At 56.6% G+C, this 57,671-nt stretch carries 41 protein-coding genes, 6 rRNA genes and 1 pseudogene (2 of these 48 cut by a window edge); 27 read left to right on the top strand and 21 right to left on the bottom strand.

Annotation, left to right across the window (positions count from 1 at the left end; translation table 11 throughout):
- From BLW11_RS00535 to dksA, 13 genes are all read right to left on the bottom strand, one after another.
- Positions 1 to 1,114 carry the 5' portion of a DUF748 domain-containing protein gene (locus BLW11_RS00535; RefSeq protein ID WP_048362141.1) on the bottom strand. It extends 1,799 nt beyond the left edge of the window, so 1,114 of the gene's 2,913 nt are visible here — the first part of the coding sequence; its start codon is at positions 1,112 to 1,114; its stop codon lies off the left edge, out of view.
- 108 nt (positions 1,115 to 1,222) lie between these two features.
- Positions 1,223 to 2,236, bottom strand: coding sequence for a class I SAM-dependent rRNA methyltransferase (locus BLW11_RS00530; RefSeq protein WP_048362142.1), 1,014 nt, complete (start codon positions 2,234 to 2,236; stop codon positions 1,223 to 1,225).
- Positions 2,237 to 2,331: 95 nt separating this feature from the next.
- Positions 2,332 to 3,201, bottom strand: coding sequence for an oxygenase MpaB family protein (locus BLW11_RS00525; protein ID WP_048362143.1), 870 nt, complete (start codon positions 3,199 to 3,201; stop codon positions 2,332 to 2,334).
- A gap of 42 nt (positions 3,202 to 3,243) precedes the next feature.
- Positions 3,244 to 4,908: a glucose-6-phosphate isomerase gene (pgi, locus tag BLW11_RS00520; protein ID WP_048362144.1), complete on the bottom strand. Its 1,665-nt coding sequence runs from the start codon at positions 4,906 to 4,908 to the stop codon at positions 3,244 to 3,246.
- A 264-nt stretch (positions 4,909 to 5,172) separates the two neighbouring features.
- Positions 5,173 to 6,033 (bottom strand): pantoate--beta-alanine ligase, encoded by an 861-nt coding sequence (panC, locus tag BLW11_RS00515; protein ID WP_048362145.1) that lies wholly within the window; start codon positions 6,031 to 6,033, stop codon positions 5,173 to 5,175.
- Positions 6,030 to 6,830: a 3-methyl-2-oxobutanoate hydroxymethyltransferase gene (panB, locus tag BLW11_RS00510; protein WP_048362146.1), complete on the bottom strand. Its 801-nt coding sequence runs from the start codon at positions 6,828 to 6,830 to the stop codon at positions 6,030 to 6,032. The genes panC and panB overlap by 4 nt, the downstream gene beginning before the upstream one ends.
- Before the next feature lie 206 nt (positions 6,831 to 7,036).
- Positions 7,037 to 7,525: a 2-amino-4-hydroxy-6-hydroxymethyldihydropteridine diphosphokinase gene (folK, locus tag BLW11_RS00505; protein ID WP_048362147.1), complete on the bottom strand. Its 489-nt coding sequence runs from the start codon at positions 7,523 to 7,525 to the stop codon at positions 7,037 to 7,039.
- Between the two features lie 7 nt (positions 7,526 to 7,532).
- A complete protein-coding gene (locus BLW11_RS00500; RefSeq protein WP_048362148.1) occupies positions 7,533 to 8,927 on the bottom strand; it encodes a polynucleotide adenylyltransferase PcnB in 1,395 nt (464 codons plus the stop codon).
- Positions 8,928 to 9,654: 727 nt separating this feature from the next.
- Positions 9,655 to 11,088 (bottom strand): sigma-54-dependent transcriptional regulator, encoded by a 1,434-nt coding sequence (locus BLW11_RS00495; protein ID WP_048362149.1) that lies wholly within the window; start codon positions 11,086 to 11,088, stop codon positions 9,655 to 9,657.
- A gap of 22 nt (positions 11,089 to 11,110) precedes the next feature.
- Entirely contained in the window at positions 11,111 to 14,065 is a 2,955-nt protein-coding gene (locus BLW11_RS00490; protein ID WP_162200700.1) for a sensor histidine kinase, read from the bottom strand.
- On the bottom strand, positions 14,049 to 14,225 hold the full coding sequence (locus BLW11_RS23690; protein ID WP_003176118.1) for a hypothetical protein: 177 nt from the start codon (positions 14,223 to 14,225) through the stop codon (positions 14,049 to 14,051). Before BLW11_RS23690 ends, BLW11_RS00490 begins: the two co-directional genes overlap by 17 nt.
- 78 nt (positions 14,226 to 14,303) lie before the next feature.
- Positions 14,304 to 15,203: a tRNA glutamyl-Q(34) synthetase GluQRS gene (gene gluQRS / locus BLW11_RS00485; RefSeq protein WP_048362151.1), complete on the bottom strand. Its 900-nt coding sequence runs from the start codon at positions 15,201 to 15,203 to the stop codon at positions 14,304 to 14,306.
- A gap of 206 nt (positions 15,204 to 15,409) precedes the next feature.
- A complete protein-coding gene (dksA, locus tag BLW11_RS00480) occupies positions 15,410 to 15,850 on the bottom strand; it encodes an RNA polymerase-binding protein DksA (protein ID WP_016783419.1) in 441 nt (146 codons plus the stop codon).
- Positions 15,851 to 16,172: 322 nt separating this feature from the next.
- On the opposite strand from dksA, the gene BLW11_RS00475 reads away from it, so the two are divergent.
- Both BLW11_RS00475 and sfsA read left to right on the top strand, forming a co-directional pair.
- Positions 16,173 to 17,345: a pyridoxal phosphate-dependent aminotransferase gene (locus tag BLW11_RS00475; protein ID WP_048362152.1), complete on the top strand. Its 1,173-nt coding sequence runs from the start codon at positions 16,173 to 16,175 to the stop codon at positions 17,343 to 17,345.
- A complete protein-coding gene (gene sfsA, locus BLW11_RS00470; RefSeq protein ID WP_048362153.1) occupies positions 17,345 to 18,052 on the top strand; it encodes a DNA/RNA nuclease SfsA in 708 nt (235 codons plus the stop codon). The genes BLW11_RS00475 and sfsA overlap by 1 nt, the downstream gene beginning before the upstream one ends.
- On the opposite strand, the gene BLW11_RS00465 is transcribed toward sfsA, so the two are convergent.
- Entirely contained in the window at positions 18,035 to 18,373 is a 339-nt protein-coding gene (locus tag BLW11_RS00465; RefSeq protein WP_048362154.1) for a Rieske (2Fe-2S) protein, read from the bottom strand. The genes sfsA and BLW11_RS00465 overlap by 18 nt on opposite strands.
- Before the next feature lie 177 nt (positions 18,374 to 18,550).
- Here BLW11_RS00465 and BLW11_RS00460 point away from each other — a divergent pair, with 177 nt between their 5' ends.
- The 3 genes and pseudogenes from BLW11_RS00460 to BLW11_RS00450 all read left to right on the top strand — a co-directional run.
- Positions 18,551 to 19,426 (top strand): heme/hemin ABC transporter substrate-binding protein, encoded by an 876-nt coding sequence (locus tag BLW11_RS00460; RefSeq protein WP_048362155.1) that lies wholly within the window; start codon positions 18,551 to 18,553, stop codon positions 19,424 to 19,426.
- A 50-nt stretch (positions 19,427 to 19,476) separates the two neighbouring features.
- Positions 19,477 to 20,460, top strand: coding sequence for a FecCD family ABC transporter permease (locus BLW11_RS00455; protein WP_162200701.1), 984 nt, complete (start codon positions 19,477 to 19,479; stop codon positions 20,458 to 20,460).
- A 47-nt stretch (positions 20,461 to 20,507) separates the two neighbouring features.
- Positions 20,508 to 21,227 (top strand): annotated as a pseudogene (locus tag BLW11_RS00450) (heme ABC transporter ATP-binding protein); the annotation flags it as partial.
- 232 nt (positions 21,228 to 21,459) lie between these two features.
- On the opposite strand, the gene BLW11_RS00445 reads toward BLW11_RS00450, so the two are convergent.
- Positions 21,460 to 21,732 (bottom strand): TfoX/Sxy family protein, encoded by a 273-nt coding sequence (locus tag BLW11_RS00445; RefSeq protein ID WP_048362158.1) that lies wholly within the window; start codon positions 21,730 to 21,732, stop codon positions 21,460 to 21,462.
- 325 nt (positions 21,733 to 22,057) lie between these two features.
- Complete coding sequence (locus BLW11_RS00440; protein ID WP_048362159.1) at positions 22,058 to 23,614, bottom strand: bifunctional aminoglycoside phosphotransferase/ATP-binding protein; 1,557 nt, start codon at positions 23,612 to 23,614, stop codon at positions 22,058 to 22,060.
- A 116-nt stretch (positions 23,615 to 23,730) separates the two neighbouring features.
- Between BLW11_RS00440 and mrcB the strand changes: the two genes are divergently transcribed.
- From mrcB to BLW11_RS00345, 18 genes are all read left to right on the top strand, one after another.
- The gene (gene mrcB, locus BLW11_RS00435; protein ID WP_048362160.1) at positions 23,731 to 26,055 is read left to right on the top strand and encodes a penicillin-binding protein 1B; all 2,325 of its coding nucleotides are present in this window, start codon (positions 23,731 to 23,733) and stop codon (positions 26,053 to 26,055) included.
- A gap of 16 nt (positions 26,056 to 26,071) precedes the next feature.
- Complete coding sequence (locus tag BLW11_RS00430) at positions 26,072 to 26,815, top strand: tetratricopeptide repeat protein (RefSeq protein ID WP_048362161.1); 744 nt, start codon at positions 26,072 to 26,074, stop codon at positions 26,813 to 26,815.
- A gap of 5 nt (positions 26,816 to 26,820) precedes the next feature.
- Positions 26,821 to 27,150 carry a YqcC family protein gene (locus BLW11_RS00425; protein ID WP_048362172.1) on the top strand — a complete coding sequence of 110 codons (330 nt, stop codon included), beginning with the start codon at positions 26,821 to 26,823 and terminating at the stop codon, positions 27,148 to 27,150.
- A 409-nt stretch (positions 27,151 to 27,559) separates the two neighbouring features.
- Positions 27,560 to 29,284 carry an acetolactate synthase 3 large subunit gene (locus BLW11_RS00420; RefSeq protein WP_048362173.1) on the top strand — a complete coding sequence of 575 codons (1,725 nt, stop codon included), beginning with the start codon at positions 27,560 to 27,562 and terminating at the stop codon, positions 29,282 to 29,284.
- 2 nt (positions 29,285 to 29,286) lie between these two features.
- Positions 29,287 to 29,778, top strand: coding sequence for an acetolactate synthase small subunit (gene ilvN / locus BLW11_RS00415; protein ID WP_016783407.1), 492 nt, complete (start codon positions 29,287 to 29,289; stop codon positions 29,776 to 29,778).
- A 49-nt stretch (positions 29,779 to 29,827) separates the two neighbouring features.
- Positions 29,828 to 30,844, top strand: a complete 1,017-nt coding sequence (gene ilvC / locus BLW11_RS00410) for a ketol-acid reductoisomerase (protein WP_048362162.1) — start codon at positions 29,828 to 29,830, stop codon at positions 30,842 to 30,844.
- A 144-nt stretch (positions 30,845 to 30,988) separates the two neighbouring features.
- On the top strand, positions 30,989 to 31,846 hold the full coding sequence (gene pssA, locus BLW11_RS00405; RefSeq protein ID WP_048362163.1) for a CDP-diacylglycerol--serine O-phosphatidyltransferase: 858 nt from the start codon (positions 30,989 to 30,991) through the stop codon (positions 31,844 to 31,846).
- Positions 31,847 to 31,909: 63 nt separating this feature from the next.
- Positions 31,910 to 32,923, top strand: a complete 1,014-nt coding sequence (msrP, locus tag BLW11_RS00400; RefSeq protein ID WP_048362164.1) for a protein-methionine-sulfoxide reductase catalytic subunit MsrP — start codon at positions 31,910 to 31,912, stop codon at positions 32,921 to 32,923.
- Entirely contained in the window at positions 32,923 to 33,537 is a 615-nt protein-coding gene (msrQ, locus tag BLW11_RS00395; protein ID WP_048362165.1) for a protein-methionine-sulfoxide reductase heme-binding subunit MsrQ, read from the top strand. The genes msrP and msrQ overlap by 1 nt, the downstream gene beginning before the upstream one ends.
- Before the next feature lie 480 nt (positions 33,538 to 34,017).
- Positions 34,018 to 35,554: ribosomal RNA gene (locus tag BLW11_RS00385) — 16S ribosomal RNA — on the top strand.
- Positions 35,555 to 35,878: 324 nt separating this feature from the next.
- Positions 35,879 to 38,770 (top strand): 23S ribosomal RNA (locus BLW11_RS00380).
- A gap of 151 nt (positions 38,771 to 38,921) precedes the next feature.
- Positions 38,922 to 39,037 (top strand): 5S ribosomal RNA (rrf, locus tag BLW11_RS00375).
- A gap of 480 nt (positions 39,038 to 39,517) precedes the next feature.
- Positions 39,518 to 41,054 (top strand): 16S ribosomal RNA (locus BLW11_RS00370).
- Positions 41,055 to 41,378: 324 nt separating this feature from the next.
- A 23S ribosomal RNA gene (locus BLW11_RS00365) occupies positions 41,379 to 44,270 on the top strand.
- Between the two features lie 151 nt (positions 44,271 to 44,421).
- A 5S ribosomal RNA gene (rrf, locus tag BLW11_RS00360) occupies positions 44,422 to 44,537 on the top strand.
- The 16S, 23S and 5S rRNA genes sit together here, the layout of an rRNA operon.
- 222 nt (positions 44,538 to 44,759) lie before the next feature.
- On the top strand, positions 44,760 to 45,419 hold the full coding sequence (locus BLW11_RS00355) for a paraquat-inducible protein A (protein ID WP_048360174.1): 660 nt from the start codon (positions 44,760 to 44,762) through the stop codon (positions 45,417 to 45,419).
- Positions 45,406 to 46,029 carry a paraquat-inducible protein A gene (locus BLW11_RS00350; protein WP_048360173.1) on the top strand — a complete coding sequence of 208 codons (624 nt, stop codon included), beginning with the start codon at positions 45,406 to 45,408 and terminating at the stop codon, positions 46,027 to 46,029. The genes BLW11_RS00355 and BLW11_RS00350 overlap by 14 nt, the downstream gene beginning before the upstream one ends.
- Positions 46,022 to 48,325: a PqiB family protein gene (locus BLW11_RS00345; protein WP_048360172.1), complete on the top strand. Its 2,304-nt coding sequence runs from the start codon at positions 46,022 to 46,024 to the stop codon at positions 48,323 to 48,325. Before BLW11_RS00350 ends, BLW11_RS00345 begins: the two co-directional genes overlap by 8 nt.
- Positions 48,326 to 48,386: 61 nt before the next feature.
- On the opposite strand, the gene mksF is transcribed toward BLW11_RS00345, so the two are convergent.
- From mksF to mksB, 3 genes are read right to left on the bottom strand one after another with little or no spacing between them, the layout of a single operon-like run.
- Positions 48,387 to 51,227, bottom strand: coding sequence for an Mks condensin complex protein MksF (gene mksF, locus BLW11_RS00340; RefSeq protein ID WP_048360171.1), 2,841 nt, complete (start codon positions 51,225 to 51,227; stop codon positions 48,387 to 48,389).
- Positions 51,224 to 51,880: an Mks condensin complex protein MksE gene (mksE, locus tag BLW11_RS00335; RefSeq protein ID WP_048360170.1), complete on the bottom strand. Its 657-nt coding sequence runs from the start codon at positions 51,878 to 51,880 to the stop codon at positions 51,224 to 51,226. Before mksE ends, mksF begins: the two co-directional genes overlap by 4 nt.
- On the bottom strand, positions 51,870 to 53,147 hold the full coding sequence (gene mksB, locus BLW11_RS00330; protein ID WP_048360169.1) for an Mks condensin complex protein MksB: 1,278 nt from the start codon (positions 53,145 to 53,147) through the stop codon (positions 51,870 to 51,872). Before mksB ends, mksE begins: the two co-directional genes overlap by 11 nt.
- Before the next feature lie 144 nt (positions 53,148 to 53,291).
- On the opposite strand from mksB, the gene BLW11_RS00325 reads away from it, so the two are divergent.
- Together BLW11_RS00325 and rimI are read left to right on the top strand one after the other, a co-directional pair.
- Positions 53,292 to 54,068, top strand: coding sequence for a hypothetical protein (locus BLW11_RS00325; protein ID WP_048360168.1), 777 nt, complete (start codon positions 53,292 to 53,294; stop codon positions 54,066 to 54,068).
- Positions 54,061 to 54,513 carry a ribosomal protein S18-alanine N-acetyltransferase gene (rimI, locus tag BLW11_RS00320; RefSeq protein WP_048360167.1) on the top strand — a complete coding sequence of 151 codons (453 nt, stop codon included), beginning with the start codon at positions 54,061 to 54,063 and terminating at the stop codon, positions 54,511 to 54,513. Before BLW11_RS00325 ends, rimI begins: the two co-directional genes overlap by 8 nt.
- A gap of 42 nt (positions 54,514 to 54,555) precedes the next feature.
- On the opposite strand, the gene BLW11_RS00315 is transcribed toward rimI, so the two are convergent.
- Positions 54,556 to 54,978: a hypothetical protein gene (locus BLW11_RS00315; RefSeq protein WP_048360166.1), complete on the bottom strand. Its 423-nt coding sequence runs from the start codon at positions 54,976 to 54,978 to the stop codon at positions 54,556 to 54,558.
- Between the two features lie 151 nt (positions 54,979 to 55,129).
- On the opposite strand from BLW11_RS00315, the gene can reads away from it, so the two are divergent.
- The gene (gene can / locus BLW11_RS00310; RefSeq protein WP_048360165.1) at positions 55,130 to 55,774 is read left to right on the top strand and encodes a carbonate dehydratase; all 645 of its coding nucleotides are present in this window, start codon (positions 55,130 to 55,132) and stop codon (positions 55,772 to 55,774) included.
- Between the two features lie 61 nt (positions 55,775 to 55,835).
- On the opposite strand, the gene BLW11_RS00305 is transcribed toward can, so the two are convergent.
- The gene (locus BLW11_RS00305) at positions 55,836 to 57,254 is read right to left on the bottom strand and encodes a short-chain fatty acid transporter (protein ID WP_048360164.1); all 1,419 of its coding nucleotides are present in this window, start codon (positions 57,252 to 57,254) and stop codon (positions 55,836 to 55,838) included.
- Between the two features lie 214 nt (positions 57,255 to 57,468).
- Here BLW11_RS00305 and BLW11_RS00300 point away from each other — a divergent pair, with 214 nt between their 5' ends.
- Positions 57,469 to 57,671, top strand: partial view of a Dyp-type peroxidase gene (locus tag BLW11_RS00300; RefSeq protein WP_048360163.1) — the beginning only. It continues 682 nt past the right edge of the window; only the first 203 of its 885 coding nucleotides appear in the window; its start codon is at positions 57,469 to 57,471; its stop codon lies beyond the right edge, outside the window.

The following is a 57,671-nucleotide window of genomic DNA, read 5'->3' as shown; positions in this document are numbered from 1 at the left end:
GCAGCTCAACATCCTTGAGCAGCACTTCCCAGGGTTTGCTCGGTGCCACGGGCGCAGGTTTTGGTGCTTCAACCGTCACCACCTCGTCCGTTTTATGCGCTGCTTTTTCGGGTTGGCTGGCAAACAGCTTTTGCCAGTCAAGCTGACCGTCTTTCTCGCGGGCGGCCCAGGTTTCGAGGTTCTTGCTCTGAATCTTGCCTACAACCACCTTTTGCTTGGCCAGGTCTACGCTGGTATCGCTAACGTCCAGGCGTTCAAGACGCACCAGTGGGCGTCCGTCCGGGGCATTGATTTTGAGCGGTGTGATGCTGGCCGAGGCGTTGCTGAGCACCATCTCGGTTTCTTTGGACAGGTTGAGTGTGTAATCGGTGCTGAAGTTCAGGACGCCGTCTTCAAGCACCAGTGGCAGTGCGTCCCGCACATAGGGCCACCAGGTTTTCATCTTGCCATCGGTGACTTTCAGTTTGCCGGTGGAGGTGATCGGCACGATGCTCAGCGTACCGCTCCAGTCAACGCGCCCGCCTGCGGGGCCTACCGCTACCAGCGTCATGTCGGCGTTGTCATCGGGCAGGGTGCTGAGGTTTTTCAGTTCAAGGTCCATCGAGTCGTACAGGAATTCGATGGGTTCGCCGGGGCGCATATCGGTGAAGTGCAGGTAGCCGTCGGCGAGCTTGATGTTGTCGATGCGCACCGGGAAAGGTTTGCTGTCGGGATCGGTCGGGGTCGGGTCGCTGGCAGGGAGCTTGAACAGTTGGGTCAGATTGAGCGTGCCGTCCTTGCTGAACAGCAACTCGGTTTTAGGCTTGTCCAGCTGCACATCGGCCAGGTGCAGGGCTTTGGTCCACAGGCTGTCGGTTTGCAGATTGACATAAAGACGCTCTAACCCGACTTGCTCCTTGCCCGGTTCGCCGACTTTCAAGCCCCACAATGTCAGCTCCAGGCTGAAAGGATTAAATTCCAGCCGGTCGAGTTTTGCCGGCACCGTGGCGTAGTTGGCCAGTTGCTGGTTGATGATGCGCAAGCCGATGCCGGGCAATATCAGGAAGCCCAGCACGCTATAAAGTGCGATAGCAATCAGCACGGCGCCAATGGCGCGGATCAATCCTTTGAGCATGTGGGGCGTCGTCTATAGCAGTCGGAAGTGCTTTTGAGTATGGCACGCGATTCTGGTTCCGAGACGGACGCCCTCTTTTAGTGGGGGCTTTATTTCCCGGCTGGGGTTTTAGAACTGCAAAATCAGCGTTTTCAGCGGTGGCTGCTGATCCATGGACGGAAAGTCACTGGCCGGGGTCAGCACTTGCCAGTCGCGAACCGGACGACCAGCTTTCTCGGCGCAACGCAGTACCTGTTCGCGCCAGTCGTCCATACCCACTTTTGCCAGGTTGTTGCAGCAGATCAACACACCATCCGGTGCGGTTGCCAATACCGCGGGCTTGAGCAGGCTCTGATAGTCGCGCAGCAGGTCGACCGTGCCGAACGCGCTCTTTGCCCAGGCCGGCGGGTCGAGCAGCACCAGGTCATATTCACGCTGATCGAGGCGCGGGTAGGCAGGCAGCTTGTGGCGGCGTTGAATGATCGGCAGCCCGGCCAGTTGGCGGATGGCGGCAAAATAGTCCGACTGCACGAACTTCATCTTGGGGAGTTCGGGGTTCAGCAGGCCGTTTTCGCGACCAACCGCCAGGTTGCCTTCGGCGAAATCGAGGTTGCAGACTTCGCTGGCACCACCGGCGGCGGCACTCAGGCCGACGCCACAGGTGTAGGCGAACAGGTTGAGCACGCTTTTACCGGCGCTGTGCTCTTTGACCCAGCCACGAGCGTTGCGCAGGTCGAGAAACAGCAGCGGGTCTTGACCGGCATGGCGCCCGCGTACGCGGTACTTCAGCCCCCATTCATGACCGACGGTGTCTTCAAGCGCGGCTTCTTCGGCGCGATAAACAGTGTCTTCGCGATCAATGCGCGAGTTGCCCTGGGAGCGGTCGTTGTAGACCAGCAGCAGGTCAAGGCTCAGGTGGCGGTTGATGGCGTCATGCAGTTGCAGCAAGTCATCGCGCTCAAGGCGTTGGTGAAAACTTTGCACCAGCAGTTGCGGGCCGTAACGGTCGATGGTCAGGCCGCCAGCGCCTTCCTGGCTGCCGTGGAACAGGCGATAGCAGTCAGTGCTCTGAGCATGCAGCTCGGCCAGCAAGTCCTGACGGTTATCGAGGGCGGCGCGCAGCGCCTGATTCAAGGAAGACATGCGGTGCGCCTTGGGGGATGGATAAGGCGCGGCAGTTTAACAGAAGCGGGGGCAGGGAGGTCTTGAACCTGTGGGAGCTGGCCTGCCAGCGATTTTCAGCCAAGCCCCATACGCCGCCGCGCCCGTTGCACCGAACCATTGCGCACGGCCCAGCGCAGGATCGGCGCTGTGCTGTTAACGCCCGCCCGTACCAGCTTGCGGGTCAATGGGCGCTGGTAAAGGCCAAGCTGGTCGCTGGCCCAGTCCGGCAGCAAGTCGATACCGGCCTGCATCATCAGTGCCCTGAAGGGTTTGGCCAGCAGGCTGGGGGAGGGGGCGTTGAGCAATAGACGAATCACTTCGTGGCTGCGTTCATCGCACAGCAATTGCGGGCGCACACGGTCAAGGTAATCAGCGATTTGTTGACGGGAACGGGGCACGTTTGTGGCGCCCAGGCGTTCAGCGATCATGGCGATTTCGTCGTAGTAACGGTCCTGATCTGCGCCGGATAAATGAGGGTTGCGATAGCGCAGATGGGCGGCGAGGAAGTTGCTGACTTCGGCCACATGCACCCAGGTCAGCAACTCGGGATCGCTGGCGGCATACGGGCGGCCATCAAGGCCGGTGCCTGTGACTTGCAGGTGAATGGTGCGCACCTTTTCGATCAGCCAGTTGGCATCACCTGTGGCGCCAAACGTGGTGCCGGAAATGAACTGCCCGGTACGGCGTAGCCGGCCCAGCATGTCCTGACGGAAATTGGAGTGGTCCCACACCCCGGCCAATGCCAGTGGATGCAAGGCTTGCAGCATCAAGGCGCTGATGCCGCCAATCAGCATGCTGGTGAAATCACCATGTACCTGCCAACTGATGGAGTCCGGGCCGAATAGGCCGGGGTCGCCTTTGGGATTTTCGAGGTCGAGCTGGCCGAGTGAAAGCCCGGTCAGGCTCATGATCTGGCGTTCGATGGGGATGCGGATAAATTCCATGGAACCTCGGCCGGCCAGTCGGGGAGACTGGCCGGCTATCAATCAACCGCGATGACGACCGCGGAAGTAGTTGATCAGACCTTGGGTCGATGCATCATCGGCAGGGTCTTCAATGCTGCCGGTCAGGCGATTGTAAACGCCCTTGCCCAGCTCTTTGCCCAGCTCCACGCCCCACTGATCGAAGGCGTTGATGCCCCAGATCACGCTTTGTACAAAGACCTTGTGCTCGTACAGCGCAACCAGTGCGCCCAGACGGCGCGGGCTGATGCGTTCAACCACCAGGGTGTTGCTCGGACGGTTGCCCGGAATCACCTTGTGCGGCGCAAGTTTTTGCACTTCTTCTTCGGACATGCCTTTGTCACGCAGTTCCGCTTCGGCTTCTTCGCGGGTCTTACCCAGCATCAGCGCCTGGCTTTGCGACAGGCAGTTGGCGTACAGCCACTGATGGTGATCGGCAACCGGGTTGAAGCTGACAATCGGCACGATAAAGTCGGCCGGGATCAGCTGGGTGCCTTGATGCAGCAACTGGTGATACGCGTGCTGACCGTTGCATCCCACGCCACCCCAGATCACCGGGCCCGTGTCGGTGGACACTGGCGTGCCGTCCTGGCGGACGCTCTTGCCGTTGGACTCCATGTCCAGCTGTTGCAAGTGCTTGGTGATGTTGCGCAGGTAGTGGTCGTACGGCAGGATCGCGTGGCTTTGAGCGCCCCAAAAGTTGCCATACCAGACACCTAGTGCGGCCATCAGTACAGGCATGTTCTGTTCAAACGGAGCGGTCTGGAAGTGCTGGTCCATGGTGTAGGCACCGGACAGCAGCTCCTTGAAGTTGGACATGCCGATTGCCAGGGCGATTGGCAAGCCGATGGCCGACCACAGCGAGTAACGCCCGCCGACCCAGTCCCACATCGGGAAGATGTTTTCTTCACGAATACCGAAGGCTACAGCCGCCGCGTTGTTGCTCGACACGGCGATGAAGTGGCGATGCAGTTCTGCTTCCGAACCGCCCTGAGCCAGGTACCAGGCCCGTGCTGCCTGAGCGTTTTTCAGGGTTTCGAGGGTGTTGAAGGATTTTGACGAAACGATGAACAGTGTGGTTTCTGCGCGCAGTTTTGCGGTCAGCTCATGGAACTCACTGCCGTCGATGTTCGCCAGGTAATGGCAGCGCACGCCTTTTTGGGCGTAGGACAGCAGCGCTTCAGAGACCAGCTCAGGGCCCAGGAACGAGCCGCCAATACCGATGTTAACGATGTCGGTGATCGGCTTTTCGGTGTAACCGCGCCACAGGCCGTCGTGAATCCGGCCGACCAGCTCGGTCATCTGGTTCAGGACTTTGTGCACCTCGGGCATGATATTCACGCCGTTGACCGACAGTTTGTCGGCAACAGGGCGGCGCAACGCAGTGTGCAAGGCCGGACGGCCTTCAGAGGCGTTGACGATTTCGCCGCTGAACAGCGACTTGATCGCACCTTTGAGGTCGACCTCGTTGGCGAGGTTGACCATCAGGTCGCGGGTCTCGTTGTTGATCAGGTTTTTCGAGTAGTCCAGAAACAGCCCGCAGCTGCTCAGGGTGAATTCTTCAAAACGCTTGGGGTTGCTGTTAAACGCGTCGCGCATGCTGAAATTTTGCATGCTGGCACGGTGTAGTTTCAACGCTTGCCAAGCGGGCAGAGCGGTAACGTCATGAGGGGTGCGGTAGTACGCCATCGCTGCGGATATCCTTTTTTGCTTGAACTGCCTTGGACACTGAATACGCCTACACCCTTTATTGCTGGCGGGGTGTTCGGTCGGTCTGATTCTGCACGTCAGCTAGAAGCAGGGCGATTACAGTAACCCTCTCGCCTGCTTCTGTCTTGGCTTTGTCTGACAACAAACAGTAACTTTTGTCACCGCTGCGTCACACGTGCTGAAGCGATTCAGTGTTTCGTTATGGAGTGCGGGTCATTCCGCGGTTCCGCACAGCCCGTTCTGTCAGAGCGGGCTGTCGAGGTTTAAGTGTATGTTGTCGATCAAGCGCGTAGCGCCCAGGTACGCCGCGACCAAAATCACCAGGTCGCGGTCAGTGGGTTGTGCCGGGAGCAAGGTGCGCGCGTGACGAACTTCCAGGTAGTCGGGGCGAAAGCCTGTGGCTTCGATGTGCGCCAGGTGCTGGCTTACCAGTGCCGGGTAATCGCGCTCACCGGCAACGATGGCGCGTGCCATCTCGCTCAGGTGGCGGTACAGCGCTGGCGCCAGGGCGCGTTGCTCTTCAGTCAGGTAACCGTTGCGCGATGACAGCGCCAGGCCATCGTCGGCGCGCACGGTGGGTTCGCTGATGATCTGGACCGGCATGTTGAGGTCGTTGACCATGGCACGAATGACTGCCAACTGCTGGTAGTCCTTCTGCCCAAAGATCGCGAGGTCCGGCTGAACCATGTTGAACAGCTTTGTGACCACGGTGGTTACACCGTCGAAATGCCCCGGACGACGGCTCCCGCACAGTTCGTTGCTGAGTTGGGCGGCGGTGACACGGGTCAGTCCGCCCATGCCGTTGGGGTACATTTCTTCAACGCTGGGGGCGAACAGTAAATGGCAGCCCGCTTGCAGGAGTTTTTCCTGATCGGCTGCCAGTGTGCGCGGGTAGGTATCAAGATCTTCGTTTACGCCAAACTGCAGCGGGTTTACAAAAATGCTCGCAACCACAAAGTCGGCTTGCTGCGCGGCAGTGGTCACCAGGGCGGCGTGGCCACTGTGCAGATTGCCCATCGTCGGAACCAGGGCGATCTGTTTGCCTTCACGGCGTGCGCGGGCGACAGCGGCACGCAATTCGCGAACGGTTTTAACTGTGTTCATGCAGAGAATCCGTGTTCGGTACCAGGAAAACTGACGGCTTTGACTTCAGCTACATACGCGCTGAGGGCGCTGTGGATATCAGGCTGGCCAGTCATGAAGTTCTTCACGAACTTGGGCGAGCGACCGGTCAATGACAGGCCGAGCATGTCGTGCAGCACCAGGACCTGGCCGTCTGTTTCGCTGCCGGCGCCGATGCCAATCACCGGGATTTTGACCGCGTGGGTGATTTCTGCAGCCAGCTCGCTCGGTACGCATTCAAGCAGCAGCATGGCCGCGCCCGCCTGCTCGAGGGCAATGGCATCGGCGCGCATTTGGCGGGCCTGATTTTCGTTGCGGCCTTGCACTTTGTAGCCACCCAGCACGTTCACGGTTTGCGGGGTCAGGCCCATGTGCGCGCAGACCGGAATGCCGCGCTCGGTCATGACGCGAATCGACTCGGCCAGCCAGACCGCGCCTTCGACTTTGACCATATGCGCACCGGCCTTCATCAGCAGGGCGCTGTTGTTCAGGGTTTGTTCGAGTGTCGCGTTAGCCATAAAGGGCATGTCGGCGAGAATCAGGGCGTCCTGGTTGCCGCGTTTGACGCAGGCCACGTGGTAGGCCATTTCGGCGGTCGTCACAGGCAATGTGCTGTCATGCCCTTGTAGAACCATGCCCAGGGAGTCGCCTACCAGTAGCACTTCAACACCGGCCTGATTACAGGCATGGGCGAAGGTGGCGTCATAGCACGTCAGCATGGTGATTTTTTCACCTTTCTGCTTAAGGCTTTGCAGGGTGGTCAGGGTAATAGCTGGCATGAAAAGGATCCTCGTCAGGCAGTGTGATAACCACTGCGAGTAACGCGTGTGATTCATCGTTATGAACAGGCACACCGCTTAAAGGGGTGCTTATAAAGCCTGCTTTTCACATTGCGCCGCCCAGTAGGCGGCAGCGGGATGCCTATAGTCGTGACGAGGACACGGGAAGTCAATTCTGGGTGTTACTGCGCACTTATTGATTCGTTTCAGCGCTGGGTGCCGAGACGTTCAAGACCGACAAACGGGCAATCCGCCAATAGCTGGGCAAGAGTGCGGCCGTCGGCGAGTTTCAACCCGGCAGGGGCCAGTTCGGCCAGCGGGTAGAGTACGAAAGGGCGGGCCTGCATGTGGTAATGCGGGACTTTGAGGCGTGGCTCGTCGATCAGGTGATCGCCGAACAGCAGGATATCCAGGTCCAGGGTGCGCGGGCCCCAGCGCTCGTGACGTTCGCGGCCCTGGTCAAGCTCGATGGCTTGTAGCGCATCGAGCAAGTCCAAAGGTGCCAGTGTGCTGTCGATGGCCGCCACTGCATTGGTGTAGCGTGGCTGACCCGCCAGCAACGAATCGCTTTGATAGAACGCTGAAACCCCGACAAGTCGGGAGTCAGGCAATTGCGCCAATGCCTGGACAGCACTGTGCAATTGATCTGCCGGGTCAGCCAGATTGCTGCCCATTCCAATGTAGATACGTTCCATCGATCGCTTACTCGTCCGCGGCTGCGCTGCGTTTGCGCTTGGCACCGCTGGTGCGGCGACGTTTGCGCGGGGCAGGCCCTGTGCCGTCTTCCTTGGCGTTGCTCAGGTCGCGAATCATGTCGCGGCGACCGCTGTCATTGGCGTCCTGATAGTCGGTCCACCATTTGCCCAGGCCGTTGGTCTCTTCACCTGCGCTTTCGCGCAACAGCAAGAAGTCATAGCCGGCACGGAAACGCGGGTTGTCGAGCAACATGTCGGCGCGTTTGCCACTGCGGCGCGGCAAGCGTTCCTGCATGTCCCAGATCTCGCGGATCGGCATGGTGAAGCGCTTGGGAATAGCGATGCGCTGGCATTGCTCGGCGATCAGTTCGTGCGCTGCTTCCTGCATGGCAGGGATGGCAGGCATGCCGCGATCTTGCAGGTACTCCACGCGAGCCGGCAGGGCAGGCCAGAGCAACGCAGCAAACAGGAATGCCGGGGTCACCGGCTTGCCCTGTTTGATCCGCAGATCGGTGTTGCGCAAGGCTTCGCTGATCAGGGTGTGGGTGTACGTCGGGTTGTGTTCCAGAGCTTCGGCACTGGCCGGGAACAAAGGATCGAACAACTCGAGGTCGACCAGCATTTCAAAGGTGTCTGAAGCGTTGCCCGAGAGGAACAGCTTGAGCACTTCTTCGAACAGACGTGCCGACGGAATCTCGCGAAGCATCGGCGCCAGTTCACGAATCGGTGCGGCGGTGTGTTTTTCGATGCCAAAGTTGAGCTTGGCGGCAAAACGCACTGCACGCAGCATGCGTACCGGGTCTTCTTGGTAGCGCTGTTGCGGGTCGCCGATCAGGCGCAGCAGGCGGTTGCGAATATCGTGTACGCCATTGGCGTAATCGAGGATGCGCTCGCTGACCGGGTCGTAATACAGGGCGTTGATCGTGAAATCACGACGCTGGGCGTCTTCTTCCAGGGTGCCGTAAACGTTGTCGCGCAAAATACGCCCGCTTTCGTTACGCGAGGACTGGTTGCTGTCTTCCTCTTCGTCGTTTTGCGGGTGGTTTGCACGGAAGGTGGCGACCTCAATGATTTCGCGACCAAAGTGGATGTGGACCAACTTGAAGCGCCGACCGATGATTCGCGCATTGCGAAACTCGGCACGCACTTGCTCGGGCGTCGCGCTGGTGGCGACGTCAAAGTCTTTTGGCGTGATGTTGAGCAGCATGTCGCGTACGCAACCGCCGACCAGATAGGCCTGGTAACCGGCGTTCTGCAGGCGTTCGACGATATTGACCGCGTAGCGGCTGAACTGGGCACGTTGCAGCGAGTGTTGGCTGCTGTTGAGCACTTCAGGGGTGCTGCGCAGTTGTTGCGTACGACGCTTGGGAGAACGGAGTGACTGGAACAGCTTCTTCAGCATGGGATGCACTGTTTGAAGGAATGTTCGGCCAAAACGAAGAATGACCGCATGATGGGCGGGGATTCTAGCATTTAGTCAGGGGATGGTGTAGGACGCTTAGCTTCTCTTGCGAGCGAAGCCGCAAGCTGCAAGCAGAAAAAGCGGTAAGAGATGCGGGCTAGACGTTCAGAGGATTTGTTAAATCGCAGAAACCACAAGGGGAGCCGAAGCTCCCCCAGAATTAGTTACGTGCTCTATTTTTATTATTGATTGCGGGCTTTTTGTTTTTGTTAATCGCCCTGGTTACAGAGGTTTTGCCTGTGTAACCCTCCCAATCGGGAGATAAGAGCAAACGGATTGCTTTGGTCGCTGTGTTGATGTGATCAGTGATCCAACTAGTTCAGGCTCTGCTTTAAAGTGCAGTTTTGTTGTTCTCTGCCTAGTCGTGGGGCAAGCCCCAATGACAACACCTCTCCAAAAGAATCAGTTAGCTGCGCCTCCGCCGTGTTGTTTTTGTTATGCGTGAGCCGATACGTCTTATTTTTATTGTGTGTTGCTGTGATTCTTATTGTTCTTATACAAATACATATAGCAGGTGTCGTGCCAACTTTTGCGCGGCCCAGCAAAATAAGGGTTTTCTAGGGTTTTTACTTTTTTCAGGGCAAAAAAAAGCCGGGTCATCGTTACCGTAAGACCCGGCTTTTGTTACGTATTTAATCTGCGGTAACAGTTTTGCGCGTTGTGTGCGCTAGCCTTCGCTCGGTACGCCTGTTTTGCGCCGAGGAATACCCAGGCGCTGGCGCCGTTCCCACAAGCACTTGCGGCTGACCCCGAGTTTGCGGGCCAGTTCGGTCTCGGTCATGTGATCCTGGTGCTCAAGCACGAAGTGCTGGAAGTAGTCCTCCAGTGACAGATCTTCGGTCGGATCAAGGCTGGTGTTACCGTTACCGATGCTCTGTTGCGGGGCCAGGCCGATGAAATCGTCGTCTTGCAGGTCGCTCAGTTCAATATCGATACCCAGCAGCTCGGCCGAGATTTCAGGGCTTTCGCACAGGATCACGGCACGCTCGACTGCGTTTTCCAGCTCGCGAACGTTACCCGGCCATGAGTAGTGGCTGATGGCTCGTTCGGCATCGGGGGCGAATTTCAGGTCGGTACGGCCTACGCGTGCGCTTTGGCGTGCGAGAAAGGCGTGGGCGATTTCGTTGACGTCAGGGCCACGTTCGCGCAAAGCCGGCAGTTTGAGTGCGATGACGTGGAGGCGGTAGTACAAGTCTTCGCGGAACTGGCCAACCTTGGCCAGGCTCTTGAGGTCACGGTGAGTCGCGGCAATCAGGCGCACATCGACCTTTTGTGACTGCACAGAACCCACGCGGCGAATCTCGCCTTCTTGCAACACGCGCAGCAGGCGGGCCTGAGCCTCAAGCGGCAGTTCGCCGATTTCGTCCAGGAACAGCGTGCCGCCGTCGGCCGCTTCAACCAGGCCGGCCCGGCCAGCGCTGGCGCCGGTAAACGCGCCTTTTTCGTGGCCGAACAGCTCTGACTCGATCAGTGATTCAGGGATGGCCGCGCAGTTCACTGAAATCATCGGCGCCTTGGCGCGTTTGGACAGGTTGTGCAGGGCGCGTGCGACCAGTTCTTTACCGGTGCCGGATTCGCCCTGGATCAGGACATTGGAGTCGGTTGGCGCCACTTTGCGGATCTTGCTGTACATGTCCAGCATCGGTGGGCAGGAGCCGATGATGCCGATCTCACCGTTGCTGTTATCCACAGCGCTTTTGTCGGCAATGCCCGGTTTGGCAGGGCGCTCGGCGGGTACGCTTTGGGCATTTTGCCGATCACGCAGGATGCGGGCCACGGCTTGCAGCATTTCGTCGTGGTCGAAGGGTTTGGCGATGTAGTCCACAGCGCCCATTTTCATCGAGTCAACGGCCGAGCGCAGGCTCGCATAGCTGGTCATGATCAGCACCGGCTTGCCCTGGCCAAGCTTTATCAGCTCAGTGCCCGGTGCGCCGGGCAGGCGCAGGTCGCTGACGATCAAGTCGAACGAGGGAATGCTGAAACGCTCTTGCGCTTCTTGCACCGAGCCAGCTTCGCTGACCTGGTACTGATTGCGCTCCAATAACCGGCGTAACGCGGAGCGGATGATGGTTTCATCTTCGACGATCAAAATATGCGGCATTGATTCAGTTCTCTCGACGGTCTCAGTTCACAGCGGACGTCGCTTCGACATGACGCGGTAGGGTCACCCGGATACGGGTTCCGCGTTGGCTTTGAATGTCAGCCGGGCTGTCGATGGTGATTTGTCCATAATGCTCTTCAACGATGGAATAGACCAGTGCAAGGCCCAGACCGGTGCCTTCGCCAGGGTCCTTGGTGGTGAAAAACGGTTCGAACAATCGGTCCATGATGTTCTTCGGAATGCCTGTCCCTTCGTCCTCAACAATAAGGTCGACAGTGTGCTCGCTGGCTTCACTTTTGACCCGCACTGCGCTTCCGGCAGGCGAGGCGTCACGGGCGTTTGACAGCAAGTTGATCAATACCTGGGCGAGCCGCTGGGGGTCGCCGTCGACCCAGTGATCCGGGTCGCAAAGGTTGTAAAACTGCACTTCGAAATTGCGCCGGTTCAGGGCCAGCAAACCGATGGCATCCTGGGCCACTTCCGCCAGACAGACGGGCTCGTCATTGTGCTGGTGACTGCCGGCATGGGCGAAGCTCATCAGGGACTGCACGATGCGCGAGATGCGTTTGGTCTGTTCAAGGATCTGGCTGCTGATCTCAGTCAACTCGGCGTCGTCTTCACGCTCTTCGCGCAGGTTTTGCGCCAGGCAGGCGATGCCGGTTACCGGGTTGCCGATTTCGTGAGCCACACCGGCGGCCAGGCGGCCGATGCTGGCCAGACGCTCGGAGTGCACCAGCTTGTCTTCGAGCATCTGGGTTTCTGTCAGGTCTTCAACCAGCAACACCAGGCCACTGTTGCCAGGGGCCAGAGGCTCATCGATCGCTGCTTTGTGCAGGTTGAGCCAGCGAGTCTGGCCATCCAGCGCCAAATGCTGTTTGTGCAAGTGCTCGTCAGGCAGATCGATAAAGCCCTGCAGCAATTCTCGCCACGGATCTCCCAGGGTACTCAGGCGCGAACCGACCACACGTTGGGCCGGGATGCCGGTCAACTCTTCCATGGCTTTGTTCCACATCAGGATCTCTTGATCCTTGGCCAGGGAACACACACCCATCGGCAGCTCTTGCAGGGTTTGGCGGTGATAACGGCGCAAGGCGTCGAGTTCGGCTGCCAGACCTGTAAGGCGGGAGTGGTAGTCCTCAAGCCGGCTTTCGATGAAGTGAATGTCTTCGGTAACGTAGTTTTCACCGCCGGACTTGTAGGGCAGAAAGGTTTCGACCATATCCTGAGCGACGCTGGGGCCCATCAGGCCTGACAGGTTGGCCTCGATGCGGTCGCGCAGGCGTCGCAAGGCATAAGGGCGGCGTTCATCGAAGGGCAAAAACAGGTCGCGCAGCGCTTGTTCGACTTCTTTTTGAGCAGCCTTGGCGCCCAAAGGTTTAGCCAGCTGGGTGGCGAACTCTTGCGGTGAGGCAGCGTGCAGCTCGCGCCGTTGTGGGCGGCGTACATTGTCGACTGCGCACGCTTCGGCGGCACTGGCCTCTTCGGGGCTGGCGTTGGTGAACAGCGAGATAAGGGTGAACATCAGCACGTTGGCCGCCAGGGACGCGATGGCTGCCATGTGCCAGCTGGTGTCGTCCAGCACGTAGATCATGTTCAGCCACGGGATGTAGAACCCCTGGAAGTTGCCGATCAGCGGGAACAGCATACTGGCCATCCACACCAGAATCCCTGCGAGCAGCCCGGCAATGAAACCACGTCGGTTGGCGGTCGGCCAGTACAGCACTGAGAGCACGCCCGGCAGGAACTGCAAGGTGGCGACAAATGCCACGATGCCGAGGTTGGCGAGATCCTGTTCTGCGCCCAGCAGCAGGTAAAAGCCATACCCGGCCATGATGATGGCAACGATCAGTGCGCGGCGGGTCCACTTCAGCCAGCGGTAGATGTTGCCCTCGGCGGGTGGCTGATAAAGCGGCAGCACCAGGTGGTTCAAGGCCATGCCCGAGAGCGCCAGGGTGGTGACGATAATCAGCCCGCTGGAGGCCGACAGCCCGCCCACATAGGCCAGTAGTGCCAGGGGTTTGCTGTTGGCGGCGATACCGATACCGAGGGTGAAGTATTCGGGGTTGGTGGTGGCGCCCAGTTTGAGGCCGGCCCACAAAATCAGTGGCACAGCGAGGCTCATCAGCAGCAGGAACAGGGGCAGGCCCCAGCTGGCGCTGACCAGTCCCCGAGGGTTGAGGTTCTCGGTGAAGGTCATGTGATACATGTGCGGCATCACGATGGCGGAGGCGAAAAACACCAGCAGCAGCGTGCGCCATGGGCCTTCTTGCAATGGTGTATGCAGAGCGGCGAGGGCGGTCTGGTTTTGCAGCAACCAGACTTCCAGTTGTTGCGGGCCATCGAACACGCCATAGAGCGCGTAGAGGCCTACGCCGCCAATGGCGATCAGTTTGATTACCGACTCAAAGGCAATGGCGAACACCAGCCCTTCGTGTTTTTCCCGGGTTGCGATGTGCCGCGAGCCGAAGAAGATCGTAAACAGGGTAATCAGGGCGCAGAAGCTCAGGGCGACGCGGTGTTGTACCGGTTCGCGGGTCAGAATGCTGATGGAGTCGGCCACGGCCTGGATTTGCAGGGCCAGCAGCGGCAACACACCGATGAGCATGAAGATGGTGGTCAGCGCACCGGCCCAGGTGCTGCGAAAGCGGAAGGCGAACAGGTCGGCGAGCGATGACAGCTGGTAGGTGCGGGTGATTTTCAGGATGGGATACAGCAGCACCGGCGCCAGTAGAAACGCCCCGGAAACACCGAGGTAGCTGGATAGAAAGCCGTAGCCATATTCGTAGGCCAAACCCACCGTGCCGTAAAACGCCCAGGCACTGGCATAAACGCCCAGGGACAGGGTGTAGGTCAGCGGGTGACGAATGATTGCGCGCGGGATCATTCCGCGTTCACTGATCCAGGCTACGCCAAACAGCACCCCCAGGTAGGCGGCGCTGATCAGGATCATCTGGGTCAGGCTAAAGCTCATCGGCATCTTTTTGGCTCTGAAGAATAAAGGTCACAACGATCAGAATCAGCCAGAGCAGATAGGGCCTGTACCAGGCGCCTGTCGCATCGATCCACCAATCCATGATGGCGGGAGAAAACAGGTAGATCCCGACAACCAGCAACAGGACCAATCGATAGATATACATCCCGCCCTCACTTTTACAGGCCGCATGCCCAAAAACGTGCGGCGATGGTAACGGATGGCTGGCAACCTGCAAGGGCTGTCAGCGTAATTGCGCCTCGGCCAGGGTGAGCGTGCGCGGGATATTGCCTGCGTTCCAGTGGGCAATGCCCCAGTCGAGCACTTCCCTCGGGGTAGCATCGTTCAAGCATAGGTCCGGAGTCTGACCCAAGGTGCGCAAGGCGCGAAGCAGTAGCGGCGTGGCCTGGTCGGGTGTCAGGGGCGGGGAACGGTACGATTTGCCGAGTTTGTGGCCATCCGGCTGTACGATCAGCGGCACATGCAAGTAGCGTGGCGGCGACAAGCCCAGCAGCTCTTGCAGGTAGAGCTGGCGCGGTGTGGAGTCCAGCAGGTCGGCGCCGCGTACGATATCCGTCACGCCCTGGGCGGCGTCATCGAGCACTACGGCCAATTGATAGGCGTACAGCCCGTCACGGCGGCGAATCACAAAATCACCCACCTCTCGCCCAAGGTGCTGGTCGAATGGTCCCTGGACCCGGTCTTCGAAGCGGTATTCAAGTTCTGGCACGCGTACGCGTATCGCGGCGTTTTCCATCGAGTGGCCCGCATTGCGGCACAAGCCCGGGTAAATGCCGTTGTAGCCTTCAAGCTGTTTGCGCGAGCAGGTGCACGCGTAAGCCAAACCCATGCTGAACAGTCGGTTCAGTACCTGCGCGTATGCCTCATGGCGCTCGCTTTGACGGACCAGTTCGCCGTCCCATTCAAAACCGTAGCGCTCAAGGGCATCCAGAATGGCGGCCTGGGCGCCGGGCATTTCGCGCGGCGGGTCCAGATCTTCCATGCGCAGCAGCCAGCGACCGCCTACAGAACGGGCGTCGAGATACGAGGCGAGGGCGGCCACCAGCGAGCCAAAATGCAGATGGCCACTGGGCGTAGGGGCAAAGCGCCCGATGTAGGAGGAAGTAGAGGTGAGTGCTGTCATTACATAAATCCCGTAGCAGCTGCCGTAGGCTGCGTCCGATTGCGAAGCGATCGTATGCCCTGAGTGCCGGGTCTGACGGATACACCGCAGTGACTGATTTTTACGACGGCTTTGCCGCCGGACGCAGCCTTTGGCAGATGCTACGGAGCGCAAAACGCAGAAACAAAAATGGGGCGTTTGCACGCCCCATCTGGTCAAGCCGGCGATTACTTGCCGACTTGTTTTTCCTTGATTTCAGCCAAGGTCTTGCAGTCTACGCACATGTCCGCAGTAGGGCGGGCTTCGAGTCGACGGATACCGATTTCGACGCCGCAGGATTCGCACCAGCCATACTCTTCGTCTTCGATCAGTTGCAGCGTCTTGTCGATTTTCTTGATCAGCTTGCGCTCGCGATCGCGTGCACGCAGCTCCAGGCTGAACTCTTCTTCCTGGCTCGCGCGGTCGGATGGGTCAGGAAAGTTTGCCGCTTCGTCTTTCATATGATCAACGGTGCGGTCGACTTCCTGCATCAAGTCCTGTTTCCACTTTTGCAGAATCTTGGTGAAATGTTTGCGCATGGGCTCGCCCATGTACTCTTCACCCTTCTTTTCAACGTAGGGTTCAAAGCCGCTAAGTTGAGTATTCTGTTGCTTTGCTTGTGTGGGCATGAAATGGACCGCCTCTCATTCTTCTAATCCATTGCGCAGGATTGCAACATCACCGACACCTGCCGGCCCTGCGGCTGCAAGCGGGCGAACTTACCAGATCAAATCGGACCGCGCTACTCCCGCATGTCTAGCCCGTTGTCAGTGGTTGCGTACAAGGCCTGCAGTACTTGAGATTAGTGCCTGATTATTAATTTTAGTCGAGCTGTGACCGAGGCCTGGGTTGTTTGGTTCTATCGAGAGGTTGATTAAGACAGTATTTAGCTCTCTCTTGCAGTCCTGCTTGGGTAGAATCGTTTATTTGCATACCCAGGAAGGCAGGCTCATGGCTCAGTCTTACAGTGCGCGCAGCCGCGCAATCGAACCGTTCCACGTGATGGCGTTGCTGGCGCGTGCCAACGAGCTGCAGGCTGTGGGGCACGATGTGATTCACCTGGAAATCGGCGAGCCGGACTTCACTACGGCCGAACCGATCATTGCTGCCGGTCAGGCCGCCCTGGCGGCCGGCAAAACCCGGTATACCGCAGCCCGCGGTTTGCCGGAGCTGCGCGAGGCGATCTCGGGGTTTTATCAGCAGCGGTATGGGTTGAGCATCGACCCTTCACGAATTCTGATTACGCCGGGCGGTTCTGGCGCCTTGTTATTGGCAACGAGCTTACTGGTTGATCCGGGCAAACACTGGTTGCTTGCAGATCCGGGCTACCCATGTAATCGACATTTCCTACGCTTGGTGGAAGGTGCTGCACAGCTGGTGCCGGTGGGGCCGGATGTGCGCTACCAACTGACGGCGGATCTGGTCGAGCGCTACTGGGATCAGAACAGCGTAGGTGCCCTGGTGGCATCCCCGGCCAACCCTACCGGCACGATGTTGAGCCGTGATGAACTGGCCGCCCTGTCGGTGGCGATCAAGGCGCGAAACGGTCATTTGGTGGTGGATGAGATCTATCACGGCCTCACCTATGGCTGTGATGCGGCGAGCGTTCTGGAAGTCGATGACAGTGCGTTTGTGCTCAACAGTTTCTCCAAGTATTTCGGCATGACCGGATGGCGTCTGGGCTGGCTGGTTGCACCGCCTGAAGCCGTGGCCGACCTGGAAAAACTCGCACAGAACCTCTACATCAGTGCGCCAAGCATGGCCCAGTACGCAGCACTGGCCTGTTTTGAGCCGCAGACACTGGCGATTCTGGAAGAGCGTCGGGCCGAGTTTGGGCGCCGTCGAGACTTTCTGTTACCGGCCTTGCGTGAACTGGGGTTCGGCATCGCGGTAGAGCCTGAAGGTGCGTTTTACCTGTACGCCGATATCAGCGCGTTTGGCGGGGATGCGTTTGCGTTTTGTCAGCATTTTCTTGAAACACAACATGTAGCCTTTACCCCTGGCCTGGATTTCGGGCGTTTTCAGTCCGGGCATCACGTACGGTTTGCCTACACTCAGAGCTTGCCTCGCCTGCAGGAAGCCGTTGAGCGGATCGCCCTGGGCCTCAAGAGCTGGAAGGGCTGATGCGTTTTTCACCTGAGTTGGAAGAAGGGCGGCTGATTAAGCGGTACAAACGTTTTCTGGCGGATATCCAGACCACGACCGGCGAGTTGATGACCATTCACTGTCCGAATACGGGTTCCATGTTTAATTGCATGGTCGAGGGCGGTCAGGTTTGGTTCAGTCGCTCCAATGACCCCAAACGCAAGTTGCCGGGTACCTGGGAAATCAGCGAAACCCCGCAAGGGCGGCTGGCGTGCGTGAACACCGGGCGCGCCAATCGCTTGATCGAGGAGGCGCTGCTGGCGGGAGTGATTACAGAACTTGACGGCTTTACCACGCTCAAGCGCGAAGTGGCTTACGGGCAGGAAAAAAGCCGGATTGATTTCCGTCTGGAGTACCCCGAGGGCTTTGCCTTTGTCGAGGTCAAAAGCGTCACCCTGGGGTTTGACGGCTCCCGTGTGGCGGCCTTCCCGGATGCCGTGACGCAGCGTGGCGCCAAGCATTTGCGCGAGCTTGCGACTCTGGCGCGGGAAGGGGTACGTGCCGTCCAGTTGTATTGCGTCAACCTTACGGGTATCGACGCGGTACGCCCGGCCGAAGAAATTGACCCGGGCTACGCGGCAGCGCTGCGTGAGGCGGTGGCGGCCGGGGTGCAGGTACTGGCCTATGGCGTCAGCCTGACGCCCGAAGCGGTCGTGGTTGATCGCCGATTAGAGGTCATCCTCTGACGCTTGTGGCGTGATCCATATCCCTTGGCTGTCTTCGCGGCAGTCAAGGGCTGTCAGAAACTGCCCGGTGCAAGGCCCGGCAACGCATTCCCCGCTTTCGATCAGAAACAATGCAGAGTGGGTTGCGCACTGGATCAGGCTGGCGCTTGAGTCGAGAAACTGATCCGGTTGCCACTCAAGCGAAACCCCGCGATGAGGGCAGCGATTTTTGTAGACGTAGACCAAGCCTTCACGACGAACTGCGAACAGGCGCAGTTCATCGAGCTCAAAGCCACGGCTTGCACCTTCGCCCAGTGCCTCTGAGGGGCATAAAAATTTCATGACAATCCTTAATAGCAGCCAAACGGTTGTGTTGATGAGCCAGGGCCGGCGGGTTAAGAGGTTGACGTGCAAATGCAAACAATTATCAAATAGAGAGCTTGCTCTGCGATGTGCTCTTGCCACGCAGTGATACTACCTTTGTCCCGTTGAGCCCTCTTCTTCAAGGAATGCCTCTGTATGCGCTTGAGTACACGCCTGATTACGCTCTGTGCTGGCCTTATGATCAGCCATGTCAGCCTGGCCGGCGAGTTGCCACAACGTTGGGTCAGTGCCGGAGGGGCTCTTTCGGAGTGGGTCAGCGAGTTGGGCGCGGAGTCTAAATTGGTTGGGGTCGATACCACCAGTCAACATCCTGAATCACTTAAGTTGCTCCCCAGCATCGGGTATCAGCGCCAGCTCTCGGCAGAAGGCATCTTGAGCCTTAAACCGGATGTTTTGATCGGCACGGACGAGATCGGCCCGCCGCCTGTTCTGGTGCAGATCCGTGGTGCCGGTGTGCCGGTCGAGATGTTTTCATCCCGGGCCGACCTCGCAAGCCTTGAAGCCACGTTGGCGCACTTGGGGCGCCTGTTGGGTGACGAGGCGCAAGCAGCGCAACTGTTCAAGGACTATCAACAGCAACTGGAACAGCATCAGCTACAGGTCAAGGCTGCACAAGCGGATCACAAAGCGCCTGGAGTGCTGTTGCTACTGGGGCACGCAGGCGGCAAACCGCTGATTGCCGGTAAGGACACGGCAGCAGACTGGCTGCTGACCCGGGCTGGCGGCCATAACCTGGCCACCCACACGGGCTACAAGCCGTTTTCGGTGGAAGCCCTGGCCGGGTTGAATCCTGAAGTGCTGGTGTTCGCTGACCGCAGCCTCACGGGTGAGGCGGCCCGTACAGCGCTGATGAAAGAAAATCCGATACTGGCTTCGATCCGTGCCGCTAAAAACGGCCGTGTATACGAGCTGGACCCAACCCTGTTGGTGGGTGGGCTGGGGCCACGATTGCCAGCCAGCTTGAAGCAACTGACGGCTGATTTTTACCCGTCGGCTGCGGCCAACAAATGAGAACACTGGTCAAGCCGCGCTCTTTGTTCATCGGTCTGGGTGCGCTGTGCCTGTTGGCGACTTGGCTGTCGCTGGCGTTGGGGCCGGTGAGCTTGCCGTTGTTCGACACCTTGCGCGCGGCACTGCGTTTGCTCGGTATTCCTATCCAGGGGGAGGGGTTGGAGCAGGCCGAGTTGATCCTTGGGCAGATCCGTTTACCACGAACGTTACTGGGCTTGGCAGTTGGCGGGGTGCTGGCGCTATCAGGTGTGGCCATGCAGGGGCTGTTTCGTAACCCGCTGGCCGACCCCGGGTTGGTGGGGGTGTCTAGCGGCGCGGCCCTGGGTGCGGCCATTGCGATTGTAGGCGGAGCTGCTTTTGGCGGGCTGCCGGAATTTATCGGGCCGTATCTGCTGTCGCTGTGTGCATTCCTCGGTGGGTTGGGAGTCACGGCGTTGGTGTATCGGTTGGGGCGCCGCAACGGTCAGACCAACGTCGCCGTCATGTTGCTTGCAGGGATCGCCCTGACCGCCCTGGCCGGCTCTGCGGTAGGCCTGTTTACCTACCTGGCTGATGACGCGACATTGCGTACGCTGACGTTCTGGAATCTGGGCAGCCTCAATGGCGCAAGCTATGCGCGGCTGTGGCCCTTGCTGATTGTTACCGTGGGCGTTGCACTGTGGCTACCGCGGCGAGCGAATGCGCTCAATGCGCTGTTGCTGGGGGAATCGGAAGCCAATCACTTGGGGATCGACGTTGAAAGCCTCAAGCGCGAGCTGGTGTTTTGCACCGCCCTTGGGGTCGGCGCTGCCGTGGCAGCAGCAGGCATGATCGGTTTTATTGGGCTGGTGGTGCCGCATCTGGTGCGGCTTCTGGCGGGGCCGGATCATCGGGTGCTGTTGCCTGCGTCGGTACTTGCGGGGGCTGCGTTGCTGCTGTTCGCGGATTTGATTGCGCGTCTGGCCCTGGCGCCGGCCGAACTGCCGATCGGGATTGTTACCGCGTTTCTTGGTGCACCGTTTTTCCTTTATCTGCTGCTGCGAGGTCGTCACTGATGCTGCGTACGGAAAACCTGCAGATCCGTCGCGATCAAAAAATCGTACTGGCGGATGTCACCCTGGACGTGCGCCCGGGCGAAGTGCTGGGGGTGTTGGGTCCTAACGGGGCGGGCAAAAGCACGTTGCTGGCAGCCTTGTGCGGGGAGTTGCCCCTGAGTGGGGGGCAGGTCTGGCTGGATCAGCAGCACTTGAGTCAGTGGAAAGGGGCGCAGCGGGCACAGCGCCTTGCCGTTTTGCCCCAAACGTCGACCTTGGACTTCGCCTTTCGTGTTGAAGAAGTGGTTGGTATGGGGCGGCTGCCTCACCAGACAGGCAGTGTTCGCGATTCAGAAATTATCCTCGCCGCATTGCAGGCGGCGGATGTCGAGCACTTGGCAGGGCGCAGCTATCTGGCGTTATCAGGTGGCGAGCGCCAGCGAGTGCATCTGGCGCGGGTGCTGGCGCAATTGTGGCCGGGGCAAAGCGGGCAGACCTTGTTGCTCGATGAGCCGACCTCGATGCTTGACCCCTTGCACCAACACACCACGCTCAGGGCCATTCGCGCGTTCGCTGACCGCGGTGCTGCGGTACTGATCATCCTGCATGACCTGAATCTTGCGGCGCGTTATTGCGACCGATTGTTGCTGCTTGAGGATGGCCGCCCTCGTGCTCTGGATAGCCCACAAGCCGTGCTGCAGCCAGAGGCGCTAAAGGCCGTCTTTGGACTGGATGTTTTGGTGCAACCTCATCCGGAGCTGGGTTGCCCGTTGGTTATTGCCCGCTGAAGCCGTATGGCTGCAGGTGGGGTGGCGCTTTTCTGCAGGCAAAAAAAGACCCGGCAAGAGCCGGGTCAAATAACCGTGATTAGCCTGATGAGGAGATTTTCTGAGAGTCCGAACCAAGGGCCTTCCAGAAGATCGACTGGTCTCGCGACCAGATGGCGTAATCATAACAATTCTCATTACCATGTCAATCACTGTTTTTTACCGTTCATCGTGTGCCCCTGAAATGGCTGCTTCAGGTTTTGTTCAAAGCTTCTAATTGATCCACTTGCCGGTTCAGCGCTTCCTTGCGCTCGGCGGGAATATCATTCCAGTGAATATCCATCAAGGCTCCTTCAATGGCGTATAGAAGAACCTTGGAAGCCCTGAAACCCCGTGCTTTCACTGCCCGATAGGCATCAACGGCCCCCAGGCGCTTCAAGTCCGAGGCACTGTGAATGCCCACAGCGTGTAGCCATTGTGCCGATGTCTTTCCAAGATTTTTCAAATGCTGGAGTTCATCATTCATCAGCTCTCCTTGCGACGGCGTGAGCTCAGCGTTTACGGGGCAATGTGATCTTTTTGAGTGTAGCGCTCAGTAGAGAAATCGCAGTCCGTTAGTCGGTTTTGGAACAAAGGGGTGCTAGAAAAGAGCAAATACTTTGTCGGTCAGTGGCGGGGGGCGTAAGAGGGTAGAGCGTTTGTACCGGGCAAGAGGGTTGGCCCGCTACGACAGAAGGGCGTCCGGGCAGACGTCGTATTTGTGTTGCCGGGTGCGCTGGCCAGCGCGTGCCGTACGACAATCCTGCCCTGAGGCACCGTGAAGCCATTGCGGCTTCACGGCGTCTAAGTGCTTACAGGCCTGGCAAGCGCTGGCGGATGTCCGCAATCAGAGTGTCGAGGCTTTTGCTGTTGTGGGTTTCAACACGCTTGCTACGCAGGATTTCATCTGCGGCCAAGGCTTCTCGGCTTGCTTGCTGTGCCTTGACGACTTCCAGCGTGGCGTCGGAAGGGTCGCTGCCAATGCTCTGGCGGTGGGCCAGCCAGCCTTCGATCACGGCGTCTGGCGCGGTGCAGTCGAGGATCAGGCAAGGTACGCCCGTGGCTTCTGCCACTTTGGCAGCGCCATCACGTTGCTCGCGCTTGAGGTAGGTGGCGTCAATCACGACGGGGAAGCCCGCGCGCAATACGATGCCAGCCAGCTCATGCAGTTTGTCGTAAGTTGCAGCGGTGGCGTCAGCGTTATAAATGCCATCGCCTACTGCGTTTTCCGCGATCTGCTGGCCGAACAACTGCTTGCGGATGACGTCTGAGCGCAAGCGAATCGCACCCAAAGCTTCAACCAGTCGCATGGCTACCGAGCTTTTACCTACAGCCGAAACACCGTGGGTAATGGTCAGGAAGCGCGAAGGAATGGTGCTGTAGCTTTCCGCCAGGTTGGCGTAGTTGCGGTATTGACGCAGTGTGGCTGCACGCTGAACCGGGCTGGCTTCGGCGGGCATGCTGAACAGGCTGACTTTGGCACGCACCAGTGCACGGTAGGCCTTGTAGAAGTTCAGCAGCTCAAGGCCCTGGTAGTCGCCGGTCAGCTCCAGGTATTGGCTGATAAAACGTCGCGCCAGACACTTCAGGCCTCGGTCTTCAAGGTCCATCGCCAGGAAGGCTGTGTCGCCATACACATCGGTGAAACGGAAAGGTTCGTTGAATTCGATGCAGTCGAAGATTACGACTTTGCCATCAATCATCGTGGCATTGCCCAGGTGAATATCACCGTGGCATTCGCGGATAAACCCTTCGGCCTTGCGTTGTTCGAGCAGCGGCTTGAGGCGCGTGAAGCTCGCTTCTGCCCATGCCTGGAGAGCATCTAGTTGCAGCAGATCGGCTTTATCCGAAAGGAACGGGCGAATTTGCTCGAAGTTCTGACGGACTGGATCCATCACTGCCTCTGGAGTGCCTTGATAGTGCTCCAGCGGGACATGGGGCGCTTGCGCGTGGAAGCGGGCGATTTGCTGGGCCATTTCGTCAATGTGGGCGGCATTGAGCTCGCCATTGGCTTGCAGCGTGCTCAGCAACTGGCTTTGCGGGAACTGGCGCATCTTCAGCGCGAATTCAATCGCCGGGCCTTCGCCTCCCAGTACTGGCGCTTCGGCTGTGCCGGTGATCGGCAGTACGTCGAGGTACAGACCTTCGGTCAGGCGCTGGTTCAGGCGCAGCTCTTCATTGCAGAAGTGTTCGCGACCACTGAGCTCGGTGAAGTCGAGGAAACCGAAATTGACCGGCTTTTTCAGCTTGTAGGCATACGGCCCGGTGAGGATGACCCAGGAGATATGCGTCTCGATAACCTGAAATCCATCGACTTCATGGGGGTAGAGGTCCGGGTTTTGCAGGGCGGCAATCAGGTTCTGGCTCACGGTTGATCCTTCAAGGTCTGGAAAATTCAATGCGCCATTATGGCGGCTGACAGCTGGAGTGCAAACCGCCGGGCTGCGCATGATGAACATGAATAAAGTGCGTATAATCTCGCGCCATGACTCGTACCCGATCCCCTCGTTCTCGTTCCAAACGTCCTTCTGGCGGCCTTCGGCCCTGGCTGGGCTGGGCCATTAAGCTCAGTCTGGTAGGCCTGGTGGTGGTGGCAGGCTTTGCCGTCTACCTCGATGCCATCGTTCAGGAGAAATTCTCCGGCAAGCGCTGGACCATCCCGGCCAAGGTTTATGCCCGGCCGCTGGAGCTGTTCGTCGGCCAGAAACTGAGCAAGAACGACTTCCTTACGGAACTCGATGCGCTGGGCTATCGCCGCGAAAGCGTGGTCAGTGGTCCTGGCGCGGCAGCCGTCAATGGCAACACGGTCGACCTCAACACCCGCGGCTTCCAGTTTTATGAAGGTGCCGAGCAGGCGCAGCCGGTGCGTGTACGCTTCTCTGGCGACTACGTGGCAGAGCTTTCATCGACCAACGGTTCCAAGGTTCCTGTGGTTCGACTTGAACCGCTGCTGATCGGCGGTCTTTACCCTAAAAACCTCGAGGACCGGATCCTGATCAATATCGATCAGGTACCGCCATATTTGCTCGAGACGCTGGTAACCGTTGAAGATCGGGACTTCTACCATCACTTTGGTGTGTCGCCGAAGTCGATTGCGCGCGCCATGTGGGTCAACACGTCGGCCGGCCAAATGCGCCAAGGCGGCAGTACGTTGACCCAGCAGTTGGTCAAGAACTTCTATCTGACCAATGAACGCAGCCTGAGCCGCAAGCTGACCGAAGCAATGATGGCGCTGCTCTTGGAGCTGCACTACGACAAGCGCGAAATTCTTGAGGCCTACCTCAATGAAGTGTTTGTCGGTCAGGACGGACAGCGCGCCGTGCATGGCTTTGGTCTGGCCAGCCAGTTCTTCTTCAGCCAACCGCTGGCAGAACTCAAGCTGCATCAAGTGGCACTGCTGGTAGGTATGGTCAAAGGGCCGTCAGCCTATAACCCTCGCCGCTACCCTGAACGTGCGCTGGTGCGACGCAACCTGGTGCTCGATTTGCTGGAGCAGCAGGGTGTTGCAACGCCTGAACAAGTAGCTGCGGCGAAGAAAATGCCTCTGGGCGTGACCAAGCGCGGCAGTCTGGCGGACAGCTCGTTCCCGGGGTTCCTGGATCTGGTCAAGCGCCAGTTGCGTGAGGATTATCGCGACGAAGACTTGACTGAAGAGGGGCTGCGAATTTTCACCAGCTTCGATCCGATCCTGCAGATGAAGTCTGAAGCCGCAGTCGGTGAGACCTTCAAACGTCTGGCCGGGCGCAAGGGTTCGGATGAAGTGGAAGCCGCGATGGTGGTGACCAACCCGGAAACCGGTGAAGTTCAGGCGCTGATCGGCAGCCGTGCACCTGGCTACGCAGGCTTTAACCGTGCGCTCGATGCTGTACGGCCTATCGGTTCGTTGATCAAGCCTGCGGTCTATCTCACGGCACTTGAACGGCCAAGTCAGTACACGCTGACCAGTTGGCTGTCCGATGAGCCTCTGTCGATCAAAGGTGCTGATGGTCAGGTCTGGAAGCCTCAGAACTATGACCGTCGTTCTCACGGTACGGTTTTCCTCTACCAGTCGATGATGAACTCCTACAACCTCGGCACGGTAAGGCTGGGGCAGGAAGTAGGAGTGCCTAACGTCCTCAAGACTTTGGCCCGACTCGGGGTAGAGCGTCAGTTCCCGGCGTTCCCGTCCATGTTGCTGGGGGCTGGTGCATTGAGCCCGATGGAAGTGGCGACGATGTATCAGACCCTGGCCAACGGCGGCTTCAATACGCCGATGCGCGGAATTCGCAGTGTACTGACAGCAGAAGGTCAGCCGCTGAAGCGTTATCCGTTCCAGATCCAGCAACGTTTCGATCCGGGCTCGATTTTCCTGATCCAGAACGCGATGCAGCATGTGATGCGCGAAGGTACGGGGCGCTCGGTCTATAACGTGCTGCCCAGGAGCCTTGCGTTGGCGGGCAAGACCGGCACCAGCAACGATTCGCGTGACAGCTGGTTCGCAGGGTTTAGCCAGGATTTACTGGCAGTGGTCTGGCTGGGTCGCGACGACAACGGCAAAACCCCCTTTACCGGTGCGACTGGCGCTTTGCAGGTGTGGACCAGCTTCATGAAGAAGGCCGATCCGCTGCCGCTGGATATGCCTCAGCCCGATAACATTGTTCAGGCCTGGATTGACCCCCATACGGGGCAAGGATCTGATGCCAGCTGCCCTGGCGCGGTGCAGATGCCGTATATTCGCGGCAGTGAGCCGCCAGCGGGGGCCAGTTGTGGCGGGCAGGCGCCTGCTTCAGGTGACGCCGTGATGGATTGGGTCAAGGGCTGGTTGAATTAAGCAAAGAGGGTTTGACGTGAATAAGTTGTGGATTGCGGCTGTTTCAGCCCTGGCTTTGCTCAATGGTTGTTCCAGCGTGCCGCAGGGGTCGATCCCTGTGGTCGATTCCGGTGTGCCGGTGTCGAACAACGAACGTATTTCGGCCCAGCGTACCGCGGGTAATTATCCACAGGCTGCTGCGCCGCGGGCTGCACAAGCGCGCACGATTACCGAGGATTCGGGCGTGGTCGTGATGATCCCGGGGGGCGCTGCCAGCGTCTCGACGCCGATCAGCACCCAGCCTTTCACGCCGGGGCCGATTACACCCGGCCCGGCCGCGGCGCCGATCAGCACGGGCAGTTACACACCGAGCAGCACCTACAGCGCCCCGGCGGCGATTACGCCAAGCGGTATTCCGTCCAATAACACGGGTGGCGGTCTGGCTGCCGATGAGCAACTGGATGGTCCGGTGCTGGCGTTGCTCACCACCGCTCAGCAGCAACAGTCGAGCGGTGACTTGAATGGTGCAGCGTCGAGCCTTGAGCGTGCTCAGCGTGTGGCGCCCCGTGAGCCGCAAGTGCTTTACCGTCTGGCGCAAGTGCGCATGGCCCAGGGTGACGCCGCCCAGGCAGAGCAATTTGCCCGCCGTGGTTTGACGTTCGCAAATGGACGTCCGGCTTTGCAGGCAAGCTTGTGGGGTTTGATTGCCCAGGCACGTGACAAGCAAGGTGATGCGGCTGGCGCTGCATTGGCCCGTCAAAAAGCCAAAGTGAGTCTCTGATGGTTATGGATTCACGTACTTCTGAAGTCGCGGGGTACCTGCTGCTGATCGAGCAGGAAATGCGCACCCAGGGGTTATGGAGTGACAGGGTTCCCACCGAGCACGACCTGTCCAGTCTGGAGCCGTTCAGCGTGGACAGGCTGGATTTTGAAGAATGGGTGCAATGGATCTTCTTGCCGAAGATGAAAGTCATTATCGAGCAGGGGCATCCACTGCCCAATGTCTCGGGCATCCGGTACATGGCGGAGCATGTTTTTGGGCAACGCCGTGGGAGTTGGAAACCATTGCTCAAGCATTTTGAAAGTTTTGACCTGCTGATCAGCCCTTCCTCATGAGGCCATGGCTGCCAGATTTTGCTGGCAGCCATTTGTTTTCTTGTCCACTTCTATCATTTGGCGCGTTTTTTTGTGCGTTCTTGTCGATTTATGCGAATAAATTGAATTGATGACTTGACTTGGGCGGGCCTAATGAGAAGAATCAAAGTCCCGCTGTAGAGGGACTGCCAGAAGCAGGCCCTCTCAGCAGATCATGAGGCGCACACCCGCGCCGACCTGTTACACCCGCAACGCGTTACCTCGCGCTGGGTGGGAAAACCCCGCAACATTTGGGGGGCTCCCAATACTTGCTCAGTCAGTGCTGACGTAGTCGGCGACCACCGTCGCTCATGCTCTGCTGAAAAGTAAACCTATTAAGACCCGTTCGCATTTTTGTGGACGGTATTCTGGCGTTTTAGAGGTGAACAACGTGGAGCTTTTATCTGGCGGTGAGATGCTGGTCCGCTTTTTGCGCGACGAAGGTGTCAAATATATCTACGGGTACCCTGGTGGTGCTCTGCTGCATGTCTATGACGCACTGTTCAAAGAACCGGAAGTTACCCACATCCTGGTTCGTCACGAACAGGCTGCAACCCATATGGCTGACGGCTATGCCCGTGCTACCGGTAAAGCCGGTGTAGTACTGGTTACTTCCGGGCCGGGTGCTACCAACGCCATCACGGGTATTGCCACTGCCTACATGGACTCCATTCCGATGGTGATCATTTCCGGTCAGGTGCCTAGCACCATGGTCGGTACCGATGCGTTCCAGGAAACCGACATGATCGGTATCTCCCGGCCCATCGTGAAGCACAGCTTCATGATCAAGCATGCTTCGGAAATCCCGGAGGTCATGAAAAAGGCGTTCTACCTCGCTCAATCCGGTCGTCCTGGCCCGGTTGTGGTCGATATCCCGAAAGACATGACCAACCCTGCCGAGAAGTTTGAATACGTTTTCCCGAAAAAAGCCAAGCTGCGTTCTTATAGCCCGGCCTTGCGTGGCCACTCGGGTCAGATTCGCAAAGCGGCAGAGATGCTTCTGGCAGCCAAGCGTCCTGTGTTGTATGCGGGCGGCGGCGTTATTTTGGGCGGCGGTTCGGCACCGCTGACCGAGTTGGCAAAAATGCTCAACGTGCCGGTGACCAATACGCTGATGGGCCTGGGTGCATACCCTGGCACCGACCGTCAGTTTGTCGGCATGCTCGGTATGCATGGCAGCTTCACGGCCAACATGACCATGCACAACGCAGACGTAATCCTGGCTGTAGGCGCGCGCTTTGATGACCGTGTTATCAACGGCCCTTCCAAGTTCTGCCCGAACGCCAAGATCATCCATATCGATATCGACCCGGCGTCCATCTCCAAGACCATCAAGGCCGACGTGCCGATTGTAGGTCCGGTAGAGAGCGTGCTGACCGAAATGGTCTCCATTCTCAAGGAAATTGGCGAGAAGCCAAACCCGGAAGCGGTTGCCAGCTGGTGGAAGCAGATTGACGAATGGCGCGGTAATGGTGACCTGTTCCCTTATGACAAGGGCGACGGCACCAAGATCAAGCCTCAGGCTGTTATCGAAATGCTCTGCGAAGTGACGAAGGGCGATGCCTATGTAACGTCTGATGTGGGTCAGCACCAGATGTTCGCGGCCCAGTACTATCGCTTCAACAAGCCTAATCGCTGGATCAACTCAGGCGGTTTGGGCACGATGGGCTTCGGCTTTCCCGCTGCAATGGGGGTCAAGCTGAGCTTCCCTGAAGCTGACGTTGCCTGTGTAACAGGCGAGGGCAGCATTCAGATGAATATTCAGGAACTGTCGACTTGTTTGCAGTACGGCTTGCCAGTAAAAATCATCAGCCTGAATAACGGCGTGCTTGGCATGGTGCGTCAGTGGCAAGACATGAACTACGGTAGCCGTCACTCGCACTCCTATATGGAATCGCTGCCTGACTTCGTCAAGTTGGCTGAAGCCTATGGGCATGTGGGAATTCGGATCACTGACCTGAAAGATCTCAAGCCGAAGATGGAAGAAGCCTTTGCCATGAAGGATCGCCTGGTGTTCCTGGATATTCAGGTTGATACCAGTGAGCACGTTTACCCGATGCAGATCAAAGATGGCTCCATGCGCGACATGTGGCTTAGCAAGACGGAGCGTACTTAATCATGCGGCACATTATTTCCTTGCTTCTTGAAAACGAACCGGGCGCCTTGTCTCGCGTTGTCGGGCTTTTTTCGCAACGTAACTACAACATCGAAAGCCTTACCGTGGCACCAACCGAAGACCCGACCTTGTCGCGTTTGACGCTGACCACGGTTGGGCATGATGAAGTCATCGAGCAGATCACCAAGAACCTGAACAAGCTGATCGAAGTGGTCAAACTGGTGGACCTGTCGGAGAGCGCTCATATCGAGCGTGAACTGATGCTGGTCAAGGTCAAGGCAACAGGTGCGCAGCGCGCAGAGATCAAACGCACCACGGATATTTTTCGTGGGCAGATCGTTGATGTCAGTGCCAGCGTGTACACCGTGCAGTTGACAGGTACCAGTGAGAAGCTTGACAGTTTCATTCAGTCGATTGGTACAGCTTCAATCCTGGAAACAGTTCGCAGTGGCGTCACCGGGATTGCCCGTGGCGACAAAGTACTCAGCATCTAAATCTAACAAATGCTAATTGGCCTGAATGGCCTGGATATAAGGGAAAATCATGAAAGTTTATTACGACAAAGACTGCGACCTTTCGATCATCCAGGGCAAAAAAGTAGCCATCATCGGTTACGGCTCCCAGGGTCACGCCCAGGCCTGCAACCTGAAAGACTCCGGCGTTGACGTTACTGTCGGTCTGCGTAAAGGTTCGGCCACTGTCGGCAAGGCTGAGGCTCATGGCCTGAAAGTGACTGACGTTGCCAGCGCTGTTGCTGCTGCTGACCTGGTCATGATTCTGACTCCGGACGAGTTCCAGTCGGCACTGTACCGCGACGAAATCGAGCCGAACATCAAGAAGGGCGCCACACTGGCCTTCTCCCACGGCTTCGCGATCCACTACAACCAGGTTGTGCCGCGTGCCGACCTTGACGTGATCATGATCGCGCCAAAAGCACCGGGTCACACCGTGCGCTCCGAGTTCGTAAAAGGCGGCGGCATTCCCGACCTGATCGCGATCTACCAGGACGCTTCGGGCAACGCCAAAAACGTAGCCTTGTCTTATGCGGCGGGTGTGGGTGGTGGTCGTACTGGTATCATCGAAACCACATTCAAGGACGAAACCGAAACCGACCTGTTCGGCGAGCAGGCTGTTCTGTGCGGCGGTACCGTTGAGCTGGTCAAAGCAGGTTTTGAAACCCTGGTTGAAGCCGGTTACGCGCCAGAAATGGCTTACTTCGAGTGCCTGCACGAGTTGAAGTTGATCGTTGACCTCATGTACGAAGGCGGTATCGCCAACATGAACTACTCGATCTCCAACAACGCTGAGTACGGTGAGTACGTCACCGGGCCTGAAGTGATCAACGCTGAATCCCGTCAGGCAATGCGTAACGCTCTGAAGCGCATTCAGGATGGTGAATACGCGAAGATGTTCATCACCGAAGGTGCTACTGGCTACCCATCGATGACCGCCAAGCGTCGTAACAACGCTGCCCACGGTATCGAAGTCATCGGCGGGCAGCTGCGCTCGATGATGCCTTGGATCGGCGCGAACAAAATCGTAGACCAAGCCAAGAACTAAGTTTTTAGCGTGTAGAAAAAACGCGGCCTAGGCCGCGTTTTTTCGTTTAAGCGGCCGCTTCTGGTATAAAGCGGGATCGTTTGTGGTTGAGTGCTGGCCCCAAACCTCTATCGAAACTTTCCATATCGTTGCAAGGTAATGTCCATGAGCGAACGTCCCGAAGAGCCAAAAGCGGCTTCTGACGCCGATAGCCTGCTGCCTATCGATGAACATGTCGAAGAAGGGCATGACGCTGAAGGCCGAAAAGTCCGGCATCGTGGTATCTATCTGCTGCCGAACCTTTTCACCACCGCGAACCTGTTCGCCGGTTTTTATTCGATTATCAGCTCCATGAGCGCTCAAAGTGCCATGAGTGCAGGTGATGCAGCTGGCGCAAGCAAGTATTTTGCTTTTGCGGCCATCGCGATTTTTATCGCAATGGTGCTGGATGGTCTTGATGGCCGGGTAGCACGCATGACCAATACCGAAAGCGCCTTTGGTGCCGAGTACGACTCCTTGTCGGACATGGTTGCCTTTGGTGTAGCGCCTGCGTTGCTGGCATTTGGTTGGGCGCTGGGTGATATGGGTAAGGTGGGCTGGATGGTTGCCTTCATCTATGTCGCGGGCGCTGCGTTGCGTCTGGCGCGCTTCAATACCCAGGTAGGAAAAGCGGATAAGCGCTATTTCATTGGTCTGGCCAGTCCGGCTGCTGCAGGCGTGGTGGCGGGTATTGTCTGGGCATTCAGTGATTACGGGATCCAGGGGTCGAAAATGTCGTTCCTGGTTGCCTTGCTGGTGGCTGCTGCCGGCATGCTGATGGTCAGCAATATCAAGTACAACAGCTTCAAGGAGCTGGACTTGAAAGGGCGCGTTCCTTTTGTAGCGATCCTGGCTGTTGTGTTGGTGTTTGCTGTTGTGTTCAGCGATCCGCCGCGCATTCTGTTGTTGGCCTTCCTCGCATATGCGGCATCGGGGCCAATTCAGTACTTATTGCGTTTGCGTCGTAACAAAAGCAGCGAGTGATGTAATTTCTCCCATACTCCGTAGTCTATTGGTGCATCAGCCCTCCAATACTGCGGAGTTGTCATGCTCATCAAACTGCCTAAGACGTCCGACTGTAAAGAGTCGGACGTCACGCCTGAATCCTTCTATCTATCCCGTCGTGCATTGCTGGGCAGTTCGCTTGCCGGATTGGCTGTGGGCACGCTTCCGCGATGGGCCAGTGCCGACGATGTGGTGCGTTATACCGATGTTGAACCGGGCAAGGCTCCGTCCTGGTTCACCGACAAACTCCCACAGACCAAGTGGCAAGCCGTCACGGTCAAGGGGGAGGCGATCACACCTTTCAAGGATGCCACGCACTACAACAACTTCTATGAGTTCGGTACTGACAAGGGGGACCCGGCACAGAATGCTGGCGCCCTGAAAACCGAACCTTGGACTGTGGTCGTGGATGGGGAGGTGGGCAAGCCGGGGCGTTATGCCCTCGAAGATTTTATGCAGCCTTATCAGCTGGAAGAGCGGATCTATCGTCTGCGTTGCGTAGAAGCCTGGTCGATGGTGATTCCCTGGTTGGGCTTTCCCATTTCGGCATTGCTCAAGCGGGTAGAGCCTACGTCGAAAGCCAAATACATACGCTTCGAAACGCTGCAGGATCCCAAAGTGATGCCGGGGCAGCGTTCGGGTTTTGCATTAATTGACTGGCCCTATGTCGAGGGGCTGCGTCTGGATGAGGCAATGAATCCGCTGGCCATCCTTGCGGTGGGTATGTATGGGCGCGAATTGCCGAATCAGAATGGTGCGCCGCTACGTTTGGTGGTGCCCTGGAAGTACGGATTCAAAAGTGTAAAGTCCATTGTGCGAATCAGTCTGGTCGAGGAGCAGCCGAAAACCACTTGGCAGAGCATTGCTGCGGATGAATACGGCTTCTATGCAAACGTAAACCCCCAGGTTGATCATCCACGATGGACGCAGGCGCGTGAGCGGCGTTTGCCAAGCGGCCTGTTCAGTCCGAATGTGCGTGATACCCAGATGTTCAACGGTTACGCAGATGAAGTCTCTTCGTTATATACCGGCCTCGATTTGCGGAAGAACTACTGATGAAGCTCCTTCCCTGGCGTGTAGCCGTATTTATAGCAGCGGCTATCTGGCCTTTGCTTTGGCTCTATGAGGCCTGGAGTTCTGCTTTGGGGCCGGACCCGGGAAAGGTCATGGTTGACAGGCTTGGGCTGGGCACGCTGATTCTGCTGTTGGTGACACTCTGCATGACACCCATGCAAAAGCTCACGGGCTGGCCGGGTTGGATTGCCGTGCGCCGCCAAATTGGGTTGTGGTGCTTTGCTTATGTGGTACTGCACCTGTGCGCCTATCTGGCTTTTGTGCTGGGGTTTGACTGGTCGCAACTGGGTGTTGAGTTACGCAAGCGCCCCTACATTATTGTCGGCAGTCTGGGGTTCCTGTGTTTGCTGGCGCTGGCGGTGACGTCAAATCGTTATAGTCAGCGGCGCTTGGGTGCGCGCTGGAAGAAGCTCCACCGTCTGGTATATGTGGTTGTGGGGTTGGGGCTGCTGCATATGCTCTGGATTGTGCGGGCGGATCTCAAGGAATGGTCTGTTTATGCCTGTATAGGTGTGTGCCTGTTGTTGGTGCGCATACCGCTGTTCAAGAGTCGAATTCCCCGGCTATATAAGAAGAAAACGGTAACGGTCACTTAAACCGAAATTAACCCTTGACTCTGATTCCTGACGGCCTATAATTCGCGCCTCTTCCGGCACAGTAGAAACGGAAAACTCCTTGAGTTTCAATGAGTTGGATCGGTTTTCAAGAGTGCCAGCTTCAAGTCATCGAAGCAGGAAATGAGGTGTTGACAGCAGCGTGTAACGCTGTAGAATTCGCCTCCCGCTAACGAGAGATCGAAAGCGCAAGTGGTTGATGTTACAGAGGAAACTTTGAAAACATCTTAAAATAACCGCTTGACAGCAACAGAGGCTGCTGTAGAATACGCGCCTCGGTTCAGCGAAAGCTAAACCAACCGCTCTTTAACAACTGAATCAAGCAATTCGTGTGGGTGCTTGTGGAGTCAGACTGATAGTCAACAAGATTATCAGCATCACAAGTTACTCCGCGAGAAATCAAAGATGTAACCAACGATTGCTGAGCCAAGTTTAGGGTTTCTTAAAAACCCAAAGATGTTTGAACTGAAGAGTTTGATCATGGCTCAGATTGAACGCTGGCGGCAGGCCTAACACATGCAAGTCGAGCGGTAGAGAGGTGCTTGCACCTCTTGAGAGCGGCGGACGGGTGAGTAATATCTAGGAATCTGCCTGGTAGTGGGGGATAACGTTCGGAAACGGACGCTAATACCGCATACGTCCTACGGGAGAAAGCAGGGGACCTTCGGGCCTTGCGCTATCAGATGAGCCTAGATCGGATTAGCTAGTTGGTGAGGTAATGGCTCACCAAGGCTACGATCCGTAACTGGTCTGAGAGGATGATCAGTCACACTGGAACTGAGACACGGTCCAGACTCCTACGGGAGGCAGCAGTGGGGAATATTGGACAATGGGCGAAAGCCTGATCCAGCCATGCCGCGTGTGTGAAGAAGGTCTTCGGATTGTAAAGCACTTTAAGTTGGGAGGAAGGGCAGTTACCTAATACGTGATTGTCTTGACGTTACCGACAGAATAAGCACCGGCTAACTCTGTGCCAGCAGCCGCGGTAATACAGAGGGTGCAAGCGTTAATCGGAATTACTGGGCGTAAAGCGCGCGTAGGTGGTTTGTTAAGTTGAATGTGAAATCCCCGGGCTCAACCTGGGAACTGCATCCAAAACTGGCAAGCTAGAGTATGGTAGAGGGTAGTGGAATTTCCTGTGTAGCGGTGAAATGCGTAGATATAGGAAGGAACACCAGTGGCGAAGGCGACTACCTGGACTGATACTGACACTGAGGTGCGAAAGCGTGGGGAGCAAACAGGATTAGATACCCTGGTAGTCCACGCCGTAAACGATGTCAACTAGCCGTTGGGAGTCTTGAACTCTTAGTGGCGCAGCTAACGCATTAAGTTGACCGCCTGGGGAGTACGGCCGCAAGGTTAAAACTCAAATGAATTGACGGGGGCCCGCACAAGCGGTGGAGCATGTGGTTTAATTCGAAGCAACGCGAAGAACCTTACCAGGCCTTGACATCCAATGAACTTTCTAGAGATAGATTGGTGCCTTCGGGAACATTGAGACAGGTGCTGCATGGCTGTCGTCAGCTCGTGTCGTGAGATGTTGGGTTAAGTCCCGTAACGAGCGCAACCCTTGTCCTTAGTTACCAGCACGTAATGGTGGGCACTCTAAGGAGACTGCCGGTGACAAACCGGAGGAAGGTGGGGATGACGTCAAGTCATCATGGCCCTTACGGCCTGGGCTACACACGTGCTACAATGGTCGGTACAAAGGGTTGCCAAGCCGCGAGGTGGAGCTAATCCCATAAAACCGATCGTAGTCCGGATCGCAGTCTGCAACTCGACTGCGTGAAGTCGGAATCGCTAGTAATCGTGAATCAGAATGTCACGGTGAATACGTTCCCGGGCCTTGTACACACCGCCCGTCACACCATGGGAGTGGGTTGCACCAGAAGTAGCTAGTCTAACCCTCGGGAGGACGGTTACCACGGTGTGATTCATGACTGGGGTGAAGTCGTAACAAGGTAGCCGTAGGGGAACCTGCGGCTGGATCACCTCCTTAATCGACGACATCAGCTGCTCCATAAGTTCCCACACGAATTGCTTGATTCATTGTAGAAGACGATAACTGCAGAGTCGATCTGTGGTTTTTCTGTCGTAAAGCTTAGAAATGAGCATTCCATCAAACGATGGTGAATGTTGATTTCTGATCTTTTGATTAGATCGTTCTTTAAAAATTTGGGTATGTAATAGAAAGTTAGACTGGATAACACTTTCACTGGTGTTTATTCAGGCTAAGGTAAAATTTGTGAACGTTCTTAATTGAACATGCGAATTTTCGGCGAATGTCGTCTTCATAGTATAACCAGATTGCTTGGGGTTATATGGTCAAGTGAAGAAGCGCATACGGTGGATGCCTTGGCAGTCAGAGGCGATGAAAGACGTGGTAGCCTGCGAAAAGCTTCGGGGAGTCGGCAAACAGACTTTGATCCGGAGATGTCTGAATGGGGGAACCCACCTAACCTAAGTTAGGTATCTTAAGCTGAATACATAGGCTTAAGAAGCGAACCAGGGGAACTGAAACATCTAAGTACCCTGAGGAAAAGAAATCAACCGAGATTCCCTTAGTAGTGGCGAGCGAACGGGGACCAGCCCTTAAGCTGTATTGATGTTAGCGGAACGCTCTGGAAAGTGCGGCCATAGTGGGTGATAGCCCTGTACGCGAAAACATCTTTACAGTGAAATCGAGTAGGACGGAGCACGAGAAACTTTGTCTGAATATGGGGGGACCATCCTCCAAGGCTAAATACTACTGACTGACCGATAGTGAACTAGTACCGTGAGGGAAAGGCGAAAAGAACCCCGGAGAGGGGAGTGAAATAGATCCTGAAACCGTATGCGTACAAGCAGTGGGAGCCCACTTTGTTGGGTGACTGCGTACCTTTTGTATAATGGGTCAGCGACTTATTTTCAGTGGCAAGCTTAACCGAATAGGGGAGGCGTAGCGAAAGCGAGTCTTAATAGGGCGTCTAGTCGCTGGGAATAGACCCGAAACCGGGCGATCTATCCATGGGCAGGTTGAAGGTTGGGTAACACTAACTGGAGGACCGAACCGACTACCGTTGAAAAGTTAGCGGATGACCTGTGGATCGGAGTGAAAGGCTAATCAAGCTCGGAGATAGCTGGTTCTCCTCGAAAGCTATTTAGGTAGCGCCTCATGTATCACTGTAGGGGGTAGAGCACTGTTTCGGCTAGGGGGCCATCCCGGCTTACCAAACCGATGCAAACTCCGAATACCTACAAGTGCCGAGCATGGGAGACACACGGCGGGTGCTAACGTCCGTCGTGAAAAGGGAAACAACCCAGACCGTCAGCTAAGGTCCCAAAGTTATGGTTAAGTGGGAAACGATGTGGGAAGGCTTAGACAGCTAGGAGGTTGGCTTAGAAGCAGCCACCCTTTAAAGAAAGCGTAATAGCTCACTAGTCGAGTCGGCCTGCGCGGAAGATTTAACGGGGCTCAAACCATACACCGAAGCTACGGGTATCACTTAGGTGATGCGGTAGAGGAGCGTTCTGTAAGCCTGTGAAGGTGAGTTGAGAAGCTTGCTGGAGGTATCAGAAGTGCGAATGCTGACATGAGTAACGATAATGGGTGTGAAAAACACCCACGCCGAAAGACCAAGGTTTCCTGCGCAACGTTAATCGACGCAGGGTTAGTCGGTCCCTAAGGCGAGGCTGAAAAGCGTAGTCGATGGAAAACAGGTTAATATTCCTGTACTTCTGGTTATTGCGATGGAGGGACGGAGAAGGCTAGGCCAGCTTGGCGTTGGTTGTCCAAGTTTAAGGTGGTAGGCTGGAATCTTAGGTAAATCCGGGATTCTAAGGCCGAGAGCTGATGACGAGTTGTCTTTTAGACAACGAAGTGGTTGATGCCATGCTTCCAAGAAAAGCTTCTAAGCTTCAGGTAACCAGGAACCGTACCCCAAACCGACACAGGTGGTTGGGTAGAGAATACCAAGGCGCTTGAGAGAACTCGGGTGAAGGAACTAGGCAAAATGGCACCGTAACTTCGGGAGAAGGTGCGCCGGTGAGGGTGAAGCATTTACTGCGTAAGCCCATGCCGGTCGAAGATACCAGGCCGCTGCGACTGTTTATTAAAAACACAGCACTCTGCAAACACGAAAGTGGACGTATAGGGTGTGACGCCTGCCCGGTGCCGGAAGGTTAATTGATGGGGTTAGCTAACGCGAAGCTCTTGATCGAAGCCCCGGTAAACGGCGGCCGTAACTATAACGGTCCTAAGGTAGCGAAATTCCTTGTCGGGTAAGTTCCGACCTGCACGAATGGCGTAACGATGGCGGCGCTGTCTCCACCCGAGACTCAGTGAAATTGAAATCGCTGTGAAGATGCAGTGTATCCGCGGCTAGACGGAAAGACCCCGTGAACCTTTACTATAGCTTTGCACTGGACTTTGAATTTGCTTGTGTAGGATAGGTGGGAGGCTTTGAAGTGTGGACGCCAGTCTGCATGGAGCCAACCTTGAAATACCACCCTGGCAACTTTGAGGTTCTAACTCAGGTCCGTTATCCGGATCGAGGACAGTGTATGGTGGGTAGTTTGACTGGGGCGGTCTCCTCCTAAAGAGTAACGGAGGAGTACGAAGGTGCGCTCAGACCGGTCGGAAATCGGTCGTAGAGTATAAAGGCAAAAGCGCGCTTGACTGCGAGACAGACACGTCGAGCAGGTACGAAAGTAGGTCTTAGTGATCCGGTGGTTCTGTATGGAAGGGCCATCGCTCAACGGATAAAAGGTACTCCGGGGATAACAGGCTGATACCGCCCAAGAGTTCATATCGACGGCGGTGTTTGGCACCTCGATGTCGGCTCATCACATCCTGGGGCTGAAGCCGGTCCCAAGGGTATGGCTGTTCGCCATTTAAAGTGGTACGCGAGCTGGGTTTAGAACGTCGTGAGACAGTTCGGTCCCTATCTGCCGTGGACGTTTGAGATTTGAGAGGGGCTGCTCCTAGTACGAGAGGACCGGAGTGGACGAACCTCTGGTGTTCCGGTTGTCACGCCAGTGGCATTGCCGGGTAGCTATGTTCGGGAAAGATAACCGCTGAAAGCATCTAAGCGGGAAACTTGCCTCAAGATGAGATCTCACTGGAACCTTGAGTTCCCTAAAGGGCCGTCGAAGACTACGACGTTGATAGGTTGGGTGTGTAAGCGCTGTGAGGCGTTGAGCTAACCAATACTAATTGCCCGTGAGGCTTGACCATATAACACCCAAGCAATTTGCGTCGAAGAGACCAGATTGCGGTGTGTGAAGACGATACAAACCGAAAGTTTGCGACTCACAAAACACCACTCTATTACATACCCATTCGCTGGAGCGTGAACCGAAAGGTAAACGACCTGGCTACCGAATTTCTTGACGACCATAGAGCATTGGAACCACCTGATCCCATCCCGAACTCAGTAGTGAAACGATGCATCGCCGATGGTAGTGTGGGGTTTCCCCATGTGAGAGTAGGTCATCGTCAAGATTAAATTCCAAAATCCCTGTCTGCTCGCGCAGACGGGGATTTTGTTTTTGTATAAGTACAAGCTTTGTAAAAAGCCTGTGCTGTTAATCAGGCCATTTGCCTGGCTAACACCTCGATTATCTCAATCGAAAGAAGCAGGAAATAAGGTGTTGACAGCAGCGTGTAACGCTGTAGAATTCGCCTCCCGCTAACGAGAGATCGAAAGCGCAAGTGGTTGATGTTACAGGGGAAACTTTGAAAACATCTTAAAATAACCGCTTGACAGCAACAGAGGCTGCTGTAGAATACGCGCCTCGGTTCAGCGAAAGCTAAACCAACCGCTCTTTAACAACTGAATCAAGCAATTCGTGTGGGTGCTTGTGGAGTCAGACTGATAGTCAACAAGATTATCAGCATCACAAGTTACTCCGCGAGAAATCAAAGATGTAACCAACGATTGCTGAGCCAAGTTTAGGGTTTCTTAAAAACCCAAAGATGTTTGAACTGAAGAGTTTGATCATGGCTCAGATTGAACGCTGGCGGCAGGCCTAACACATGCAAGTCGAGCGGTAGAGAGGTGCTTGCACCTCTTGAGAGCGGCGGACGGGTGAGTAATATCTAGGAATCTGCCTGGTAGTGGGGGATAACGTTCGGAAACGGACGCTAATACCGCATACGTCCTACGGGAGAAAGCAGGGGACCTTCGGGCCTTGCGCTATCAGATGAGCCTAGATCGGATTAGCTAGTTGGTGAGGTAATGGCTCACCAAGGCTACGATCCGTAACTGGTCTGAGAGGATGATCAGTCACACTGGAACTGAGACACGGTCCAGACTCCTACGGGAGGCAGCAGTGGGGAATATTGGACAATGGGCGAAAGCCTGATCCAGCCATGCCGCGTGTGTGAAGAAGGTCTTCGGATTGTAAAGCACTTTAAGTTGGGAGGAAGGGCATTAACCTAATACGTTAGTGTCTTGACGTTACCGACAGAATAAGCACCGGCTAACTCTGTGCCAGCAGCCGCGGTAATACAGAGGGTGCAAGCGTTAATCGGAATTACTGGGCGTAAAGCGCGCGTAGGTGGTTTGTTAAGTTGAATGTGAAATCCCCGGGCTCAACCTGGGAACTGCATCCAAAACTGGCAAGCTAGAGTATGGTAGAGGGTAGTGGAATTTCCTGTGTAGCGGTGAAATGCGTAGATATAGGAAGGAACACCAGTGGCGAAGGCGACTACCTGGACTGATACTGACACTGAGGTGCGAAAGCGTGGGGAGCAAACAGGATTAGATACCCTGGTAGTCCACGCCGTAAACGATGTCAACTAGCCGTTGGGAGTCTTGAACTCTTAGTGGCGCAGCTAACGCATTAAGTTGACCGCCTGGGGAGTACGGCCGCAAGGTTAAAACTCAAATGAATTGACGGGGGCCCGCACAAGCGGTGGAGCATGTGGTTTAATTCGAAGCAACGCGAAGAACCTTACCAGGCCTTGACATCCAATGAACTTTCTAGAGATAGATTGGTGCCTTCGGGAACATTGAGACAGGTGCTGCATGGCTGTCGTCAGCTCGTGTCGTGAGATGTTGGGTTAAGTCCCGTAACGAGCGCAACCCTTGTCCTTAGTTACCAGCACGTAATGGTGGGCACTCTAAGGAGACTGCCGGTGACAAACCGGAGGAAGGTGGGGATGACGTCAAGTCATCATGGCCCTTACGGCCTGGGCTACACACGTGCTACAATGGTCGGTACAAAGGGTTGCCAAGCCGCGAGGTGGAGCTAATCCCATAAAACCGATCGTAGTCCGGATCGCAGTCTGCAACTCGACTGCGTGAAGTCGGAATCGCTAGTAATCGTGAATCAGAATGTCACGGTGAATACGTTCCCGGGCCTTGTACACACCGCCCGTCACACCATGGGAGTGGGTTGCACCAGAAGTAGCTAGTCTAACCCTCGGGAGGACGGTTACCACGGTGTGATTCATGACTGGGGTGAAGTCGTAACAAGGTAGCCGTAGGGGAACCTGCGGCTGGATCACCTCCTTAATCGACGACATCAGCTGCTCCATAAGTTCCCACACGAATTGCTTGATTCATTGTAGAAGACGATAACTGCAGAGTCGATCTGTGGTTTTTCTGTCGTAAAGCTTAGAAATGAGCATTCCATCAAACGATGGTGAATGTTGATTTCTGATCTTTTGATTAGATCGTTCTTTAAAAATTTGGGTATGTAATAGAAAGTTAGACTGGATAACACTTTCACTGGTGTTTATTCAGGCTAAGGTAAAATTTGTGAACGTTCTTAATTGAACATGCGAATTTTCGGCGAATGTCGTCTTCATAGTATAACCAGATTGCTTGGGGTTATATGGTCAAGTGAAGAAGCGCATACGGTGGATGCCTTGGCAGTCAGAGGCGATGAAAGACGTGGTAGCCTGCGAAAAGCTTCGGGGAGTCGGCAAACAGACTTTGATCCGGAGATGTCTGAATGGGGGAACCCACCTAACATAAGTTAGGTATCTTAAGCTGAATACATAGGCTTAAGAAGCGAACCAGGGGAACTGAAACATCTAAGTACCCTGAGGAAAAGAAATCAACCGAGATTCCCTTAGTAGTGGCGAGCGAACGGGGACCAGCCCTTAAGCTGTATTGATGTTAGCGGAACGCTCTGGAAAGTGCGGCCATAGTGGGTGATAGCCCTGTACGCGAAAACATCTTTACAGTGAAATCGAGTAGGACGGAGCACGAGAAACTTTGTCTGAATATGGGGGGACCATCCTCCAAGGCTAAATACTACTGACTGACCGATAGTGAACTAGTACCGTGAGGGAAAGGCGAAAAGAACCCCGGAGAGGGGAGTGAAATAGATCCTGAAACCGTATGCGTACAAGCAGTGGGAGCCCACTTTGTTGGGTGACTGCGTACCTTTTGTATAATGGGTCAGCGACTTATTTTCAGTGGCAAGCTTAACCGAATAGGGGAGGCGTAGCGAAAGCGAGTCTTAATAGGGCGTCTAGTCGCTGGGAATAGACCCGAAACCGGGCGATCTATCCATGGGCAGGTTGAAGGTTGGGTAACACTAACTGGAGGACCGAACCGACTACCGTTGAAAAGTTAGCGGATGACCTGTGGATCGGAGTGAAAGGCTAATCAAGCTCGGAGATAGCTGGTTCTCCTCGAAAGCTATTTAGGTAGCGCCTCATGTATCACTGTAGGGGGTAGAGCACTGTTTCGGCTAGGGGGCCATCCCGGCTTACCAAACCGATGCAAACTCCGAATACCTACAAGTGCCGAGCATGGGAGACACACGGCGGGTGCTAACGTCCGTCGTGAAAAGGGAAACAACCCAGACCGTCAGCTAAGGTCCCAAAGTTATGGTTAAGTGGGAAACGATGTGGGAAGGCTTAGACAGCTAGGAGGTTGGCTTAGAAGCAGCCACCCTTTAAAGAAAGCGTAATAGCTCACTAGTCGAGTCGGCCTGCGCGGAAGATTTAACGGGGCTCAAACCATACACCGAAGCTACGGGTATCACTTAGGTGATGCGGTAGAGGAGCGTTCTGTAAGCCTGTGAAGGTGAGTTGAGAAGCTTGCTGGAGGTATCAGAAGTGCGAATGCTGACATGAGTAACGATAATGGGTGTGAAAAACACCCACGCCGAAAGACCAAGGTTTCCTGCGCAACGTTAATCGACGCAGGGTTAGTCGGTCCCTAAGGCGAGGCTGAAAAGCGTAGTCGATGGAAAACAGGTTAATATTCCTGTACTTCTGGTTATTGCGATGGAGGGACGGAGAAGGCTAGGCCAGCTTGGCGTTGGTTGTCCAAGTTTAAGGTGGTAGGCTGGAATCTTAGGTAAATCCGGGATTCTAAGGCCGAGAGCTGATGACGAGTTGTCTTTTAGACAACGAAGTGGTTGATGCCATGCTTCCAAGAAAAGCTTCTAAGCTTCAGGTAACCAGGAACCGTACCCCAAACCGACACAGGTGGTTGGGTAGAGAATACCAAGGCGCTTGAGAGAACTCGGGTGAAGGAACTAGGCAAAATGGCACCGTAACTTCGGGAGAAGGTGCGCCGGTGAGGGTGAAGCATTTACTGCGTAAGCCCATGCCGGTCGAAGATACCAGGCCGCTGCGACTGTTTATTAAAAACACAGCACTCTGCAAACACGAAAGTGGACGTATAGGGTGTGACGCCTGCCCGGTGCCGGAAGGTTAATTGATGGGGTTAGCTAACGCGAAGCTCTTGATCGAAGCCCCGGTAAACGGCGGCCGTAACTATAACGGTCCTAAGGTAGCGAAATTCCTTGTCGGGTAAGTTCCGACCTGCACGAATGGCGTAACGATGGCGGCGCTGTCTCCACCCGAGACTCAGTGAAATTGAAATCGCTGTGAAGATGCAGTGTATCCGCGGCTAGACGGAAAGACCCCGTGAACCTTTACTATAGCTTTGCACTGGACTTTGAATTTGCTTGTGTAGGATAGGTGGGAGGCTTTGAAGTGTGGACGCCAGTCTGCATGGAGCCAACCTTGAAATACCACCCTGGCAACTTTGAGGTTCTAACTCAGGTCCGTTATCCGGATCGAGGACAGTGTATGGTGGGTAGTTTGACTGGGGCGGTCTCCTCCTAAAGAGTAACGGAGGAGTACGAAGGTGCGCTCAGACCGGTCGGAAATCGGTCGTAGAGTATAAAGGCAAAAGCGCGCTTGACTGCGAGACAGACACGTCGAGCAGGTACGAAAGTAGGTCTTAGTGATCCGGTGGTTCTGTATGGAAGGGCCATCGCTCAACGGATAAAAGGTACTCCGGGGATAACAGGCTGATACCGCCCAAGAGTTCATATCGACGGCGGTGTTTGGCACCTCGATGTCGGCTCATCACATCCTGGGGCTGAAGCCGGTCCCAAGGGTATGGCTGTTCGCCATTTAAAGTGGTACGCGAGCTGGGTTTAGAACGTCGTGAGACAGTTCGGTCCCTATCTGCCGTGGACGTTTGAGATTTGAGAGGGGCTGCTCCTAGTACGAGAGGACCGGAGTGGACGAACCTCTGGTGTTCCGGTTGTCACGCCAGTGGCATTGCCGGGTAGCTATGTTCGGGAAAGATAACCGCTGAAAGCATCTAAGCGGGAAACTTGCCTCAAGATGAGATCTCACTGGAACCTTGAGTTCCCTAAAGGGCCGTCGAAGACTACGACGTTGATAGGTTGGGTGTGTAAGCGCTGTGAGGCGTTGAGCTAACCAATACTAATTGCCCGTGAGGCTTGACCATATAACACCCAAGCAATTTGCGTCGAAGAGACCAGATTGCGGTGCGTGAAGACGATACAAACCGAAAGTTTGCGACTCACAAAACACCCTTCTATTACATACCCATTCGCTGGAGCGTGAACCGAAAGGTGAACGACCTGGCTACCGAATTTCTTGACGACCATAGAGCATTGGAACCACCTGATCCCATCCCGAACTCAGTAGTGAAACGATGCATCGCCGATGGTAGTGTGGGGTTTCCCCATGTGAGAGTAGGTCATCGTCAAGATTAAATTCCAAACCCCCTGTCTGCTAACGCAGACAGGGGGTTTGTTTTTGTGCCGAGAAAAGTACCGCCCAGCTTGGCGCGACAAGCGAAACGTCCTCGACCTTATCGCCATAGCTCCCTACGCTGTTGGCGTGCAGCTAAAGTCCTACAAATAGGCACAGTTATTTTGTAGTCCGCACACTAGAATAGGTGCAGTCATTTCCTGAGCCAGAGACTCCATTTATGCCAGATCCGGTTGACCCCCTCAGGGTGTCAGAAATACCGCTGGACGAGTTAGTGGCCTGTCATGAGTGCGATCTGCTGATGCGCAAGCCTCATCTCGCTCTCGGTGAGAAAGCCCAATGCCCGCGCTGCGGTTACGAACTCTATGCTCATCGCGACAAGGTGGTTGAGCGCAGCCTTGCGCTTGTGATCGCCGCATTGTTGCTCTACATACCGGCGAACTTTTTGCCCATCATGCAACTCAATCTACTGGGCCAGGCGTCGCAAGACACGGTCTGGACTGGTGTGGTCGGCTTGTTCAACACGGGTATGCAGGGCATTGCCGTAGTTGTCTTCCTGTGCAGTATGGGAATCCCACTGCTCAAGTTGCTCTGCCAGCTCGTGGTGCTACTGAGTATTCGCTGGAATATTGGGCGCAGCTACGGGTTGCTGATCTACCGTATTTATCACCACTTGCGCGATTGGGGCATGCTTGAGGTGTACCTGATGGGGGTGCTGGTGGCGATTGTGAAGTTGTCCGACCTGGCTGAGCTGAGCCTTGGGCTGGGTTTGACCTGTTTTGTCAGCTTGTTGCTGGCACAGGTCTGGTTGGAGGTTGTGATGTCGCCTCACCAGATTTGGCAAGCGCTGTCCGGGGAGGATATTCATGCGGGCGATTGATGCGGGCATTTTGATTTGTGGCGAGTGCCACGAGTTGAACAGGCAGGACCCCGAAACTGACGAGCAAACCTGTACTCGTTGTGGAGCTCTGGTCCATGCACGGCGCCCCGACAGCCTGATGCGTACCTGGGCATTGCTGCTAACCTCAGCCATTCTCTATATCCCGGCCAACCTGCTGCCGATCATGACGATCAACTCTTTGGGCCAAGGCTCTCCGAGTACCATCATGGCGGGTGTTATCGAGCTGGTGCAGCACGGCATGTTCCCGATTGCGGCTGTGGTGTTTGTGGCGAGTATTTTGGTGCCAACCTTCAAGCTGGTAGGTATTGCCTTGCTGTTGTTTTCGGTACAGCGCCGTCAGCCCCTGTCTGCGCGGCAACGGATCATCATGTACCGATTTATTGAGTTCATTGGCCGTTGGTCAATGTTGGATATCTTCGTCATCGCTATTTTAGTGGCGGTGGTGAATTTTGGACGCATAGCCAGTATCGAGGCCAATCTAGGCGCGGTGGCCTTTGCCAGTGTGGTGATATTGACGATGCTTGCAGCTGTAACTTTTGATCCCCGACTTATTTGGGATAATACGGAGTCGGACGACGACCATGAGTGATTTGCCTACCGCTAAAACCCGCCCGGCTTCCAATTGGTCGGCAATCTGGATCCTCCCGCTTATAGCACTGGTCATTGGCGGCTGGCTGGGATGGCGTGCCTACAGTGAAACCGGCATCGATATTCAGGTGCGATTTGAGAGTGGCGAAGGCATCGTCGCCAACAAGACCGAAGTGGTTTACAAAGGCATGCCTGTGGGCAAGGTCAAGACTCTGGCCCTGGATGAGGACGGCCCAAGCAAGGGGGTGATTGCCACGGTCGAGATGGATAAAGACGTCGAGCAATACCTCAAGACCAATACCCGTTTCTGGCTGGTTAAGCCGAGCGTGTCTTTGGCCGGTATCACCGGTCTCGAAACCCTGGTTTCCGGGAACTACATTGCGGTCAGCCCGGCCGATGGCGAGCCTGTGCGCAAGTTCAAGGCCCTGTCGCAAGAGCCTCCCCTGTCTGATGCCGTGCCTGGCCTGCACCTGACGCTCAAGGCTGACCGTCTCGGCTCGCTGAACCGTGGCAGCCCGGTGTTCTACAAGCAGATACAAGTTGGCCAGATCAAGAGCTATGTGCTTTCCGAGGACCAAAGCACCGTCGAGATCAAAGTCTTTATCGAGCCGACCTACGCCAATCTGGTGCGCAAACACACGCGTTTCTGGAATGCCAGCGGCATCAGCATCGACGCCAACCTCTCGGGCGTGAAACTGCGCAGTGAATCGCTGGCCAGCATCGTTGCCGGTGGTATTGCATTCGCTACCCCCGAAAACCGCAAAGACAGTCCGCCCACCGACTCGAACCTGCCGTTCCGTCTTTATGAAGACTTCGATGCTGCTCAGGCGGGGATCAAGGTAAAAGTCAAACTCAGTGACTTTGAAGGCCTGCAGGCCGGTCGTACGCCGGTCATGTACAAAGGCATCCAGGTCGGTAGCCTAAAGGGCCTGAAGGTTGACGCGGACCTGACCAGTGCCAGCGCTGAGCTGACCCTCGACCCGCTGGCTGAAGACTACCTGGTGCAAGGTACTCAGTTCTGGGTGGTCAAACCGTCGATCTCGCTGGCCGGTATCACCGGGCTGGAAGCCTTGGTTAAAGGTAACTACATTGCGGTTCGCCCGGGTGACAAGGGCAGCACCCCAGAACGTGAGTTCGTGGCCCGCCCCAAAGCGCCGCCGCTGGATCTGCGCTCGCCGGGCCTGCACATGGTGCTTTTCACCGAGAACCTGGGCTCTCTGGATGTCGGCAGCCCGATTCTGTACAAGCAGGTCAAAGTCGGTTCGGTTCAGAGTTACCAGTTCTCTCGCACCAAGAAGCAGTTGGTCATCGGTGTGCATATTGAGAAGGAGTACGAAAACCTGGTCAATGGCTCGACCCGTTTCTGGAACGCCAGCGGTATTACGCTGACCGGTGGCTTGACCGGTGGGATCCAGGTCAAGAGTGAGTCCCTGCAAAGCCTGATGGCCGGCGGGATTGCTTTTGAAACACCCGAAGCCACGGCCCCGTTGCAGAAACGTATCCCGCGTTTCCGCTTGTTTACCGATCGCGATGCCGCAATGCAGCAGGGGGTGGCCATTACGATCAAGGTGCCTCGTGCCGATGGGCTGCGTGACGGGACACCGATTCGTTTCAAGGGGCTGGATGTCGGCAAGATCGAAAGCGTCGATCTGAGCGAAGATCTGCAGTCGGTCTTGCTCAAGGCGCGGATCACCGAAGTGCCTGAGCGGATTGCGCGGGTCGGCAGTCAATTCTGGGTGGTCAAGCCCGAGCTTGGGCTGATGAAAACGGCGAACCTCGAAACCCTGGTCACAGGCCAGTACCTCGAAGTGCAACCTGCCAGCAAACAACTGGGTCGGCAAACCAGCTTTGTTGCGCTGGACCAGGCACCGGACTCTATTGCACCTCAGTCCGGGCTGAGCCTGGTATTGAGCGCTGCCCGTCGAGGCTCACTCAAAGAGGGTGTGCCGGTAACCTACCGTGAAGTCACTGTGGGCAAGGTGACGGGGTATGAGCTGGGCAGCACCGCTGATCGCGTACTGGTGCATATCCTGATCGAACCGCGTTACGCGCCATTGGTGCGCAGCGGCAGCCGTTTCTGGAACACCAGCGGTTTCGGCGTCGACTTCGGGTTGTTCAAAGGCGCAACGATTCGTACCGAGTCGCTCGAAACCCTGGTTCAGGGCGGCATCGCCTTCGCCACGCCGGATGATGACAAGATGGGTAATCAGGCCCGTCCTGAGCAAACCTTCCCGCTCTTCGACAAGTTTGAAGACGAATGGCTGCTATGGGCGCCGAAGATCCCGTTAGGTAAATAAATCGTACAAAAAAAGGCCGCGATCAATGATCGCGGCCTTTTTTTATGCGCCAGATTCAGCCTCAGACTTCATCCAGTTCAGGCTGTTGAACAGCTGTCACCGCATCAGGTTTCACTTCGTCATGGCGACGGATGTATTTCCAGTCGTCTTCATCGATATAAATCCCGTTCGGCCCGCTGCCACCTTCAAGGTCGATGGCCACATGGGCACAGACCTGCGGTTTCACACTGGCCAGGATCGGCACAAAGCCCAATTGCAAGCTGGTCTCCAGCAGAGCGGTCTGGTTTTTTTCGTCGATGTCCGCTGCTTCGTCCAGGTAATACGGCAAGCGGATACGCCCGGCCTGATCGCGGTCCATCAAGTGCAGCAACAAATACATGTTGGTCAGCGCCTTGATCGTCATGGTCGTACCGTTGGACGCCGCACCGTCGATATCGGTATGAATCACCGGCTGGCCGTTGACCTTGGTGATCTCGAACGCCAGCTCGAACAAATCCTTGAGCCCCAACTGGTTGTGGTTGGCTGCCACCAGCCGCGCCAGATATTCCTTGGCCTCTTCATTTTTGTTGTCTTGCTCGGCGCTCTGGCTAAGGTCGAATACGGACAGGGTTTCGCCTTCTTCATACTGGCCGGCGCTGTGGATAATCTGATCGATATGCTTGAGCGCCTCCTTGTTGGGGGCCAGCACGATACGGAAGCTCTTGAGGTTGGACACCTGGCGTTTGTTGATCTCGCGGTTGAACAGTGCCAGTTGATGCTCAAGGCTGTCGTAGTCGCTGCGGATATTGCGCAGCGTACGGGCGATGTCGGTGACTGCTGCCCGGCGCGCCTTGCCCAGCGTCAGCGCTTCTTCAGTGCGGTGGGCGTAAGCGTTGATCAGCAGCTGCAAACGCCGCTCCATATCGTCTTCGCTGTCGAACTTGGCCACACCTTTCAAGCGTACCTGCGCGTACAGGGCTTCGATCTGGCCATCGCAGCGCAACAAGCCCTGCCAGCTGTCCTGATAGTCGTTGAGCAAAGGCAGCAGGTTGTCCATTGAGTCGTCGACCGGGTCCATGAACGGCGTGCCAAATGGCAAGTCAGCGGGCAGCAATTGACGTCGACGCAAGCTGTCATCCAGCGTGCGTTGTTTGGCTTCCATATCGCCGATCTGGCGACCGACCAACTGCAACTTGGCGGACAATTGCTGCACACGCTCGGTGAAGGCATCGCTGGAGCGCTTCAACTCGTCCTGCGCGGCTTCGGCCTGGGCCAGTTGCTCGAGCTTTTCACCTTCTTCAGCGCTTAACGTCTGGCTGCGGCGGAAGTCTTCCAGAGCTTTCTGCGCATCCAGCACTTGCTGATACAGCGACTCGGCTTCGGTTTTGCTCGCCGCGCGATCGGAGGTCACGGCTTGTTGGGTTTTCAGTTGCTTGAGTTCTTTTTCCAGACGCTCTTTTTGCTCGCGCAATGCCGCCCGGTCAGCCAGCGCCTGTAAGGCAGGGGGCTCGATATGGCTCAGGTCAATGGACAGGCCCGGCGCTTCAAAGCGCTCGCCCTTGAAACCATCAAGGATCAATTCCAGCGACTTGACCCAGGCATCGCTGTCATCCAGTGCAATCCCGTGCTCGCCCAACGGCAAGCTGAACAGGGCGCTGTTGAACAGACGCATCAGACGTTCCACATCCTGTTGCGAAAATTCTTCGCGCAGGCGTGCGTAGCTGTTGTTGTCGGCGTGATCGAGTTGCTGTTTGACGGACTTGAGGCGTTTTTCAAGATCGCGCAGACGCTCGTCCAGATCCTCGCTACTGAACTGGCGTGATTGCGCCAGAGCGCCCGCCAACTCATCGTGGGCGTCCTTGGCGCTCAGCAGTTGTTGCTCCAGCACCTTCACATTGTCAACCAAGGCGAAGCGATGCTTGAGCACCGACAACTCGCCAAGCCAGCGCTGGATGCCGCTGATTTCCCGCTCCAGACGCATCAGCTCCTGGGTGCTGCTGCGCTGGTCGTTTTGCAGTGCATCCTGCTCGTTGCGGTAGAACTCGGACTGAGTCAGCAGCTCTTCCTTGCGAGCCCCTGCGTAGTCCTGCCAGGTGCCGAGCAACGAGTCGAGCAGCGGCGAGAGCCGATGCAGCTTGCCGCGCAACAGGTCGCGCTGACGAACGCCGGCAGCCAGAGACTCAACCAATGGACCGGCACCGACCAGTGCGTTGTAGTCCTGCTCCATGCGTCGTACATCGCGGAAGGCCTCTTCACAAGCCGCGATGTAATCAACACTACCCGAGCGCAGGCTGTGCTCAAACGCATCGAGAAACAGCTGTTTGAGCTTGGCTGCGGTGATTTCGCGCATATGCAGCAGGTTGATAAACAGGGCGCGGAAGGTTTTGAGGCTTTGCTCGCTGGTGGAGCGCAGCGGGATCAGCGTCAGGTCCAGGGGAATCGAGGTATGGCCGCCCACCAGCAGGCGACGCAGTTCATCAGGCTTGAGCTCGTAGGCTTTGAGGCCATTGCGGTCAAGGTTGTTGAACAGCTCTTTCTGGCGCAGACAGGTGTCGTCTTTTTGGTAATGCGCCAGGTCCAGCTTGCCCGCATAGGCGAAAAACTGGTGGCCGAAGCCGCCGCCCGGGCCGCGTCCCACGACGCCGATCACATGGGGGCCGTGGGGTAGGGAGACTTCGACCAAGATGTAGCTGGTGTCCGAAGCAAAGTAGAAGCGCCGCGATTGTTCCAGGCTGTATTTGCCGAAGCTCATGTCTGACATGCGCGCCAGAATCGGGAACTGCAAAGCGTTGATCGATGCCGACTTACCGAGGTTATTCGCCCCGTAAACCGACAGGGGATGTTCCAGCGGGAACAGCCCCAGGCTGTAACCGGCTGTGTTCAACAGGGCAAAGCGGCGAATGCCGTAGCGTTCCTGACTCATGCGTCCATCTCCTGTTGCTCATCGGCAATGGCCCGGGCCAGATCGGCTTCTTCGTCTTCGGGGGCGATGTCGTCATCGATCAAAACCGGTGTCGGCAACGGCAGAATGCTGTGCAGGCTGGCCGCCAGGTCACGGTCCTGTTGTACCGACAGGCATACGTCCAGAAAACGGTGCATCGGTGGCAGAAAGCGGTAGATACCGGGCTCTTCACTGGCAAAACCGAGCTGGGTCATGCGGCGCATGATTTTTTCTTCCAGCTCTTCGTGGGTGGTGACTTCAGCCTGTACGAAGAGGTCACGGTATTTTTCAAGCAGCGCTGGCAACTCGTCGCGGCCCAGGCTGCCACCATCCAGCACGGCAATCGGGTCGCGGCCCTGATCGGCCAGGTGCTCGACGATGATGAAGGTGAACAGCGCCAGGCGCTGCGCAGTCTTGTTGACTTGCGCAGTGGCGGTGTCGGGCACGAAGTAATAGAAGCCGCGGGTATCACACACCAACTCAAAGCCCAGGGCTTTAAACAGCGTGCGGTATTGATCCTGGAAGTTCGACAGTTGCGCGTACAGCTCCGGGTCGCGGCGGCTGACGTGATAGCCCTTGAACAGCTCACGAAAAATCGGTGCCAGCTGGGACAGTTCAGAAAGATCAAGATGCATGCAGGGGGCTCGCAGATGTCTGGGTCGCATCTTCGCTGTGAGAAAGCAAAGCGAATGAGCGCAGGCTGACCAGGTGTTCGTGGGTGTGGTAATCGCGGCGCTCAAGGCGCTCGCGCACGAAGCGTTTTTCGCGGGACAGGCGGGAGAACCAGTACAACAATTCGTCGGTGTCGCCGTCCGGCTCTTGTGCCAACAGCCAGGTCATCAAATCCGGCATCGGCAGCGCGTCGCTGCAGCGGTCGAGCATTTCCTTGACCGTGCGCGGGGCCTTGGGTGTCTCGCCCCGGTGGACTTTATGGGCCTTGGGAAATTTCGCGGGTTTGGGCTCGAAGCGGGCCAGGGCATACACATAGGCCTCGACCTGACTTGCGCTGCCCAAAAAGGTGCTTTGCGGGCGAGTGAACATCGGCATAGAGGCTTGCGGCACCGCGTCCAGGCCCTTGCGCCGGATGGCTGCCAGCGCCAGCGCGGCACCGCGGGTCACGGCGTTGTGCCGGCGGGCTTCTTCACGCAGCGGCAGCAGCAGTTCGCGGGCATGGCGCAAGGTCAGCTGGGCGCAGGTTTGCATTTCGAGGATGCGCGCATGGGTGCGCAACAACATGTCGTCGTCCACCAGATGGCCGAGCCGCTGCTGCTCGCTGAGCATGCGCAACAGCACGTTCTCAACCTTGCGTACGCCTTGTTCGAAGGCGCCGTCGGCATTAACCAGTTGAATCATGGGCTCGACGTATTCGTCCCACGTTGCCAGTACTTCGGCATAACGCTGGCGCAGGGGGATCTGCCGATCGCTGGTCTTGGCCCGCTCGGCCACGGCGACCAGTGCCTGCTCATCGTTGGCGAGTTTTTTCAGTACATCGCGTACACGCATGTCGAGCAAACGCAGCTGGCGTGCCAGGTCATGGCCGTCACGGATGTCGAACGCATCCTGGATATAGCCGGCCAGGCGCTCAAGGTGGCGCAGGTAAGCTTCGATTTCCAGGCACAGGCCAAGGCGGTGTTCGTGCCTCAGGTAGGCCAGGAAGTCGTGAATCTGGGCGTTGAGCTCAAAACGGTTCGGGCTTTTTGCGACCGGCACCAGAATGTCCAGACGGATCCAGGTGTCGAGCACGTTGGTGATGTCTTGCGCGGTGCTGTCCAGCTGCTGGGCAGCGACTTGCAGGCGCAGTTCGTTCAGGCTCAGGGTGCCTTGGTCGAAGTGTTCACACAAAGGCTCAAGAAGTGCCCAGTGCTCGGCGAGGGCACGTAATACGCGCTTGGGTTCGATCATGGGAGGGCCGGTCAATTGGCAATGAAAGGTCGCGATTGTACTGCAACGTGCGTTCGAGTCATCACTTGGCAGATCAACTGCGGGCGGGAAGGGCAGAAGGGCGGTAGAATCCCCCCTCTTTAGTTATCCACAGATGGCCGACCCTTGTTGAACGAGTCCCGCCGCCGTGCTTTTTTGACTGCCATGCAGGTGGTCAGTTGGTTACCGCGCACTGAATTGCCATTTGCCGCCCCTTCGCGGCCAGAGCTGCTGGTGCTTCCAGAACCGCCCGCAGAGCCAGTCATTACAAGGCCTGTGGCCAAAGTCGCGATTGCGCCGAGCCCACCGGTTGCGCGCCCAAAAATCGAAGTGCCCCGGCCATCGGTCACTCCACGCCCTGCCAGCAAGGCCGTCGCGGATGTAGAAGCGGCCCCCGTGAAGGCCAAGGCTGTACTGTTGCCACCACCACGCTTTGCCTTGCAATTGCTGCGTGCCGGGCGTTGCCTGGTGCTGGTGGAGTTACCCACAGGCAGCGCATTTCAGAGCCGTGACCCGGCCTATTTATTGTTAAAGGATATGTTGCGCGCTGCCGGTCTGCCCGACAGCCCGCAAATCATTGGTGAGCCGGTGCGCTGGCCGTTGCTCAGGCGTGGCAGTGTCGACCAGGGGCCTGAAGCTGCACGTGAATTTGTGCAGGGCTTTCTCATGGCCCGCCTGGAAGAGGCCGAATGCGCCTGCTTGTGGCTGGTGGGGCTGCCGGCCGTGCGCTTTGCCAGTGAGGCCAATGCCGAAGCGTTCAACAGCGAACTCGAAATCGAAGGGCTGGGCAGCGCATGGGCGTTGCCGGGCCTGGAACTCTTAATGGATGAGCCACAACGCAAAGCGGATGTGTGGCAAGCCATGCGCCGGCTAATGGCGCGCTGGAAACAAAACGATGAGTGATGCCGTAACCTTTCGCCCGATGACCGAGGCGGACCTTGATACCGTATTGAAAATTGAATATGCCGCCTTCAGCCATCCCTGGACGCGCGGTATTTTTCTCGACGGCCTGGGCAAGTATCACATCTGGCTGATGTTCGAAGGTGAGCAGCAAGTTGGCCACGGTGTGGTGCAAATCATCCTCGATGAGGCTCATTTGCTGAATATCACCGTCAAGCCCGAAAGCCAAGGCCGTGGTCTGGGGCTAAAGCTGCTTGAGCACCTGATGTCGATTGCCTACAAACACGAGGCACGCGAGTGCTTCCTCGAGCTGCGGGACAGCAACACGGCCGCGTTCAAGTTGTATGAGCGTTATGGCTTCAACGAAATCGGCCGTCGCCGTGATTACTACCCGGCAGTGGGTGGTCGTGAAGATGCGGTCGTCATGGCCTGCACCCTGGTCGACTAAGCGCCAGACCTGTGGGAGCTGGCTGGCCGGCTCCCAAACACTTCAGCGTTTACGGCCCACCGGATCAATCTCCGCCAGTTCTGCCTCGTCCAGCCCTTTTCCGGCGCCAATTTCGTCCTCGGTAACCAGGCTCAAATCCCAGTCAGCGGCTTCATCGCCACCCTCGGCGGCCTCTTTGGCATCGTGGGCGCCGTCCTCGCGGATCAGCATCTCCTGCTCCAGATCATCATCGTTGAAGCCTGCGTCAATCTCTTCATAGGGCATGGCGGCACCTGTCAGGCCAACACGGCGCGCAGGCTGGCCGGCCATGTGCTGCGCCCGCTCTTCGTCGGTGAACAAATCACTGATGCTTTCGTGAGTTTCATCATCATCGAAGTTCAGTGGCTCAACCGAACCCATGCGGTCTTCAATATCGTCGATGTCCAGTGGCTCATCGACTCCATAGGGGCGACGTGAATCAGTCATGGTAATTCCTCATACTGTAGGGCCTTAATACGATGACTGTAGCCACTGCTGAAGATTCCACCCGGCCGACCGCCGGAATGGCATTAATCTAAGTGACCCCGACCGCTGGTCGGCTGTCAGAACAGCGCATCAACTCTTGAGGCTTCACAGCATGAACGAACTACAAGATCTGATTGATAACAACGAGCGCTGGGCCGATGCGATCAAGCAGGAAGATCCCGACTTTTTCGCCAAGCTGGCTCGCCAGCAAACGCCGGAATACCTATGGATTGGTTGTTCGGATGCCCGTGTGCCGGCCAACGAAATTGTCGGCATGTTGCCGGGCGATCTTTTTGTGCACCGCAACGTGGCCAATGTCGTGCTGCACACTGACTTGAACTGCTTGTCGGTGATCCAGTACGCAGTCGATGTTTTGAAGGTCAAACACATTCTGGTCACCGGCCACTACGGCTGTGGCGGCGTACGAGCCTCCATGAAGGACCAGCAACTGGGCCTGATCGATGGCTGGCTGCGCTCCATTCGCGATCTGTATTACGAAAATCGCGAAGTGCTGGCGCTATTGCCGACCGAGGAAGAGCGCGTCGACCGTTTGTGCGAGCTGAACGTGATCCAGCAAGTGGCGAACGTCGGTCACACCAACATTGTGCAAAATGCCTGGCATCGAGGGCAGAAGCTGTCGGTTCACGGTTGCATTTACGGGATCAAGGACGGTCGCTGGAAGAGCCTGAACACCACGATCAGCGGGCTGGACCAACTGCCACCGCAATACCGCTTGCGGCCGGTGGGCGCGGTTTAACCTGTTACACCGTCTTTGTGGGAGCTGGCCTGCCTGCTCCCACAAAGTTAGTGCAAGCTTCTTACGGCATTACCGGTGGCATATACGTCAGCGTAGTGCCCAGCGCCCACAGCAAAAACAGCACCAGGGGCGTGTGCACCAACAACTGCACGAACGAAAACCCGATCAAGTCCCGTGCCTTCAACCCCAGCACGCCCAGCAGCGGCAGCATGTAAAACGGGTTAATCAGGTTCGGCAACGCCTCGGCGGCGTTGTAGATCTGCACCGCCCAACCCAGGTGGTACTCCAGGTCATTGGCCACCTGCATCACGTAGGGTGCTTCGATAATCCACTTGCCGCCTCCCGACGGGATAAAGAATCCCAATATCGCCGAATACACACCCATCAACACCGCATAGGTGTCGTGGGAGGCGATCTGCACGAAAAACGTCGAGATGTGGTGCGCCAGGGTTTGCCCGTCAGTGCCTTGGACGACGGTCAATAGCGCCGCAATCGAGCCGTACAGCGGGAACTGGATCATCACCCCGGTAGTGGTCGGCACGGCGCTGGCCACTGCATTCAGAAAGCTGCGCGGGCGCCAGTGCAGCAGCGCGCCGAGCATCAAGAACAGGAAGTTGTAGGTGTTAAGCCCCGAGATGGCGCTGATCGCAGGTTTGGTTGAGAACTCGTGAAACAGCCAGCCGGCCGCCAGGAGCACCAGCAAGAGGGTCAACACCGGGCTGTATTCCAGCCACTCACCGGGCCGTGTACGCGGGGGCAGTTTTGGCGTGCTGAAGCTGGGGTCAATGCCGCAGGCCGCAGCGTCACGGGCTGAATCAGGGCCAGGCGCAGTCGCGTAGGCCACGATCAGCGAGACCACCACCAGGGCCGCGAGCAACACGCCGGACTGCCACAGAAAGATGGTTTCAGTGAAGGGAATCACGCCGGTAATCGACAGGATCGACGGCGGTAAACTGGCGGGGTTGGCCTGTAGCTGGGCCGCCGAGGATGACAGCCCCAGGGCCCATACCGCCCCGAGCCCCAAATAGGCCGCGGCACCGGCGGCGCGGTAGTCCATGCGCAGGTTGGTACGACGGGCCAGCGCCCGCACCAGCAAACCGCCAAATACCAGCGACAGCCCCCAGTTGAGCAGGGACGCGACCATTGAAATCAATGCCACCCAGCACACGGCCTGGCGACCGTTTTTCGGGACCTTGGCCAGCTTGTCGATCAGCTTGACGGCAGGTGGCGAACTGGCGACCACATAGCCGCCAATTACCACGAAGGCCATTTGCATGGTAAACGGGATCAGGCTCCAGAAACCATCGCCGAACGCCTTCGCGGCATCGGTGGGTTTGGCCCCCATAAACATCGTGGCCAGTGCAACGGTGATCACCGCAACAGCAGCGAATACCCAGGAGTCAGGGAACCAGCGCTCGGCCCAGTTCGAGCAGCGCAGGGCAAAGCGGGCAGAGCGGCTGTCTGTAATCTCAGCGGCCATGGGGAATACCTCATTGTTCTTATGATTATTGTGTTGTCTGCACCCGGCCTTTCATGGGTGAAAAGCCGGTGCAGCCACAGGGAGAGCACATTAAATCAATCGAGTGGTTTTTCCGAAGGGTTAATACAAAACGGGCTTGGCAACAAAAATCACCCTAGCTGTCCGAAAATGGGCTGCTGGGGGGTAAACTCTTTCCTTTCCAAAAGGAGTTTCTATGAGTCTTTACCAGCCAGGCATTCTTGCCCAACCCGTGCCGTCACAGGCGCGCTACATGTTTTTTGCCCTCAAGTCTGTAGAAGCACTGCCGGCTGCGCTCGATGTTTTGTCGCAGTGGGTTGACGGCAAAAGCGTAGTAGCGGGCTTTGGGTCGCCGCTGGTGTTGGCATTGGGCGCAAAAATTCCAGGGCTGCGAGTGTT

Source organism: Pseudomonas deceptionensis (assembly GCF_900106095.1).
GTDB classification, from domain to species: Bacteria; Pseudomonadota; Gammaproteobacteria; order Pseudomonadales; family Pseudomonadaceae; genus Aquipseudomonas; species Aquipseudomonas deceptionensis.
Note: the sequence above shows the minus strand (reverse complement) of the source record. Positions and strands in the feature narration are given on the sequence as shown.

What these genes read in the sequence shown, in the direction of transcription:
- BLW11_RS00530 (WP_048362142.1), bottom strand. Translation starts at nt 2,236, where the DNA reads ATGTCTTCCTTGAATCAGGCGCTGCGCGCCGCCCTCGATAACCGTCAG.
- BLW11_RS00525 (WP_048362143.1), bottom strand. Translation starts at nt 3,201, where the DNA reads ATGGAATTTATCCGCATCCCCATCGAACGCCAGATCATGAGCCTGACC.
- pgi (WP_048362144.1), bottom strand. Translation starts at nt 4,908, where the DNA reads ATGGCGTACTACCGCACCCCTCATGACGTTACCGCTCTGCCCGCTTGG.
- panC (WP_048362145.1), bottom strand. Translation starts at nt 6,033, where the DNA reads ATGAACACAGTTAAAACCGTTCGCGAATTGCGTGCCGCTGTCGCCCGC.
- panB (WP_048362146.1), bottom strand. Translation starts at nt 6,830, where the DNA reads ATGCCAGCTATTACCCTGACCACCCTGCAAAGCCTTAAGCAGAAAGGT.
- folK (WP_048362147.1), bottom strand. Translation starts at nt 7,525, where the DNA reads ATGGAACGTATCTACATTGGAATGGGCAGCAATCTGGCTGACCCGGCA.
- BLW11_RS00500 (WP_048362148.1), bottom strand. Translation starts at nt 8,927, where the DNA reads ATGCTGAAGAAGCTGTTCCAGTCACTCCGTTCTCCCAAGCGTCGTACG.
- BLW11_RS00495 (WP_048362149.1), bottom strand. Translation starts at nt 11,088, where the DNA reads ATGCCGCATATTTTGATCGTCGAAGATGAAACCATCATCCGCTCCGCG.
- BLW11_RS00490 (WP_162200700.1), bottom strand. Translation starts at nt 14,065, where the DNA reads ATGCCGATGAGCTTTAGCCTGACCCAGATGATCCTGATCAGCGCCGCC.
- BLW11_RS23690 (WP_003176118.1), bottom strand. Translation starts at nt 14,225, where the DNA reads ATGTATATCTATCGATTGGTCCTGTTGCTGGTTGTCGGGATCTACCTG.
- gluQRS (WP_048362151.1), bottom strand. Translation starts at nt 15,203, where the DNA reads ATGACAGCACTCACCTCTACTTCCTCCTACATCGGGCGCTTTGCCCCT.
- dksA (WP_016783419.1), bottom strand. Translation starts at nt 15,850, where the DNA reads ATGCCCACACAAGCAAAGCAACAGAATACTCAACTTAGCGGCTTTGAA.
- BLW11_RS00475 (WP_048362152.1), top strand. Translation starts at nt 16,173, where the DNA reads ATGGCTCAGTCTTACAGTGCGCGCAGCCGCGCAATCGAACCGTTCCAC.
- sfsA (WP_048362153.1), top strand. Translation starts at nt 17,345, where the DNA reads ATGCGTTTTTCACCTGAGTTGGAAGAAGGGCGGCTGATTAAGCGGTAC.
- BLW11_RS00465 (WP_048362154.1), bottom strand. Translation starts at nt 18,373, where the DNA reads ATGAAATTTTTATGCCCCTCAGAGGCACTGGGCGAAGGTGCAAGCCGT.
- BLW11_RS00460 (WP_048362155.1), top strand. Translation starts at nt 18,551, where the DNA reads ATGCGCTTGAGTACACGCCTGATTACGCTCTGTGCTGGCCTTATGATC.
- BLW11_RS00445 (WP_048362158.1), bottom strand. Translation starts at nt 21,732, where the DNA reads ATGAATGATGAACTCCAGCATTTGAAAAATCTTGGAAAGACATCGGCA.
- mrcB (WP_048362160.1), top strand. Translation starts at nt 23,731, where the DNA reads ATGACTCGTACCCGATCCCCTCGTTCTCGTTCCAAACGTCCTTCTGGC.
- BLW11_RS00425 (WP_048362172.1), top strand. Translation starts at nt 26,821, where the DNA reads ATGGATTCACGTACTTCTGAAGTCGCGGGGTACCTGCTGCTGATCGAG.
- ilvN (WP_016783407.1), top strand. Translation starts at nt 29,287, where the DNA reads ATGCGGCACATTATTTCCTTGCTTCTTGAAAACGAACCGGGCGCCTTG.
- ilvC (WP_048362162.1), top strand. Translation starts at nt 29,828, where the DNA reads ATGAAAGTTTATTACGACAAAGACTGCGACCTTTCGATCATCCAGGGC.
- pssA (WP_048362163.1), top strand. Translation starts at nt 30,989, where the DNA reads ATGAGCGAACGTCCCGAAGAGCCAAAAGCGGCTTCTGACGCCGATAGC.
- msrP (WP_048362164.1), top strand. Translation starts at nt 31,910, where the DNA reads ATGCTCATCAAACTGCCTAAGACGTCCGACTGTAAAGAGTCGGACGTC.
- msrQ (WP_048362165.1), top strand. Translation starts at nt 32,923, where the DNA reads ATGAAGCTCCTTCCCTGGCGTGTAGCCGTATTTATAGCAGCGGCTATC.
- BLW11_RS00355 (WP_048360174.1), top strand. Translation starts at nt 44,760, where the DNA reads ATGCCAGATCCGGTTGACCCCCTCAGGGTGTCAGAAATACCGCTGGAC.
- BLW11_RS00350 (WP_048360173.1), top strand. Translation starts at nt 45,406, where the DNA reads ATGCGGGCGATTGATGCGGGCATTTTGATTTGTGGCGAGTGCCACGAG.
- BLW11_RS00345 (WP_048360172.1), top strand. Translation starts at nt 46,022, where the DNA reads ATGAGTGATTTGCCTACCGCTAAAACCCGCCCGGCTTCCAATTGGTCG.
- mksF (WP_048360171.1), bottom strand. Translation starts at nt 51,227, where the DNA reads ATGAGTCAGGAACGCTACGGCATTCGCCGCTTTGCCCTGTTGAACACA.
- mksE (WP_048360170.1), bottom strand. Translation starts at nt 51,880, where the DNA reads ATGCATCTTGATCTTTCTGAACTGTCCCAGCTGGCACCGATTTTTCGT.
- mksB (WP_048360169.1), bottom strand. Translation starts at nt 53,147, where the DNA reads ATGATCGAACCCAAGCGCGTATTACGTGCCCTCGCCGAGCACTGGGCA.
- rimI (WP_048360167.1), top strand. Translation starts at nt 54,061, where the DNA reads ATGAGTGATGCCGTAACCTTTCGCCCGATGACCGAGGCGGACCTTGAT.
- BLW11_RS00315 (WP_048360166.1), bottom strand. Translation starts at nt 54,978, where the DNA reads ATGACTGATTCACGTCGCCCCTATGGAGTCGATGAGCCACTGGACATC.
- can (WP_048360165.1), top strand. Translation starts at nt 55,130, where the DNA reads ATGAACGAACTACAAGATCTGATTGATAACAACGAGCGCTGGGCCGAT.
- BLW11_RS00305 (WP_048360164.1), bottom strand. Translation starts at nt 57,254, where the DNA reads ATGGCCGCTGAGATTACAGACAGCCGCTCTGCCCGCTTTGCCCTGCGC.